Origin of the sequence: Streptomyces africanus, from assembly GCF_030816955.1 — a bacterium.
GTDB classification, from domain to species: Bacteria; Actinomycetota; Actinomycetes; order Streptomycetales; family Streptomycetaceae; genus Streptomyces; species Streptomyces africanus.
The window spans coordinates 1,474,844-1,531,144 of record NZ_JAUSYP010000001.1 but is presented as its reverse complement, the minus strand read 5'-3'; the positions used below and the strand labels follow the sequence as shown (position 1 = coordinate 1,531,144).

The window sequence follows — 56,301 nt, the reverse complement described above, 5'->3', positions numbered from 1 at the left end:
CGCGCGGCCGCGAGGTCACCGCCCTGGACGGCGTCGACCTGCACGTCCGCGAAGGCGAGGTGTACGGCGTCATCGGCCAGTCCGGCGCCGGCAAGTCCTCGCTCATCCGCTGCGTCAACCTCCTGGAGCGCCCCACCTCCGGCACCGTGACGGTCGCCGGACAGGACCTCACCGCCCTGGCCGGCCGCGGCCCGCGCGCCGGAAGGGAACTGCGGCAGGCGCGCAGCCGGATCGGCATGGTCTTCCAGCACTTCAACCTGCTGTCCTCCCGGACCGTCCAGGACAACGTCGAACTGCCGCTGGAGATCCTCGGCAAGTCCGGCGCGGAACGCTCCCGCAAGGCGCGGGAGCTGCTCGACCTGGTCGGCCTCGCCGACAAGGCGGGGGCCTACCCCGCGCAGCTCTCCGGCGGCCAGAAGCAGCGCGTCGGCATCGCCCGCGCCCTGGCCGGCGACCCGAAGGTGCTGCTGTCCGACGAGGCCACCAGCGCCCTCGACCCGGAGACCACCCGCTCGATCCTGGCGCTGCTGCGTGACCTGAACCGGCAGCTCGGCCTGACCGTCCTGCTCATCACGCACGAGATGGACGTCGTGAAGTCGGTCTGCGACTCCGCCGCGCTCATGGAGAACGGCCGCATCGTCGAGTCCGGCACGGTCAGCGAGCTCCTGGCCACACCCGGCTCCGAACTGGCCGCCGCGCTGTTCCCGCTCGACGGCGAGGCCTCCGGCGAGGACCGCACCGTCGTCGACGTCACCTTCCAGGGCGAGAGCGCGACCCAGCCCGTCATCTCGCAGCTCGCCCGCACCTACAACATCGACATATCGATCCTCGGCGCCGCCATCGACACCGTCGGCGGCCTCCAGGTCGGCCGGATGCGCATCGAACTGCCCGGCCGCTACGAGGACAACGTCGTGCCGATCGGCTTCCTGCGCGAAAAGGGCCTCCAGGTCGAGGTCCCGGGCCGCGAGTCCGCGCTGGTGAAGGAGGGCGCCAAGTGACCTGGTCCGAGATGCAGCCCCTGCTGCAACAGGCGTGTTGGGACACGCTCTACATGGTCGGCTGGTCCACGCTCATCGCCGTCGTCGGCGGACTGCCGCTCGGCATCCTGCTGGTCCTGACCGACCGCGGCGGCCTGCTGCAGAACCTCGTCGCCAACAAGGTCATCGGGCAGATCGTGAACATCGCCCGCTCGCTGCCGTTCATCATCCTGATGGTCGCGCTGATGACCTTCACCCGCTGGATCACCGGCACCACCATCGGCCGCGAGGCCGCCATCGTGCCGCTCGCCATCGGCGCCATCCCCTTCTTCGCGCGCCTGGTCGAGACGGCCGTCCGCGAAGTGGACCACGGGCTCGTCGAGGCCGTGCTGGCCATGGGTGGCAACACCTGGACCGTCGTCCGCAAGGTCCTCGTCCCCGAGTCCCTGCCGTCGCTGATCTCCAGCACCACCACCACGATCGTCGCCCTCATCGGCTACTCGGCGATGGCGGGTACCGTCGGCGCCGGCGGCCTCGGCGACATCGCCATCCGCTACGGCTACCAGCGCTTCGAGACCCAGCTGATGTGGATCACCGTCGCGATCCTCGCCGTCGTCATCTCGGTCATCCAGTTCGCCGGCGACTACGCGGCCCGGTCCCTGCACCGCCGCGGCGCCCACTCGGGTCCCGCCCCCAGACTGCGGCTGCTCAAAGCCGCCTCCTGAACCCCCCGTTCACCCACAACGGGGTCGCACCACTCGCCAGGTCATAAGGAAGGGCACTTTTCGTGCGTAACAACGCCAAGATCACCACCGCCGTACTCGCCGCCGGAGCCCTCACCCTCGGGCTCAGCGCCTGCGGCGCCGGCGACTCCGGCTCCGACGGACCCCTGATCGTCGCCGCCAGTCCCGTCCCGCACGCCGAGATCCTCAACTACGTCAAGGACAATCTGGCGAAGAAGGAGGGCCTGGATCTCCAGGTCAAGGAGTTCACCGACTACGTCACGCCGAACACGGCGACGCAGGACGGCTCCGTGGGCGCCAACTACTTCCAGAACAAGCCGTACCTCGACGACTTCAACAAGAAGAACGGCACCGACATCGTGCCCGTCGTCACGGTCCACCTGGAGCCGCTCGGCCTCTACTCCCACAAGGTCAAGAAGGCCGACGACCTGAAGAGCGGTGCGACCGTCGCCATCCCCAACGACACGGTCAACGAGGCCCGCGCGCTCAAGCTCCTCGCGGCCAACGGGCTCATCACCCTCAAGGCGGGCGTCGGCAACGAGGCGACCCCCTCCGACATCTCCAAGAACCCCAAGAACCTCAAGTTCAAGGAGCTGGAGGCGGCCCAGACGCCGCGCTCCCTCGACGACGTGGACGCCGCCATCGTCAACGGCAACTACGCCATCGAGTCCGACCTCAAGCCCTCGAAGGACGCCCTCGTCCTGGAGTCCCCGAAGAACAACCCGTACGGCAACTTCCTCGCCGTGAAGAAGGGCCAGGAGAACGACCCGCGCGTGAAGAAGCTCGCGAAGCTCCTCACCTCGCCCCAGGTGAAGAAGTTCATCCAGGACAAGTACGCCGGCTCCGTGCTCGCCTCCTTCTGAGCACCCGCACGGCACCCGTCCCGCACGGGGTCCTCCCTCACCGGGTGGGGGAGGACCCCGTGGTGCGGATCAGTGCTTTCATGCTGCATGCTGGGCAGTTCAGCAGGCCCTCAAGGTTCACCGAAGGTTACGGAGCGGCGCATGACGAGCACCTTTCCCAACGTCTCCATCAGCACGGAGCGGTTGGTCCTGCGCCCCCTTGAGGAGCCGGACATCCAGTCGTTCGCCGACATGATGAACGACGAGCTCGTCACCGCCTGGACCACCGTCCCGCACCCCTACACCCAGGCCCACGCACGCTCCTGGATCACCGAACAGGCCCCCGCCGAACGGGCCGAGGGCCGCGGCATCGTCTTCGCCGTCACCGAGTTCCTCACCCAGCGCCTCGTCGGCATCGTCCACCTGCGGAACACCGACTGGCGGATCCGCTCCAGCGAGATCTCCTACGTCATCGCCCCCTGGGCCCGCGGCGAGGGCTACGCCTCCGAGGCGGCGCTCATCACCGCGCAGTGGCTCTTCAACGACCAGAAGTTCGAGCGCCTCGAACTGCGCACCCCGGCCGACAACACCGCCTCCCAGCAGGTGGCACAGAAGATCGGCTGCATCAGCGAGGGAGTGCTGCGCGGCGCCTGGATAGCCCGGGCACGGAGGGACGACGGCGCGTGGATGGAGGTACGCACCGACCTGATCGTCTGGAGCCTGCTCCCCGAGGACCTCGAAGGCGTCGGCGACCAGCTTCCCGGCGGCTTCACGTCCTTCGGCGACTGGAACTGACACCGGTAACCGGAACCGACGCAGGCAACCGGAACGACCGGAACGGACACCGAGCGCGAGGGCACCGCAGCCCCCTTCACCGGCTTCACCGGGTACTCTCACGGAGCCCGCCCGCGGGCAGCTCATCACACGACACACAGACGACCTGCGAAAACCCCAGGAGACTGACGACGATGGCCGACCGGGTCACGGTGATCGGCTGGGACGGTTCGCCGCTGACCGCCGCGGCACGCGCCGCCCTCGGTGCCGCCACGCTCGTGGCGGGTGCCGCCCACCACCTGGCGCTCCCCGAGGTACCCGCCGGCGCCGAGCGCATCCGCCTCGGCAGCGTCGCACTCGCCGCCCGCCGCATCGCCGCCCACCGCGGCACGGCCGTCGTGCTCGCCGACGGCGACCCCGGCTTCTTCGGCGTCGTACGCACCCTGCGCGCCCCGGAGTTCGGCCTCGAAGTGGAGGTCGTCCCCGCCGTCTCCTCGGTCGCCGCCGCCTTCGCCCGCGCCGGCATGCCCTGGGACGACGCACAGGTGGTCGTCGCACACCGACGCACCCTGCGCCGCGCGGTGAACGTGTGCCGCGCCCACACCAAGGTGGCGGTTCTCACCTCACCCGGCGCCGGACCCGCCGAACTCGGACTGCTCCTCGAAGGAGTCCACCGCTCCTTCGTCATCTGCGAGGAGCTCGGCACCGCGCACGAGCGGGTCAGCGTCGTCACCTCCGACAAGGCCGCCGACCACACCTGGCGCGACCCCAACGTCGTCATCGTCCTCGGCGGCCCGGCCGGACCCGGCGCCACGGGGGAGACCATCGGCTGGATCGCCGGGCGCGACCCGTCCGCCGGACCACGCGGCTGGTCCCTGCCCGCCGAGGCGTACGGCGGTGACCTCGGCGAGGGCGAGACCCAGCTGCTGCGCGCCTCCCAACTCGCCCGTCTCGGACCGCGCGTCGGCGACCTCGTGTGGGACATCGGCTGCGGCAGCGGCGCCTTCGCCGTCGAGGCCGCGCGCGCCGGCGCCGCCGTCCTCGCCGTCGACAGCGACCGGGCGGCCTGCGCCCGCACCGACGCGGCCGCCCGCCGCCTCGGCGTCCAACTCCAGATCGTGCACGGCACCGCCCCGCACGTCCTGGAGAACCTCCCCGAGCCCGACGTCGTCCGCGTCGGCGGCGGGGGAGCGGCCGTCGTCTCGGCCGTCGCCGACCGCCGCCCGCAGCGCATCGTCACGCACGCCGCCACCCGGGACGCCGCCGAACTCATCGGCCGGGACCTGACGGAGCACGGATACGGCGTCGAGTGCGCCCTGCTCCAGTCCGTCGAACTCGACACCCGGGCCTGGACGGAGAAGGAACGGAGCGTCGCGTTCCTGCTCAGCGGGGTGCTGCCCCGCCGCAGCGGCTGACCCCGCCACCGTCCCCGTGATCGGGTTGTCGTACTGCGCGCGGTAGGCTGGCCGATCGCTGCACCGCACGCGGACGTCCGGCAGTTCGTCGGCCAATGTCCGGAAAACCCGCCCGTTTTGGGGAGAGTGTGGTACGGCAGAACCGGAGGACGCGCAACGTGGCGCAGTCCACAGCGGAACCGTCGCGGATCAAGGTGCCGTGACGGTGCTTCGGCCGCAACAATGCCAGTGAGTGGCTTTGTCGCCTTTTACGGGCGGGCCGTTCGTGCCGCTGGGGACGCACGCTCGTTCTTCACTGTGGGGCGGTCGGTGCGCCGTTCCGGGTGAGCTGGTCGTAGGAGCACTAACCGATGGGCGAGGGGTACGCATGACCGACACCGGCCAGGTCCCGGGCGAGGGACTGCCGGAGAACGCAGGCATGGTGGAACAGCCGGGCGCCCCCGCGCACGGTGCGTACGCCTACCTCTCCGAGAACCCCGCCGAGGACGAAGACCTGCTGCTGCCGGGCTCCCACGGGGCCTGGGGCAACGAGGTCGCCCCGCCCGCGCCGGAGCCGGTCGTCGAGGCCGTGCACCAGCCGGGCCCGCACGAGATCTCCGGCCGCGACAGCGGCTCGGTCGACCTCGGCGGCGTCCGCCTGCCCGACCCGCCGCCGATCCCGCCCATCACCCCGCGTCGGCCGTTGCACCTCGGCCCGCCCCTGCCCGACAGCTCCGCCAGCCCGGTGCGCTCGCTCGCCGACCGCGGCCCCGCGGAAGCGCCGGTGCGGCAGCCCGCGGGGGCGGCGCCCGGCCCCGAGTACCTCGACGTCCCGCGCGCCCCGGAGGCGCCCGCGCCGGCTGCCGCGCCCTGGGGCGCGCAGGTTCCGCCCCAGGTGCCGGTGAGCGCCGGGGCGGCGCCTGCGGAAACGGTTGTTCCGGCAGCGGAGCAGGCGGCCACGGCCCAGGCCGTCGCCACCCACGTCGCCCCCGAGGCGGCCCCCGAGGCAGCGGCGGCCCCGGCCGGGGCCGCGCAGGGTGCCTACGCCGAGCAGCCTGTGCAGGGTGCCTACGCCGAGCAGCCTGTGCAGGGTGCCTACGCCGGGCAGCCCGCGCAGGAGGCGACGGCGGCGGGCGAGCCCGCCGGTGCCCCGGTGGCTGCCGGGGAGCCGGAGCAGGCCGTTCCCGCGGTGGCCGCGGCCGAGCCCGCGGTTGCCGATGAGCCGGCTGGTGTGGGCGTTGGCCCGGAGGGTGAATCGGTGGCCGCCGCCGAGGCGGAGCAGGGTCACTCCGAGCAGGGCGCGGGCGTTGCGGGTGACCCCTCCGGCGCGGGCGTCGCACCGGATGCCGGCCAAGCCGCTGTCCCCGAGGCCGTGGCCGCTCCGGAGCCGGTTCCGGGGGAGGCGCCGGGCCCGGTCACGGACGGTTCTGGTCAGGAGGGTGAACCGGCGCTCGCCGAGCTTGCTCCCGACGTACCCGCGCCGGGTGCCGCCGGCGCATCCGCCGACGGTGGTGAACAGGCCCCGGCGGCCGCGGCGGAGCAGGGCGCGGCAGCCGCTCCCGTCCCGCAGGCCGCACCGCTGCCCGAGGCGGTCCCGCTCCCGGAGGCCGCCGCCGCGCCCGAGCCGGCCGTCGTGGCTCAGCCCGAGGCGGATGCGGGGGAGACCGTCGCCGCCCAGACGCCGGACGCGGTGGGGTCCGACGCTGCCGCGCAGGCACAGGCAGCGGAAGTCGTACACGAGACCGCCGCGCAGCAGCCGGAGGCCGACGGCGACGAGGCCGCCGCGCACGCTACTGAGCCGATCGTGCCGCAAGCTGCCCCTCAGGCTCCCGAGGTCCCCCAGGCCCCCCAGGCAACTGACGCCGAGGCAGCCGTGCAGGAACCCGAGATGACGGCACCGCAGACCGCCGCTGCCGCCCCCGAAACGCCAGGCGACGCGCCCGCCCCGGCCCCCGAGGCGGTCGCTCCGGAAGCCGACGCTCCGGCTGCCGAGGCCCCCGCGCCCGCCGACGCGCCCGTCCCGGACGCACCCGCCGCCGCACCGGAGGCCACCGAACCGACCCAGCCTCCTGCCGCAACGGTGCCTCCTCAGCCCACCGAGACGGCCACTCCGGACTCCGGTGCAGAGGTCCCCGCACCTGCCCAGGCGGCCCCCGACGCGACCGTCGAGACAGAGGCAGAGGCAGCGGCAGCGGTACCGGCTCAGGCCCCGGAAGCAGCCACGCCCGACCCCGCAGCCGAAGCGCCGACGCCGGCATCCGAGCCGGTAGCCACCACGCCCGAGCCGGTAGCCACCGCCCCCGAGCCGACGGCCACCGCCCCCGAGCCGACGGCCGCCGCCCCCGAGCCGGCAGCCGCCGCCCCCGAGCCCGCCGAAGCCACCCCCACCCCCGCGGCACCGGAGGCTCCCGAGGCCCCCCAGCACCTCCAGCCCTCCCAGAACCCCCAAACCCCACCCCAGCCCCCGGAGACCCCCCCGGCATCCGCCGAGGACGTCACCGTCGTACTCCCCGGCCCGGCCCCGGACGAGCAGGCCGGACAGCATGTCCAGGGCCCGCAGCAGTCCCAGGCCGCCGTCCCCCAGCCGGCCCAGCCCGAGGCGGAACCCGTGGTCATCGTCCCCGCACCCCGCGAAGGCGACGCCGAACTCGCACAGAACGCCGACGACCTGGACACCCGGGGCGCCGAACAGGAAGACCTGGCGGATCAGGAACGCCACGAAGCAGAGAGCGCGGGCGCAGTGGCAGAAGCACGACAGTCCACCGGTCCCGCCGCCCCCGGCTACGACCCCGCCGAGCGCGAGGCCGTGCTGAAGGTCATGCGCGAACGCCGTGACATCCGCAACGGCTTCCGCAGCGACCCGATCCCGCACGAGGTGCTGCTCCGTGTCCTGGAGGCCGCCCACCACGCGCCCTCCGTCGGCCACTCGCAGCCCTGGGACTTCGTCGTCATCCGCTCCGCCGACACCCGGCGCGCGATGCACGAACTGGCCATGCGCCAGCGCGACGCCTACGCGAAGTCCCTTCCCAAGGGCCGGGCGAAGCAGTTCAAGGAACTGAAGATCGAGGCCATCCTCGACACCCCGGTGAACATCGTCGTCACCGCCGACCCGACCCGCGGCGGCCGCCACACCCTCGGCCGTCACACCCAGCCCCAGATGGCCCCGTACTCTGCAGCCCTGGCCGTGGAGAACCTCTGGCTCGCCGCCCGCGCCGAAGGCCTCGGCGTCGGCTGGGTCAGCTTCTTCGACGAGCGCGAGATGGTGCGCGCGCTCGGGCTGCCCGAGCACCTCGAGGTCATCGCCTATCTGTGCGTCGGTTACGTCGACGAGTTCCCGGACGAGCCCGAGCTGTTGCAGGCGGGCTGGTCCAAGCGCCGCCCGCTGTCCTGGGTCGTGCACGAGGAGACGTACGGCCGACGCGCCCTGCCCGGAGAGGAACCGCACGACCTGCTCGCCGAGACCGTGGCGCAGATCCGCCCGCTGGACGCCAAGGCGCTCGGCGAGGCGTGGGAGCGCCAGAAGCGTATGACCAAGCCGGCCGGTGCGCTGGGCATGCTGGAGATCATCTCCGCGCAGCTGTCCGGCCTGTCCCGCCAGTGCCCGCCGCCCATCCCGGAGCCCGCGGCCGTCGCGATCTTCGCCGGTGACCACGGCGTGCACGCGCAGGGGGTCACCCCCTGGCCGCAGGAGGTCACGGCCCAGATGGTGGCCAACTTCCTCGGCGGCGGCGCCGTCTGCAACGCCTTCGCGACCCAGGTGGGCGCCGAGGTCTGCATCGTCGACGTGGGTGTCGCCGCCGACCTCCCGGCCACGCCGGGCCTGCTGCCCCGCAAGGTCCGGGCCGGCACGTCCGACATGACCACCGGCCCCGCGATGACCCGCGAGGAGGCCAGGCAGGCCATCGAGGTCGGCATCGAGACGGCCCGCGATCTGGTCGCGGCCGGCAACAAGGCGCTGCTCACCGGTGAGATGGGCATCGCGAACACGACCGCGTCCGCCGCCCTGATCTCCGTCTTCACGGGTGCGGACCCGGCCGAGGTGACGGGCCGGGGCACCGGCATCAACGACGAGACCCTCGCCCGCAAGACCGAGGTCGTCCGCCGCGCCCTCGAACTCCACCAGCCGGACCCGGCCGACCCGGTCGGCGTGCTCGCCGCGATCGGCGGCTTCGAACACGCCGCCATCGTCGGCCTCCTCCTCGGCGGCGCGTCGCTGCGCACGCCGGTGATCCTGGACGGCGTCAGCGCCGGCGCCGCCGCCCTGGTGGCCCGCGCCATCGCCCCGGAGGTCCTGGCGGCCTGCATCGCCGGCCACCGCAGTGCCGAGCCCGGCCACGTGGCCGCCCTGAACAAGCTCGGCCTGCGCCCCCTGGTCGACCTCGACCTCCGCCTCGGCGAGGGCACGGGCGCCCTCCTGGCCCTCCCCCTGGTCCAGAGCACGGCCAGAGCGATGCACGAGGTGGCGACGTTCGACTCGGCGGGAGTGACCGAGAAGTAAGGCATTTGTGGCTCCGGTGGCCGGGGTCCGGCAAGGACGCCCAGCCACCGGACACCCGTGCCGCCCCGCGCCCCCGCGCCGTAAAATCCGCACGTCAGGGCTACCGAACCACCGCCGCAACAGGAGCCGCACCCTCATGGCCGAACACCCCGCCTACCCCGTAGGCCTCCGCCTCACCGGCCGCCGCGTGGTCGTCCTCGGCGGCGGCCAGGTCGCCCAGCGCCGCCTCCCGGCCCTGATCGCTGCGGGCGCGGCCGTCCACCTGGTGTCCCCCGAGGTCACCGCCTCCGTAGAAGCCATGGCGGACGCCGGCGAGATCACCTGGCACCAGCGCCCCTACGAGGACGGCGACCTCGCGGACGCCTGGTACGCCCTGATCGCCACCGGCGACACGGAAGCGAACGCAAGGGCCTCCGCCGAGGCGGAACGCCGCCGCGTATGGTGCGTCCGCTCCGACGACGCCGACGAGGCGACGGCCTGGACCCCGGCCACCGGCCACAGCGAGGGCGTCACGGTCGCCGTACTGACCACGGACGCCCGCGGCCGCGACCCCCGCCACACGGCCGCCATCCGCGACGCGGTCGTCGAGGGCCTGCGCGACGGCACGCTCGTCGCCCCGCACCACCGCACCCGCACACCCGGGGTCGCCCTGGTCGGCGGCGGCCCCGGCGACCCGGACCTGATCACCGTGCGCGGCCGGCGCCTGCTCGCCGAGGCGGACGTCGTCATCGCGGACCGCCTCGGCCCCCGCGACCTCCTCGCCGAACTCCCGCCCCACGTCGAGGTGATCGACGCCGCGAAGATCCCTTACGGTCGCTTCATGGCCCAGGAGGCCATCAACAACGCCCTGATCGAGCACGCGAAGCAGGGCAAGTCGGTGGTCCGCCTGAAGGGTGGCGACCCGTACGTCTTCGGCCGCGGCATGGAGGAACTCCAGGCTCTCGCCGAGGTCGGCATCCCCTGCACGGTCGTCCCCGGGATCTCCAGCTCGATCTCGGTCCCGAGCGCGGCCGGTATCCCGGTCACCCACCGCGGCGTCGCCCACGAGTTCACCGTGGTCAGCGGCCATGTCGCGCCGGACGACGAGCGCTCCCTGGTCGACTGGCCGTCCCTGGCCAGACTGACCGGCACGCTGGTGATCCTCATGGGCGTCGACAAGATCGGCAAGATCGCGGAGACGCTCGTCGCGCACGGAAAGCCGGCCGACACCCCCGTCGCCCTGGTCCAGGAGGGCACGACGGCGGCTCAGCGTCGGGTCGACGCGACCCTCGCGACGGTCGCGGAGACCGTCCGCACCGAGGACGTGAAGCCCCCCGCGGTCATCGTCATCGGCGAGGTCGTGAAGGTCGGCCCGACGGCCGCCGCGCCCCGCGAGTAACCCGGGGTAACCCAACCGTCCCAAGCCGTTGGCACCGCACCCAGGACAAGGCAGTATCACCCTGTGGCCGATCTCATCACCGTCGAGGATCCCGACGACCCGCGCCTGCGCGACTACACCGGCCTGACCGACGTGGAGTTGCGCCGCAAGCGCGAACCCGCCGAGGGCCTCTTCATCGCGGAGGGCGAGAAGGTCATCAGAAGGGCCAAGGAAGCGGGCTACGAGATGCGGTCCATGCTGCTCTCGGCCAAGTGGGTCGACGTCATGCGCGACGTCATCGACGAACTCCCCGCCCCGGTCTACGCGGTCAGCCCGGAGCTCGCCGAGCAGGTCACCGGCTACCACGTGCACCGGGGCGCGCTCGCCTCCATGCAGCGCAAGCCCCTGCCCACGGCCGCCGACCTCCTCCAGACCGCCCGGCGCGTCGTGATCATGGAGTCGGTCAACGACCACACCAACATCGGCGCGATCTTCCGCTCCGCCGCCGCCCTGGGCATGGACGCGGTCCTGCTCTCCCCGGACTGCGCCGACCCGCTCTACCGCCGCAGCGTGAAGGTCTCCATGGGCGCGGTCTTCTCCGTGCCGTACGCCCGTCTGGACACCTGGCCCAAGGGCCTGGAGTCGGTCCGCGAGGCAGGCTTCACGCTGCTCGCCCTCACCCCCGACGAGAAGGCCCGGCCCCTCGACGAGGCCGCCCCGCACACCATGGACCGCGTCGCCCTCATGCTCGGCGCCGAGGGCGACGGCCTTTCCACCCAGGCCCTGGTCGCCGCCGACGAGTGGGTCCGCATTCCCATGTCCCACGGCGTCGACTCCCTCAACGTGGGCGCGGCGGCGGCCGTCGCCTTCTACGCCGTGGCCACCGGCCGCCCTCAGTCCTAGGTCCCGGGGGCCGTCCATGGAACAGCGCCAGGCGATCGTCGCCGTACTGCGGCGCGGGGACCGCGTCCTCGCGATCCGGCGCGGCCCGGGGGTCGCCCGTCCCGGCTACTGGCAGCCGCTGAGCGGCAGGCTGGAACCGGGCGAGACCGAGGAGCAGGCGGTCGTCCGGGAGGTCCGCGAGGAGGTCGGCCTCACGGTCGTGCCGCTGGCGAAGGTGTGGGAGTCGGAGACCGACGACCACCGCTTCCGCCTCCACTGGTGGACTGCCCGCGCGGACACGGGGGAGGTCGTCCCCGCCCCGGACGAGGTCGCCGAGACCCGCTGGGTCACGCCGCAGGAGTTCCTCGTCCTGGACCCGGTCTTCGACGGTGACCGCGAGTTCTTCGAGCGGATCCTGCCGGAGCTGTGACGGCGGACCCCGAGTGATCCAGCCCTACGGTGGGAATCCCTGCGGTTCGTAGCCCCGCTGGACGTACTCCTGCCGGGTCCCGCCCCCGTCGCCGCCGAGTCCCCGCGCCGAGCCCTGGCAGCCCTGCACCAGGGCGATGCCGACCGCCACCAGCAGCGTGACCACGACGAACACGAACAGCCGCTGCCGCAGCAGCCGGGGATTCGCGGGCCGCAGCCCGGTCCCCGTGTTCCTGGACGCGGGACGCCCGGTACCGCTGTGGGGCGCGGGGCGGTTGCCGCTGCCCGACCGGGTCCCGTTGCGCCCGGTGGGCGTCGGCCGTGCTCCGGACCGTGACGGGGTGCCGCCGCGCGAGGCGCCGGAGCCGCGCATCGGAGTCCTGCCGCGGTTCGCGCCACCCGTCGACCGGTTCCCACCGCCCGCCGGCCGGGCTCCGCCCCGCGCGCCGGCTCCGCTCTGGGAAGCCGGGCCGTCCGGCGGCACAGCGCCGTCCCCGGGTCCGGAGGAGCGCCGCAGCGGGGGAGCCCCCCGGCCCCGCTGCGCCCCGGACGCCCCCGCACCCTGCTGTCCCTGCGGACGCCGGCCGCGCTCGGGGTAGGTGTCGGTGGGCCGGTCGGTCTCGGCACCGCGCGGTGCGGTGGGCCGGACGCCGGTGAGGTCCTGCGCCTCGCGGGCCGCGATCTCCTTGAGCCGCATGGACAGTTGAAGCGTGCTGGGCCGCTCCTCGGGGTCCTTCGCCAGGCACGCCCGGACGAGCGGAGCCAATGCGTCGGGTACGCCGTGCAGCTGCGGTTCCTCGTGCACGACGCGGTACAGCATCACCTCGGAACTGCCGTGCCCGAAGGGCGAGTCGCCCATCGAGGCGTACGCGAGCGTGGCACCGAGCGAGAACACGTCCGTGGCCGGTGTGACGGCGGCCCCGCGCACCTGTTCCGGTGCGAGGAAGCCCGGCGAGCCGACCGCCGTACCGACGTGGGTGAGCGTCGAGGCGCCGGTCGCCCAGGCGATGCCGAAGTCGATGATCCGCGGCCCCTTCGGGGACAGCAGGATGTTGGACGGCTTCAGGTCCCGGTGCACGACGCCGGCCTCGTGCACGGCGACCAGGCCCTCCGACAGGGCGGCACCGACGGCCGCGACGTCGGCCGCGCCGAGCGGTCCCTCGGCGGCGACCTTGTCGTGCAGGGAGGGGCCGGGTACGTACTGCGTGGCGAACCAGGGCCGGTCCGCGTCGAGGTCGGCGGCCACGAGCCGTGCCGTGCACCCGCCGCGGATCCGCCGTGCCGCCGAGACCTCACGGGCGAACCGCGAGCGGAACTCCTGGTCCTCCGCCAGGTCAGGCCGGATGACCTTGAGCGCGACCCGCTGCCCCTTCTTGTCGGAGCCCAGGTAGACCACGCCCATCCCGCCCGCGCCGAGCCGTCTGTGAAGCCTGAACGAGCCGACGACGCGCGGGTCCTCGCGCCTCAGGCGCATCATCGCCATGTTCATCCCCGCTGCCCGGTCCTGTGACGAGCCACAGCTTACGTTTCCACGGCCGCCCGCGCGCAGAGGCCGCGCCCTCTCGGGGCGATGGATTGTCAGTGGTGGGTGGGAGACTTGAAAGGTGGTCAGGGGGCGTGCGGACGGGCCGTGTTCGCGCGGGGGATGGCCCCAACCGCCTGGCCCGGAAGGGGGATTGGACCCGTGAAGGGTGACCGTGTGGAGATAGTCGTGGACGCCGGCGACACGACGCGCACATACGAGGTGGTGGCGAGCAGGGCGGGCCGCAGGGTGGAGACGGCGGTACGCCGAGGTGTCGTGGAAGTGAGCGAAGTCACCAGGACCGGGGCCGTGGTGCGTACGGCCCGCTTCATGGCGAACCGGGTGCTGGCCCTGGTCGAACAGCCGATTCCGCGGGAGGAAAGCTCGGACAAAGCGGGGTGAGCCGGGCGTCCCGTCGGGGAAGACCCTGAGACCTGAGTCTCCGTCTCCACCCAGGGGAGTACATCGCAGGTGGCGGCTCATCCTCCGGGAGGCCCGGCAATCGGTACGAGGGCATGACGCCCGGGAGGGGCCGGAGACCTAGATTTGAGGTCAAGCGGCGGGTGCAGCACTCGTCCCCCGAGGTCAGACACCCGCCGCTGCCGACGACAACTGAGAACGGTCAGGAGAGGGACCATGGCCCACACGGCACCGCGGACACTGATCCGCGAGGAGGGACGCAAGGTGTACGCCGCCGCGTTCCGCCGCCGCCAGGGCCGTCGCCACCCGGTGGTGGCGACGCTGATGGCCCTTCCCCTGGCGGTCCTGCTCCTCCTCGTCTTCGACGGGTGGGAGACAGTGGCCACACAGGCGTCGTCCGTGGGAGAGATGCTGGGGCGCTGAGCGGCGACCCCAGGCCCGGAAGAGCGGTCCGGGCGGGGACATCCCACCCATGAAACCCCGTGGGGACGGGGGTGCGGCGGACGGCACAAATGCCGGCGCAGCTGGGGAGCTGCGCCGGCATTACCCTTTCCGCGCACCTGATCCCGGCCTTGGGCGCAGCGGCACCCCGCAACGCCGGGCTGCGACACCCACCCCGCCCCGGCACCGACGCCGAGCACCCGAAGCCGACGGCGCCTTACAGCCCGGGCTCACCTGCGCGTACTCTCGCCCCGACGCCCACACCCCGGGAGCCCAGTGAACTCTGCCCCCGCCCCGCTCATACACCAGCTCACCGCCAAGGCCCGAGCCACCGCTCACGCACGCTCCACGGCCTGCCCCTGCGGCGCAGCCACCCTCGCGGACCGCCCCGACGGCATCGTCGTACGGCACGCGGACACCGTCGCGAAGGCTCATCCCGAGGACACCGACCAGGCCGAACTGACCACCCGCCTCACCCTCGCCGCCCACCACCCCGGCATCCTCCTGCCCCCGCTCGCCCCGACCCCGGCCGACCTGCACGACCGCCTCGTGACGTTCTGGCCGTACGGGACCCCGGTCGACCCGGACACCCCGGACGCCGCCCCCTGGGAAGCCGCCGCCACCCTCCTCGCCCGACTGCACCGGACCCCGGCCCCGCCGGAGACGCCCGCCATGCGAGGCCCCGCCAAGGCGGCCCGCGCCGTCGCCCGGCTCCGGGACGCCGGCCCGCACCCCGCCGCGCTCCCCGTCCTGCGCGCCTGGGACACCCTGCCCGCCTGGACCCGGGCCGAGGCCCCGATGCCGCACAGCGGCACCTTGTGCCACGGCGACCTCCACCTCGGCCAGCTCGTACGCCACCCCGCCCCCGAAGGCCCCTGGCTGCTGATCGACGTGGACGACCTGGGCGTCGGCGTCCCGGCATGGGACCTCGCCCGCCCCGCCGCCTGGTACGCCTGCGGACTGCTCCCGCCCGGCGAATGGGCCCGGTTCCTGGCCGCCTACCGCGCCGAGGGCGGCCCCGCCGTCCCGGCCGACGGCGATCCCTGGCCCGCCCTGGACGTCCCCGCCCGCGCCCTCACCGTGCAGACCGCGGCCCGGGCGGTCGCCAAGGCGGTCGCGGCAGGTCGCCCCCTGGACGAGGTGGAGCAGTCGGTCGTGGACGCCTGTGACCGAATGGCTACCGTCCCGCCTCAGTTGGCGCAGGACCACGCGAAGTAGGGTGCAACCGACCACAGCCGGACAGAGTCTGTCCTGGCGACACAGTAAGCAGGACCGACCGGCGAGGAGTTGAACCACCATGCAGTGCCCGAAGTGCCATGCGCCGATGCACACCTACAACCGCAACGGTGTCCAGATCGAGCAGTGCAGCGGCTGCCGCGGGATCTTTCTCGACTACGGCGAGCTGGAGTCGCTGACGCGTCTGGAGGCCCAGTGGTCCCAGACCGCCCCGCCGCCCCCGCCGGCCCCACAGGCCTACCCCGCCCCGCCGGCCCCCGCCTGGGGCGCCCCGCACGGCGGGCACGGACACCATGGTGGCCACCACGGTCACCACCGGCAGAGCTTCGGACGCATGCTGTTCTCGTCCTGACATGAGGATCGCGGCACGACGAAGCCCCCGGCCGATTCGTACGGCCGGGGGCTTCGGTGTGGTGTGGACGATACTGGGATTGAACCAGTGACCTCTTCCGTGTCAGGGAAGCGCTCTCCCGCTGAGCTAATCGTCCTCGGGACCATGACCACACCGTGCAGCGGATCATGGGCACTGCGTGCGCGATACTGGGATTGAACCAGTGACCTCTTCCGTGTCAGGGAAGCGCTCTCCCGCTGAGCTAATCGCGCGGGTTCGGATCTTCGAGCAGATCCAGTGGACGATACTGGGATTGAACCAGTGACCTCTTCCGTGTCAGGGAAGCGCTCTCCCGCTGAGCTAATCGTCCTTGGAGGTGGAGACGGGATTTGAACCCGTGTAGACGGCTTTGCAGGCCGTTGCCTCGCCTCTCGGCCACTCCACCAGGAGCGTAGGAGCCCGGAAGCCCCTTGTTCCTTCGAGCGGACGACGAGGTTCGAACTCGCGACCTCAACCTTGGCAAGGTTGCGCTCTACCAACTGAGCTACGTCCGCTTGTCGTTTCGGCCCGCTCTCGCGGCCCGGCGACGAGTTGAACTCTAGCGGATTCCGGGGCCAGCACAAAAACGCGTTTGTGCAGCGTGCTGCGCTTCCCCTGCTCAGGGCGGTCACAGGGCCTCGCGAACGGACATTCGCCGGTCACCCGCGGGACACCCGCCATAGACTCGACCGCGTGCTCGATCTCCCACCCCTCGCCCGTTTCGGCGACCGTGTCGCCACCGGGCTCCTCGACGTCACCGACGATCCCGAAGCCCTGGAATCCAGCGGGTTCTGGGCCGTCTGCGCCGACTTCGAGGGCCGTCTGACCTGCGCACGCTTCCGGGACGTGCGGCAGGCGGCCGTGTCCGCCCCCGTCCCCGGCGCATGGCGCGGCCCGTCGGCGTGTGACTGGACGTCGTCGCTCGACCGCGCCGCGTACACGGCGGCAGTACGGCGGATCCGCGAGCACATCGCGGCCGGTGAGGTCTACCAGGCGAACCTGTGCCGGGTGCTGTCCGCGCCCGTCGCGCCCGGCGCCGATGTGGACGCCCTCACGGCGCTGCTGGCCCTCGGTAACCCGGCACCGTATGCAGGAACGATCCGCCTGCCCGGTCACGGAGTGGAGATCGCCACCGCGTCCCCCGAACTGTTCCTGCGGCGCGAGGGACGCGTCGTCGAGTCCGGGCCGATCAAGGGCACCGGCCGCACCGAGACGGACCTGCTGGAGAAGGACTACGCCGAGAACGTGATGATCGTGGACCTGGTCCGCAACGACATCGGGCGGGTCTGCGCCACCGGCAGTGTGACGGTGCCCGACCTGTGTGCCGTCGAGAAGCACCCGGGGCTGGTCCATCTCGTGTCGACGGTCCGCGGGGAGCTGGGGGAGGGGGCCGGCTGGGCCGAACTGCTCGCCGCCGCCTTCCCGCCCGGCTCCGTCACCGGCGCGCCCAAGTCGAGCGCGCTGCGGATCATCGACGCGCTGGAGACGGCGCCCAGAGGGCCGTACTGCGGAGGGATCGGGTGGGTCGACGCCGACCGGCAGGCCGGTGAGCTGGCCGTCGGCATTCGTACCTTCTGGATCGACCGGGCCGACGGCATGCTGCGTTTCGGCACCGGCGCCGGCATCACATGGGGTTCGGATCCCGAGGGGGAGTGGCGGGAGACCGAACTGAAGGCGGCCCGGCTGCTCGCGATAGCGTCGGGAGCGTATGAGGTGAGTGGAGAGGACCTGACGTGAAGATCTGGCTCGACGGCGGCTTGCAGGACATCGAGTCCGCCCGCGTCTCCGTCTTCGACCACGGGCTGACCGTGGGCGACGGCATCTTCGAGACGGTGAAGGCCGTGGACGGCCGGCCGTTCGCGCTCACGCGGCACCTCGACCGGCTGACCCGGTCGGCGCGCGGCCTCGGGCTGCCCGACCCGGACCACGACGAGGTGCGCCGCGCCTGTGCCGCCGTCCTGGAGGCCAACCCCATGCCGCTGGGCCGCCTGCGCGTCACCTACACCGGCGGTCACGGCCCGCTCGGCTCCGACCGCGGCGAGCACGGCCCGACCCTCGTCGTCGCCCTCGGCGAGACGACCCGCCGGCCCGACTCCACCGCCGTGATCACGGTCCCCTGGACCCGCAACGAGCGCGGCGCGCTCACCGGCCTGAAGACCACCTCGTACGCCGAGAACGTCGTCGCCCTCGCCCGCGCCCGTGAACGGGGCGCCTCCGAGGCCCTGTTCGGCAACACGGTGGGACAGCTCTGCGAGGGCACGGGGTCCAACGTCTTCGTCGTCCTCGACGGCGAGATCCACACTCCGCCGCTCGCCTCGGGCTGCCTCGCGGGCATCACGCGCGCGCTCGCGATCGAATGGACCGGCGCCGAGGAGACCGACCTGCCGCTGGACGTCCTGGAACGGGCCGACGAGGTCTTCCTGACGTCCACGCTGCGGGACGTGCAGGCCGTGCACCGGGTCGACGACCGGGAGCTGCCCGGCGCGCCCGGCCCGGTGACCGCCAAGGCCATGCGGATCTTCGAGGAGCGGTCCGGGGACGACCTCGACCCCTGACAGCTCCCGCATATTCGGCTGACCAAGGCCGTGGTTGCGGGTAGAACACCCCTGATGACCACGACCCTGCGGCCGACCGAGCCGCTTCAGCAGAACGCCGACGGGACGCGCTCACGCCGCTACCAGGTGTGCGTGAACAGCCGTCCCGTAGGGGCGATACACCTCGGCACGCATCCCGTGTTCGGCGACGCCGTGGCCCGGATCATGAAGCTGCGCATCGAGGAACCGGACCGCAGGCGCGGCCGGGGCACGGTCGCCGCGCTGGCCGCCGAGGAGGTGGTGCGCGGCTGGGGGTGCCGCCGCATCGAGGCGACCGTGCCCGCCGACTCCGAGGCGGCGTTCCGGCTCGCCACCGCGCTCGGCTACGTCGTCCGCAACCGCGGCATGGCGAAACCGCTCGGCGACACGCCGCCTCAGCTGCCGGAGGGCAGCCGTGCCCGGCCCATGACCGAGGCGGAGTTCGGCCCCTGGCTGGAGAAGGGCAAGGAGGACTACGCGCAGAGCTGGATCCAGCGGGGCGTCCCGGAGGCCGAGGCCCGCGTCAAGTCGGAGCGGGACCACGCCACCCTGCTGCCCGACGGCCTCATCACCCCCGGCATGCTCGTCAGCGTCGTGGAACACGAGGGGACGGCGGTGGGCACGCTGTGGCTCGCCCTGCGCGAGGACAGCGCCTTCGTCTTCGACGTCGAGACCCACGCCGCCCACCGCGGCCAGGGACACGGCCGCACCCTCATGCTGCTGGCCGAGGCGCAGACGATCGTCGAGGGCCGGCGCACCATCGGCCTCAACGTCTTCGCCGGCAACACCCCGGCCGAACGGCTCTACGCGTCGCTCGGCTACGAGACGAACCTGTACGCGATGTACAAGCCGCTGTTGTAACGGCCGGCGGCCCGGCAGGGCCGGGGCCTGCCAGGCCGCCGGCGGCTTCAGGGGCGGAGCCGGGCTCGCGGATCCCGTGGGGCCGACGCGCAGGGGCGCCGGGGCACTCCCCGCCGTGACCCGCCGCCGGCCCTGGTTCCGGGCGGGCTGGGCCGAGGGTCCTCGGTCAGTTCCGCCGTGCGGCTCCGGCAGGCCCCGGGCCGGCCGGTCCGGCCCGGGGCCGGGGCCGGGGGCGTCGGGTCAGCCCTGCTGCTCCTGCTCCTGCTCCGGCCCGGCCAGCAGCCGGTCCGCGATCTCCTCGATCCGCTCGCGCAGCCCCTCCTGGCTCTTGCCTCCGTCGAGCCGCTCACCGCCGATGACGTACGTCGGGGTGCCGGTCACGCCGATCGCCTTGCCCTCGGCCTGGTCGGCGTCCACGATCAGGGTGTGCCGGCCGTCGATCAGGGCGGTGTCGAACTCCTCGGCGTCCAGGTCCAGTTCGCGGGCCAGCTCGACCAGGAAGGGTTCTCCCTTGCGGCCCAGCTCCTCGACCCGCCCCAGGAGCGCCTCGGCGTACTCCCATCCCCGGCCTTGCTCCCACGCCTCCTCCGCGGCCTGGGCGGCGGCGAAGGCGTGCTTGTTCTTCTCCAGGGGGAAGTGCCGCAGCCGCAGCTCCAGACGGTTGCCGTAGCGGGCGCGCAGGGCATGGAGGTCGTCCAGTGCGGTGCGGCAGTCCGGGCACTGGAGGTCGCACCAGACCTCGAGGACGGGGGCGGCGGCAGGGGCAGGGGAGGAGTCGCTCATGCCGACATTCTCCCAGGCCGTACACGCGCACCGGCACCTGCGGAGGAGGCGACCCGGAGATCTCCCTGATGTGGGGCCGGGGCATGGCCGCCCGGGGTGCGGCGGGTGCAGGATGGAAGGGACGAAGTGCCCCTGCCCGACCGCGCCACGCCTGGAGGACCGGATGATTGCCGAGACCGTCTGCTCCGCCGTGTCCGCGGCAGGCCTGGGGATCGCGGCCGTCACGGCGTACCGCAAGCGTTTCCTCGCGGCGACCCGCATCGCGGCGTACTCGCTCGTGCCGATCGGCCTGGTGATGACGGGCGTCGTCGAGTGGCTGGCCGACACCGCGCTGAGCCTGACCGCCTGGGCGGGCTTCGGGGTGCTCGGTCTCGCGTGGGTGCTGTTCATGACCACGCGGGTCGTGGAGCGCCGCCGCGGCGGCACCCGCAAGGAGCGCAAAGCGGCCCGCGCGGCGGCCCGGCCGGATGCGGTGGCTCCGGCGGCCTCGGCGCCCTCCCTGGGTCAGGGCCAGGGGCCCCGCCCGGCCACCCGGCCGGCGTCGTCGCCCCGGGGTGACGACGACTTCAGCGACATCGAGGCCATCCTCAAGAAGCACGGCATATGAAGGCCGCGCGCCGGCCGAATCGTCACAGTGGGTCCGAGGGCGCGCGGAAATGATCACAACCTGAACCGGACCTCGCGGAATCGGCGCACACCCGTACGGAACGAGGCCGCTGATCGCGTCCGGCCGGGCGACTGCGTCATCATCGCCGCGAGATGCTGGACACGACGGAACAGAGCGACCCCGCGCCGCCGCAGGACGAGCCTCGTCCCCGGCAGGACGAGCCACGTGGTTGCCTCTTCGCCCTATCCCAGCCACCGCTCATGATCTTCCTTGCGGTGATCGGGACTCTGCTGCTCATGGCCTCGTTGCACGATCTGCTGTTGCTGTGAGCCGTACCCGCGGTACCCGGCGCCACCCGCCGGGACCGCGTCGGCATCGGTGATCCGCTCGCCACCCGCCCCTGCGGTGGCGGCTCAGCCCGCCGCTTCCTTGCGCCGCGCCCGGTACGCGGCCACATGCAGGCGGTTCCCGCAGGTCCGGCTGTCGCAGTAGCGCCGCGAGCGGTTGCGGGACAGGTCGACGAAGGCACGCCGGCAGTCGGGCGCCTCGCACCGCCGCAGCCGCTCCTGCTCCCCGGCGACCACGAAGAAGGCCAGGGCCATCCCGCAGTCGGCGGCGAGGTGGTCGGCGATGGAGGCGCCGGGCGCGAAGTAGTGCACATGCCAGTCGTAGCCGTCGTGGTCCGTGAGCCGGGGTGTGGTGCCCGCGGCGGCGACCAGCTCGTTGATCTGGCCGGCGGCGGTCCGGGCGTCGGGGGCGGCGAAGACGGCGGCGAACCGCCCGCGGATCTTCCGCACCGCCGAGAGGTCGAACTCCGAGAGCACTCCCACATCGCTGATCTCGTGGTTTCGTACGAAATCCGCGAGGGTCGCCACGTCCGGCAGCCCGTCCGCTGCCGTGTCGTCCTCCGGTGCGGTGTTCACCAGATCGACCACGGTGTCGAGGGCGCACCGGGTGTCGTGGGTGATCAGCACGATTCGCTCCCTGGCGTGGGGGTCGGGCAGGCGCCCGCCGATGGTGGCCGATGGTAACGGCTCCACTCCCGCCGGACGGCCCTCATGCCCGCACATGGCTTCGAATACAACGCCGCCGGGCACGCCGTGGTTCCCGCCCGCCCTCCGGGCGGCAGAAAGCCCCGCTCCGGGCCTCCGCCCGGCGGCACACCCGAGCCGGAACGGCCGCACACCCGAGCGGAACGGCCGCACACCCGAGCTGGAAGGGCCGCACACGCGAGCCGGCGCCGCACCGCGTGATCCGCGGTGCCGGCGCCGGTGTATCCCGTATGCGGTTGTCCAGGCCCGAGCCGTCTCCCCGAGTCGACGGCGCCGGGCTGCTCGGTGAGCGCCTCGCCCTAGCTTTCCGCCAGGATGTGCGAGAGCTCCTGATCGAGGTCGAAGTGCCGGTGTTCCGTGCCGGGCGGCACGGCGGCGTCGGTCCGCTTCAGGAAGGACTCCAGGGCCCGTGCCGGGGCCTCGAGCAGGGCCTCGCCCTCCGGTGAGCTCAGGGCGATGCACACGACGCCCTGACCGTGACTGCGCGACGGCCAGACGCGGACGTCGCCGGTGCCCGTAGGGCGGTGAAGTCCCTCGGCGAGGAGGTCGCGGGCGAACACCCACTCGACGGTCTCCTCGGCTCCGGTGTGGAAGGTGGCGTGCACGGCGTAGGGGTCGGCCGTGTCGTACCGCAGGCCTGCGGGGACAGGCAGGGAGGACTCGCTCGACACAACGAGGCGCAGGTGCAGCTCGCAGCTGACCGTGGTGTTCATAAGCGCCAGGGCCTTTCGCTCAGTGTGCGCTCGGGGATTCGCACGTCGGCGAAATCGACATGCCACCTACGGTGCCGTTGTAAACCCCTCTGAGTGTTTTGCGTGCCTTTACGTAACTCTTCCGGCCGAGAGATCGTTCGCGCCGTGCGTCCATTCCGGTGACTGGTTTCGCTCGGGTAGTGTTTCCCCGTATGAATACGGGGAGTGACGAGCCGGGCGAGGTGGCCGTGGCGGTGGACGAGACGGGGACGGACGGGGTGCGCGGCGAGCAGGAGCGGGCGCTCGGCTCACGGGCGCCGGAATTCGTCAAAGCGCGCCGGCTGCTGCATGTGAGCTGGCAGGTCGGCATCTTCATCATCGGGCTCGCGGTCGTCGTGGCGGGCATCATCATGCTGCCCCTGCCCGGACCGGGCTGGGTCGTGATCTTCGGTGGCATGGCGATCTGGGCGACCGAGTTCGTATGGGCCCAGCTGGTGCTCCGCTGGACCAAGCGGAAGGTCACGGAGGCCGCGCAGCGCGCCCTGGATCCCAGGGTGCGGCGCCGGAACATCATCCTGACGAGCATCGGGCTGGTGATCGTGGCCGTACTGGTCGGTATCTACGTGTGGAAGTTCGGCATCGTCATGCCGTGGAAGATCAAGGACCAGTGAGCCGCGGCGGGGGTGCCGGTGCCGGTCGGTGCTGGTCACAGGCACCCCCTGACATGGGGTAATGTTCTTCCTGCGTCCGGGCGATTAGCTCAGTGGGAGAGCGCTTCGTTCACACCGAAGAGGTCACTGGTTCGAACCCAGTATCGCCCACCCGGAACGGCGGCCCACCTGCGACTGCGCAGGTGGGCCGCCGTTGTTCGATGCCCGGGCCGCCTCGGCGAGTGCCTCCCGTCCCGTGCCGTCGAACGTCCGGTCGGTGTCCTCCTCGAGGAGGCAAACCGGTCACCTTCCGTCCGGCCCCGCACCACCCGCCCCGGCGTCGCCTTTCGGTCGCTCCCGAAAGCCGTGCGGGCGGCCCCACCCTGTTCGGCCCATCGGCCGCATCGGCCTCACCAGTCACATCACCCCGGCGGACCCGGCGTACCACCTCCCCGCCCCGCCTCGTCGCCGGCCCGCTCGGTAAGAAATTCTTGTCCGAATCATTGACGCACCCTCAGCCCCTCCGTAACTTGTGCCAGCAAGCGCTTACTTGAAACGATTCATGCGAGCGGGACGATGTGCGGGGAGGGCCAACCGTGGTGAACGGCAGGAATGTTGAGAGACGTACGATTCTGAAGGCGGCCGGGGCCACGGCGGCCACGCTGGGGCTGGCCGCGACCACCGGCTGCGGTGGCGACGGAGGGACCTCCGCGGACGGGACGGTGACGATCCGTTACGCGTGGTGGGGCGCGGAGGACCGCGCCGAGCGCATCAACAAGACCATCGCGCTCTTCGAGAAGAAGTACCCGAAGATCAAGGTGAAAACGGACTTCCAGCCTTATCTCGACTTCTGGAAGAAGTTCAACACCCAGGCCTCGGGCGGAAATCCGCCGGACGTCTTCCAGAATGCCATCGGGTTCCTGCGCAAATACGACGCCAAGAACGTGCTGCTCGATCTCAGCGAGCAGGTCAAGGCCGGCAACCTCCGGATGGACGGATTCCGCGCCGGACTCGAGAAGTTCGGCGAGATCGACGGCAAGCTCCTCGGAGTCCCGGTCGGTTCCAACTCGATGGCCCTGGTCATCGACAAGCCCGTCTTCACCCGGGCAGGAGTGAAGCCGGAGCAGGGCTGGACCTGGGACGACTTCGACGCGGCGATGAAGAAGATCCGCGACAAGACGGGCCGCGCCGGGGACAGCGGCATGTACGGCGTCATGTACCTCTACGACCCCTATCTGCGCCAGCAGGGCAAGGCGTTCTTCACCGAGGACGGACTCGGCTTCACCGAGGCCGATCTGAAGGAGTGGTGGACGAAGGCCAAGAAGGGCGTCGAGGAGGGCGTCTACGCCGACCCGAAGAAGGTCGCGCAGATCAAGCCCAAGTCGGCGGTCGCGGCGGAGCTCGCCGGCGGCGAGTTCACCTGGGACAACTTCACCGTCCGCTACACCTCCGAGGGCAAGAGCGAGTACGGCCTGGCGCCCATCCCGACGACGGACGGCAAGAAGACCGGCCAGTACCTCGGCTCCCTCATGCTGAGCGCCTCCAAGCGCACCCAGCACCCCAAGGAGGTCGCCCAGTTCATCGACTTCATGGTGCACGACCCCGAGGTCGCCAAGATCATGGGCTACGACCGGGGTGTGCCCGCGACGCAGGCCCAGTTCGACGCCTACAAGCCGACCGACCCGGTCAACAAGGCCATAGCCGAGTACGAGCAGTCCCTCGTCGAGGCGGGCGTCCTGGAGCCCATCACCCCGCATCCGGAAGGCGCCGACATCTGCGAGGCCGCGTTCCTGCGCATCTCCGAGGAGATGGCCCTGGGCAAGCGGTCGGTGGACGACGCCGTCAAGCAGTTCTTCACCGAGTCGAAGACGGCTCTCGGCAGCTGATGGGAACCACCGTGACACACGCCCCTGCGATGGAGGGCCTGTCCCAGGACTCCGAGCCGCGGCACGGTCCGGTGAAGCCCGCGCGCCCCGCCGCCCTCAAGCGGCGGCGGCGCCGGGAGAACCTGGCCGGCTATCTCTTCATGTCTCCCTGGATCGCCGGGTTCCTGCTGCTCACCGCGGGACCGATGGTCGCCTCGCTGTACTTCGCGTTCACCGACTACAACCTGTTCGACGCCCCCAAGTGGATCGGCCTCGACAACTTCTCCGAGATGTTCGGCGATCCCCGCTGGCGCCACTCGGTGCAGGTGACGCTCTGGTACGTCGTCGTCGGAACGCCCCTCAAGCTGCTCGCGGCCCTCGGTGTGGCCCTGCTCCTCGCGCAGAAGCGGCGCGGACAGGCCTTCTACCGGGCCGCCTTCTACGCGCCGTCGCTGATCGGCGCGAGTGTCTCCGTCGCGATCGTCTGGAAGGCGATCTTCTCGGACGACGCGATCGTGGACCGTACGCAGCAGATCTTCGGGATCGACGTCGGCGGCTGGACCGGCGACCCGGACATGATCATCTACAGCCTGGTGGCGCTCACCGTCTGGCAGTTCGGCGCCCCCATGGTCATCTTCCTGGCCGGCCTCAAGCAGGTCCCGCGCGAGCTGTACGAGGCGGCCGAGGTCGACGGGGCCGGCAAGCTGCGGCGGTTCTGGAACATCACGCTGCCGATGATCTCCCCGGTGCTCTTCTTCAACGTCCTGCTGGAGACGATCCACTCCTTCCAGATCTTCAGCTCGGCGTACATCGTCGGCGGCGGCGCCGGAGGCAACGCCTGCGGTCCCGCGGACGGCTCGATGGTCTACACCTGCTACCTCTACGTCCAGGGCTTCGAGAACAGCCGGATGGGCCTGGCGTCCGCCATGGCCTGGATGCTGCTGGTCGCGGTCGCCCTGGTGACGGCGGTGCTGTTCTGGTCCCAGAAGCGCTGGGTGCACTACGAGGAGGGCGCCCGATGAGTGCGCAGGCCACCGACATCACTCCGGCTCCCTCCGCGCGAGCGGGCGGGATGCGGCACAAACTGCCCGGATCCCTCGCCTGGCACATCGGCTCCCTGCTGGTCCTGGCGGTGATCCTCTACCCGGTGATCTGGGTCATCGGCGGCTCCTTCAAGAAGAGCGAGGACATCGTCGGCAGCCTGGACCTCTTCCCGGGCGACCCGATCATCTCCAACTACACCAGCCTCACCGACGGCATCGCCGACATCTCGATCTCCACCTTCTTCTACAACTCGCTCTTCCTCGGCGTCGGTTCGGTGATCGGGATCCTGGCGTCCTGCTCGCTGACGGCGTACGCCTTCGCGAGGATCAGGTTCGCGGGCCGGAATCTGCTGTTCACGCTGATGATCGGCACCCTCCTGTTGCCGTACCACGTGCTGCTCATCCCGCAGTACGTGCTGTTCCGCAACATGGAGATGATCAACACCTACACACCGCTGCTGCTCGGCAAGTACCTGGCCACGGAGGCGTTCTTCGTCTTCCTGATGGTGCAGTTCATGCGCAACATGCCCAAGGAGCTCGACGAGGCGGCCCGGCTGGACGGCTGCGGGCACTTCCGCATCTACTGGTCGATCATCCTGCCGCTGTGCCGCCCGGCCCTGATCACCAGCGCGATCTTCACGTTCATCAACTCCTGGAACGACTTCATGGGCCCGCTGATCTACCTCAACGAGCCCGACAAGTACACGGTCTCGCTCGGCCTGAAGATGTTCGTGGACCAGGACGCCGTGGCCAACTACGGCGGCATGATCGCCATGTCGCTGGTCGCGCTGCTGCCGGTGCTCGCCTTCTTCCTGGCCTTCCAGCGCTATCTGATCGACGGCATGGCCACGTCGGGTCTGAAGGGCTGAGGTGAGCATGGCCGGGACCCGGGTGAAAGCACGGGGCGAGTCGCTGCTCGCCGAGCGGTTCGCGGTGTTCGCCGAGTGCCTGCTGACCGGTGTGTGGATCGCGGTGGCCTCGCTCGGGGTCGTCACCTATCCCGCCGCCTTCGCCGCGGGGGTGCGGCACCTGCGGCGGCGTATCGCGCACGAGGGCGGTGGCCGGTGGGAGTTCGTCGCGGACTTCCGCACGGCCGTGCGCGGCGGGTGGCTCGCCGGGCTCTCCGGGTGGGCGGCCGTGGCCGCGGTCTGGGTGGACGTCCAGGCGGTTCGGGCGGGGATTCCCGGCGGGCCGCTGGTCGGAGCCGTCGGCGTGTGCGCGCTGATCGCCCTGGTCGTGGCCGGGCTGCGCGCGGCCGCGGTCTGGGAGCCGGGGGCCCGCTGGCGGACGCTGCTGGCGGCGGCCTGGCGCCGGACCGTGCTCGACCCGGCCGGATCCTTCCTGATCATCGGCGGACTGGCCGTGGTGGTCGTGTCCGCCTGGTTCGCCGCGCCGCTGGCGGTCCCCGTCCTCGGGGCCGTCGCGGCGGCGGCCGTAGCCGTGGAGGAGCGGTACCGGCGCCGCTGACCGGCGGTTCCTCCCCTGTCGGGTCGGCGCCCCGGGCGCCGAACCTCTCTCTGTCATGCCCCTGACCAGCGCACGGAATCGCTTCCCGCACGGACGAGGAAAGGCAGCAACGCCATGTCTCCCATCCCCCGCAGGTCCCTTCTGAAGGCGGCCGCCGTCGCCGGAGCAGCCGCCCAGTTCAGCTGGGCACTGGGAGCCCGGGACGCCCAGGCCGCCCCCGGAGCCGAGGCCGCCGACGCCGACCCGGTGACCCTCGACTGGCTGGAGGACGGCGGCCTCGGCGCGGCCCCCGGCTCCACCGTCGGCGTCCCCTGGCCGAAGGGCGCCTACCAGAAGGACCAGAGCTTCGCGCTGACGGACGCGGACGGCAAGGCCGTACCCGTGCAGTCCTGGCCCATCGCCTACTGGCCCGACGGTTCCCTCAAGTGGACCGCCCACGCGGTCGGTTCGGGCGACGGCAAGCTCACCCTGACCGCCGGGACGCCCGCCGCACCCGAGAAGAAGGTCACCGTCGACAAGAGCGGCGGCACCATCGACATCTCCACCGGCGTCATCACCGCCAGGATCGGCAAGTCCGGCTCCACCATCGTCAAGTCGGTCAGGCGGGGCGCGACGGAGATCGCGAAGAACGGCCGGCTCGTGCTGATCCGCCAGCCCGAGATCGAGGACGAGGACCAGGGCGCGGTCAGGACCGAGCGCTTCGACGGCACCGTCGACAAGGTCACCGTCGAGCAGGAGGGCCCGGTCCGCGCGGTCGTCCGCATCGACGGCAAGCACCGCAAGGGCAGCCGCAGCTGGCTGCCCTTCTCCATCCGGCTCTACTTCTACGCGGGCGCCGACTCCTTCCGCATGGTGCACACCATCACCTACGACGGGAAGCAGGAGCCCGGCAAGGCGAGCGGCGACTTCGTCCGCGGCCTCGGGGTCCGCTTCACCGTGCCGATGCGCGACGAGTCCTACGACCGCCACATCCGCATCGGCGGCGAGGGCACCGGCCTGCTGCGCGAGGCCGTCAAGGGCATCACCGGCCTGCGCCGCGACCCGGGCGCGGCCGTGCAGGCGGCGCAGTACGAGGGCAAGAAGCTGCCCGACCCGGCCACCTGGGACCAGCGGGTCACCACCCGGCTCCAGTACATCCCCGAGTGGGGCGACTACACCCTCTCCCAGCTGTCCGCCGACGGCTTCACCCTGCGCAAGCGCACCAAGAAGGGCCACGGCTGGATCGCGGCGGGCGGCGGCCGGCGCGCCTCCGGCTTCGGGTACGTCGGCGGGGTGAGCGGCGGATTCTCCTTCGGCCTGCGCGACTTCTGGGAGAAGTTCCCCGCCCAGCTCGACATCCGGGACGCCCACACCGAGGAGGCCGAGGTCACCCTCTGGCTCTGGTCCCCCGAGGCCCAGCCCATGGACATGCGCTTCTACCACGACGGCATGGGCCAGGACACCTTCCCCGAGCAGATCGAGGGCCTCAACATCACCTACGAGGACTACGAGCCCGAGTTCGGCACCCCGTACGGCATCGCCCGCACCTCCGAACTGCTCTTCTGGGCCAACGAGTCCACCCCGAGCGCCGAACAGCTCGCCGAGCAGGTCGAGGCCGTCCGGGTCCTGCCGCAGCTCGCCGCCCCGCCCAAGCAGCTCATCAAGGCGGGCGTCTTCGGCAAGGGCCTGTACGCCGAACCCGACCGCTCCACCCCCGCCAAGGCCAAGATCGAGGACCACCTCGACTTCCTCTTCACCTACTACAAGGACCAGGTGGAGATGCGCCGGTGGTACGGCTTCTGGGACTACGGCGACATCATGCACACCTACGACACCGTCCGGCACCAGTGGCGCTACGACGTCGGCGGCTACGCCTGGGACAACTCCGAGCTGTCGCCGGACCTGTGGCTCTGGTACGCGTACCTGAGAAGCGGCCGCTCGGACATCTTCCGCTTCGCCGAGGCCATGACCCGGCACACCGGCGAGGTCGACGTCTACCACCTGGGCAAGTGGGCCGGCCTCGGCACCCGGCACGGCGTGCAGCACTTCGCCGACAGCGCCAAGCAGCAGCGCATCGCCAACACCACGTACCGGCGCTACTACTACTTCCTCACGGCGGACGAACGCGTCGGCGACCTCATGCACGCCAACGTCGACTCCGACGAGACGTTCCTCGCCCTCGACCCGCTCCGCAAGATCCGCACCGAGCCGTACACGCCCGACCGGCACGCCCTGTCGATCGGCTTCGGCACCGACTGGAGCGGCCTGGTCTCGGCCTGGCTGACGGAGTGGGAGCGCAAGGGCCCCAAGTGGGAGAAGGCCAAGGCACGCGTGCTGTCCACCATGGAGACGATCGCCGCCCAGCCCAACGGTTTCGTCCAGGGCAGCGGCCTGTACGACCTGGACACCGGCAAGTTCGCCGTCGCCGCCCAGCCCAAGGTGGAGGTCTCGCACCTGTCGGCCGTCTTCGGCCTCAACGAGCTGTGCGCCGAGCTCATCGACCTCGTCGACGTGCCGAAGTTCAAGGAGGCGTACCTCGACTACTGCCGCTACTTCAACGCCACCAAGGCCGAGCAGGCGGCCCGCTACGGCAGCAACTTCGGCTCCTTGATCCTCTTCCAGGGCCACTCGCGCCTCGACGCCTACGCCGCCGTCCAGTCCGGTGACGAGAAACTCGCCAAGCGCGCGTGGGACAAGTTCTACAACTCCGACGGCTACAAGGAGTCGGCCCCCTGGAAGACCGAGAAGCTCAGCGGCCCGCTCACGCTGGTGCCGGGCAGCGAGGCACCCTGGGTGTCCACCAACGACACCGCGCTCTACGGCCTCGCCGCCATCGAGAACCTGGCTCTGCTCGGGGACAAGATGCCGTAGCGGGGGACCGGACGAGCGGATCCCGTGGCGAGGCATCGGGATCCACTCGTCTAGTCGATGATCTGGTTGAAGAACAGGACGGCTGGGGCCACCACCCCGCCTCCGACGCTCACCGCGACTGGCCACACGTTGCCGGCCAGCGCCGCCAGAACAGTGGCACCGACGCCGACCAGGGCTGCCAGCAGGAAGACGATCGCGGCGCGCTGACTGAGGAGCGGTCCGTCCCGGCCGGGCCCTCGACGGTCGGCCTGTGCCACCTCGGTGCTCCTTACCCGACGCCGTGAGCGGGCTCGTGCGCCCGTTGCCGCGGGGGCGCGCCGTGGTCACCCAGGACGGGCACCGGCACGTCCCACGGGTCCTGCGCGGGACGCAGGAGTTCGAAGTGGGCACGGCCGTCACCGCTCGTCCGGACCCCGTGCACAGCGGGTTCGGGCAGGCTGTTGTAGTGGAACGGCGTCGAGAAGTAGTAGGCGCCGGTGTCCGGGACGGCGATGAGGTCGCCGGGTTCCAGGAGCGGCAACGCGCGGTCGCGCGCCAGCAGGTCCCCGGCGAAGCAGGCGGGGCCCGCGATGTCCTGGCGGACCGGTCCGCCCCGTTTGGCCTTCCCGCTTGCGTCATGCGCCTCGATCCGCAGGGGCCAGGCGTCGGGATTGAACACGGTCCGGGTGGCCACCTGCACACCGGCGTGGGTGACCGCGATCGGCCGGCCGCCCATGCTCTTCGTGTACTCGACGTACGCGGCGGTGAACCCGTTCTTGGCGAGGACGGAACGCCCGAACTCGGTGACGGTCTCGTACCTGCCGGAGAACAGCGCGGGCGCCTGGGCACGCAGCTGCCGGACGTATGTGGCGAAGGTGGGCGTGGTCTCGTCGTCGGCGAAGTTGACGGGCAGTCCGCCGCCGATGTCGATGCCGACGACCTGGCGCCGTCCGAGGGAGGCGTTGACCTCCTCGGCGAACGCCACGGCCTGCGCGACCCCGCCGGCCATGAGGTCGAGCGGGCAGCCCTGCGACCCGGCGTGCGTGTGCACCCAGGTCAGCCACGGGTGGTCGTGGTAGGCCTGCAGCAACCGCCGTCGGCTGCCCGGGTCCGCCAGGGGCACGCCGAACTTCGAGGTGCTCGTCGCCGTGCTCATCGCGGCGATGCTGCCACCGCCGAGCTGGGAGTTGACGCGCACCCCGATCCTCGACACCGGGACGCGGTCGCCCAGCGCCCGGTCGATCCTGGCGAGTTCCTGGTAGTTGTCCGCGTTGACGGCCACGCCCAGGTCCAGGGCGCGTCGCAGTTCGGTCTCCGTCTTGGCCGGCGAGTCGAAGACGATCCGCTCCGGCTCGAAGCCGGCGGCCAACGCGCGGGCCAGTTCACCCGCGGTGGCCACCTCGCAGCCCATGCCGAGCCGCCGCAGCTCCGCCAGCACCGGCACCAGGCAGTTGGCCTTGGCGGCGAACGCGTGCAGCACACGCGGCGAAGAGGGGAAGGCGCGGTGCAGGGAGCCGACCGTCGCGGCGACGCCGTCGAGGTCGACGAAGGCGGCGAGCTGGGACCGCTCGGCGTCCAGCAGTCCCTGCCGCACCGCTTCCTGGAGGATCCGTTCGCGCCGCTCGGCGGCGGGGGTCGGTCCGGTCATGGTGAGCCCTCCGGTTACGCGCAGCACCCGGGACGGCCCCGGGGTGGAGTACCAGGCTGCGGTCCGCGCCGGGACGGCGTCTTCGTCGAGTCGTCAAAGACGCGGGCCTCGCCCACGGCGGTTGAACGCAACAACCCCCGTCTCGCGCAAGGGCGTTGTGCGGTACGACGAAGGAGAGGCCCTTCGATGGTGGCCACGGCCAAGCGGCGGACGGCACCCGCGCGGCCGCACCTCGGTGCCGGTCGCTCAGGGGCGTGTGCCGTCGCCGTCTCCGTCCAGACGCAACTGGAGCTGGGCGAGCAGCCGGGCGTCGGGGCTGGACAGGTCCAGCCCCGACACCTGCGTGATCCGGCGCAAGCGGTAGCGCAGGCTGTTGGAATGCACGCCCAGCGTGCGCGAAGCGGCAGCCACGTCGCCGAAGTGGTCGAGGTAGGCGCGCAGGGTCTCCACCAGGCAGCTGCCGTTGTGTTCGGCGTCGAACGTCCTCAGCCGGGCCACCGACGTCCGCGGTGGCAACGCCACCTCGCGCAGGGCGTCGACGACCTGGAGGACGCCCACTGTGTCCGCGACGTCCTCGCTCCGCGCGACGCTGCGCGGCCCGGCGGCCGTGATGAGCGCTTGGAGGGTCTGCTCGGCCGACCGGCGTGATTCGGGTGCCCGTGCCAGCCCGGGGACCACGTCGCCGAGCCCCACCTTCACCGACGTGCCGATCGTCACCGAAAGCTGTTCGGCCAGCGATTCCCCCAGCCGCGTCACCTGGCCGCCGGCCCGCCCCGGGTCGCGCTCCAGCCCGCCCAGCAGCACCAGGATCCTGCCGCCCGCCGGGACCACCACGACTCGGTGGCCCAGAGCCGCGCAGTGCAGGGCCAGCGGCCCGTACAGTCCGGACGGGTCGTCGTCGCCTTGGCGGCCGGACCCGGTTCCCACCGCCAGGACGGCACAGGGCTCCCGGGGCGGCAGCGAGGCCCGCTCCGCGAGCACCTCGACGGATCCGCGGTCCTCCAGCAGCGCCCGAGCCGCGTCCTCCACCAGGCGGCTGTCCGAGCTGTGGGTGCGGTGATGGAGCAGATGGGCGGCGGCGGCCCGGGACGCCGCGCGCAGCGTCTCCGAGGCGTTCGGGGACAGCGGGCGGCCGGCGACCGCCGCCACCCAGATGGACCCCAGTGCCTCTCCGCCCGCCCGTACGGCACCGACCAGGCGTTCCGGGTCCTGGCCGTGGGCCGGCCGGTACAGCACGTCGCCCGCACCCCACAGTGCCTGGAAGAACCCCGCCTCCCGCATGGCCGCCACCCGCCAGGGCGGGACGCGACGACCGAGGATGGTCAGCCGGCGCATCTCGTCCACGTTCTCCTCGGTGGAGGAGTACGCCAGCACCCGCGACTCCGTGTCCTCGATGGTCACCGAGCCTCCCACCAGGGCGGCCACCGCATCGGCCAGGGAGTCCAGATCACCCAGGCGCACGCCGCTGGTCGCGGGCATCGGGGGAACGCCCGCCGAGGCCAGCCCCGCCCGCAGCACCCCCACGAGTTGGGCCCAGGTGCACCAGGCGGTACGGAAGAGCACCGCCGTGCCGCACTCCTCGGCGGCTGCCTGCAACGCCCGCGCGGTGGGCTCCGGCCGCCCGGGGCCGAACACCACACCGGTCGCACCCGCCTCGCCCGCCCGGCGCACCACGTCGACCGCATGCGCCGAGCGCGGGTCGACGCCGACCGCGAGCAGTAACTCCCGCGGTCTGATCACGGGTTCCAGGGCGTCCAGCACATGGACGCCGGTGACGCTCGTCCGCAGTCCCTCCGGGGCCGTGTGCAACTCCACCGCTCCCACCCCCACCATGGAGAGCAGGTGCTCCAGCGTCCCCCGGCCCTCGGTGCCCGTGCCCCGGCCCGCCGATTCCTCCAGGTCCGTCATGATGCCTCCCCCGTCCCTGCCCGGCCGTGCCGCCTGCCGCCGGCGGCCGATCGGAAAACGTATGACATCACGTGCCTTGTCCGCAGTCGATACGCCCATACGGCACGCGGAGGCACCGACAGCGCGAACACTGAGCGGACACCCCCTAGTTCATCCTCCCCAGGACGGCCCTCACCCGACGGACGTCCCTGATCCGCTGCTCGTACGTCGCCCCGAGTGCGAGCAGCAGGACTCCGGCGAGGGCGGGGGGCGCCCAGCGGGGGAGTGCGCCGGTGACCTGCACGACGTACGGGGCGAGTTCGTGCAGCGTGACCAGGGCCAGCACCGAGCCGCCGAGCACCAGCGGCGCCTGGAGGTGGTGCCGGGCTCCCAGCAGGGTGACCAGCAGCGCCGCCGTGCCCAGCAGCAGCGGCCGAGTCCAGTGCGGGTCGGCCCAGGCGGCGGCCAGGCTCGGCAGGAGAGTGGCGGCGAGCCCGGGGCCGTACGCGGTCCAGGAGGAAGCCTGCGGGTCGCGGCGCCGGCGCAGGGCACCGACGAGCAGCGCGGGAACGGTCGCCGGGAGCGTGTATGCCTCGGGCGTGCCGACGTCCCAGGCGGCCAGGCGTACCCAGGCGGCCAGCACGAACAGGGCCGTGGCCGCGTAGCCGACGGGGCGGCGGTCGGGACGCAGCGCCGTGCCCGCGGCGATCACCCCGCACAGGGCCAGCACCAGGGCGAGCATCGGCGGATCGGTGACGGCGAGGCCCACGGCGAGCAGGCCTGCCGCGGCTCCCGCGACCTCGACCGGCACCGTCGCCCGGGACGCACCCAGACGCGTCGCGAGCACGGCGGCGGCCACCGGGACGGCCAGGACGAGCAGGGCGGTGCGGGCCGGCGGCCAGTCCATGGCGGCACCGGTCGCCGAGGCCAGCGCGGCGGCGTACCCGAGGGCGGCCGGAGCAGTGACGGGGGCGGGACTCGCGTGCCATGAGGCAGCGGCGAACAGTGCCACCAGCACGGACAGCACCACGAGCGTCGCGGTCTGGGAGGCGAGAGCGGTCAGGCCGAGACTGACGGAGCTGACCAGGGCGAGGACGAGGGCGGTGAGTCGCGCGGCGGGCACCGTGACCGTGCACGCGTACAGCGCGGCCGCCGTCATGACTCCCAGGACCAGCATCCCTGCCACGTACGGAATCCCGAGAACCGCCGGAAGCATCAGCGCCGTGGCCCAGAGCAGGCCCAGCGCGCCGAGCCGGGCCCGCGCACGCCACCGCTCCGTACGGACCGCGAGGGCGAGTACGGCCGCGACGGCGACCAGCGCGACGGGAGTCGCCGCCGAGTCGGGCGGCCAGGGCACCTCGACGGTCACCGCTGCGCGGGCGTCCGAAGGAGCGCCGCTCCACACGCGGCCCACCCAGCCGGCCGGTCCCAGCAGCACCACGGTGACGACGGGCAGTGTCCACAGCAGCGCCAGCGCCTGTACGACGCCGGAGGCCCAAGTGAACCCCCGCCGTATCGCGTCGGGCAGCCGCCCGGCCCGCACCGCCGCCAACAGGGCGATCCCGCAGACCAGATGGGCCGGAACCGTCCACATGTCCGGCAGCACGGAGCGGACCACTCCGCCGAGCGCACCGACCGCGAGCAACCCCGAGGCGATCGCGAGGCCGAACGCCTGCTTCTGGGCCGAGCCCGAGCCCGAGCCCGAGCCCGACGCCGCTCCCGAGCCCTGCCAGGCCGCACCCAGCGCGATCGTCGCCGCGAGAAGGAGAATCCCCCCGGCACGGGCGGCGGCGCCCGGGCCGTCAGCAGTCAACGACAACCAGCCGGCCGCCAGGACACCCCAGCCACCCAGGGCGTACGCACCGACAACAGCGGCGATCCGCACCGACCCGGCCGTCACCCGCAGCGCCGCCACCACGTCGAGCCCGGCCGTCACCAGCAGCGCGGTCGTGATCACATACGGACCCGCGTCGGCGGCCAGGGCCCACAGCAGCAGGGGGAACTGGGCCGCGGCCAGGGCGGAGGGCAGGGGCAGGCGCAGCGCGGTCGTGGCCGGAAGCAGGCCGTACGCCGACCAGATCACCGCCAGCACCGCCGACGCCGCCGCCGCGTACCCGGTCCCGTCCGTCCCGGTGAGGGCCGCCTCGTGCAGCGCGTACGCGTCCAGGACGGTCAGGGCGAGCCCGAGCCCGGCCACGGACTCCGCCGTCGACCGCAGCCCCCGCTTCAGCAGCGGCGCCGGCCCGGCGAGCGCGGCGAGCGTGACCGCGCCGAGTACCAGCGCCCGCCCGGTGATACCCATATGACCCCAGCTGACCAGCGTGAACACCGCGGCCGCGAGCGTGAGGAGTACACCGCCGAGGACCAGGAGGACGTTCTGCACGCTGGGCGCGGCGGTCTCCGGGTCGGGCGGTGTCGCGGGCGACAGTGCCACCGGCGGCGGCTGCTGGGTCCGTTGCAGGGCAAAGACCAGCCAGGCGCGACGTGTCAGCAACTGGGCCCGGCGGGCGTCCAGTTGCCGGAGTTCGGCATCGAGGAGCCGCAACTCCTCGGCCGGGGGCGGAAGGTGCGTCATGCCTGGCAGTGTGGTCGGCGTCACCTCGTACGGGCATGAGTGCGGATACTCAGGCGCGTACTCAGACAAGCCCCCACCAGGAGTGGGCAGACTGCGGGCATGGACTGGAACCACTACCGCTTCCGCAGTCTGTGGCCCCTGACCGCGCCGCCCGCCACCGTCTACGAGGCGCTGGAACGTGCCGAGGACTACCCCCGCTGGTGGCGCCAGGTCCGGCAGGTGACCCGGCTCGACGAGACGACCGGCGTGATCCGGATCCGCTCCGTCCTGCCGTACGACATGACCTTCACGGCACGGGAGGTGCGGCGCGACCCCGCGGCCGGTGTGCTGGAGACCACCCTGTCCGGGGACATCGAGGGCTGGGCGCGCTGGACGGTCACGCCGCTCGAGCCGGGCAGCCTCGCGCGGTACGACCAGGTCGTGAGCGTGACCAAGCCGCTGCTGAGGAGGCTCGCCGTACCGGGACGGCCCGTCTTCCGCGCCAACCACACGCTGATGATGCGGTCCGGGCGGCGCGGACTCGTCAGGCACCTCGAAGCGGTTTGAAGGAAACCTGCCGGGGCCTGTATTGTTCAGTCCGTTCCCGGGCGATTAGCTCAGTGGGAGAGCGCTTCGTTCACACCGAAGAGGTCACTGGTTCGAACCCAGTATCGCCCACCGGAAACAGCCGGTCCGTCTCAGACGGACCGGTTTTTTCATGCCCGCACCAGGTGCTCAGGCCGCCGCCGGCAGATCCGGACGCAGCGGCCAGGCCGGGTCGACCGATTCCTCCACGCCGCTGCGCGCGAACCACGCCTGGAGCCCCCGGGCCTGCGCCGCGTGCCACACCGCCTGGAGCGTGTGCAGCTCACCGGGGGCGAGGCGCTCCAGCCGCGACGCGAAACGGCGGCCCACCGCCCGCGTGACCTCCAGCGCCGCCACGGCGTCGGCCGCCGCGTCGTGCGCGCCCTCCAGGGCGACGCCGTAGTGCGCGCACAGATCGGTCAGGGTACGGCGGCCCTTGCGGTAGCGGTCCAGGTGCTTGTCCAGGACCCTCGGGTCGAGCACGCACAGCGGCGCCGACTCGAACCAGCGGCTCAGGGCCGAGGCGCGATGACGGCGCAACTCCCGGTCGAACAGGGTCAGATCGAACGGCGCGTTCATCACCACGACCGGGCGGCCGACCTGCGCCTGCTCCGCGAGCGCCTCCGCTATCTCGAACATCACCGGCGCCGGCCACCGGCCGTTGCGCTGCAGGTGTTCCTCCGTCAGCCCGTGCACCGCCGTCGCCTCGGCGGGCACCGGCACGCCCGGGTTCACCAGCCAGCGGCTGACCCGCGGCCGGATGCCCGGCGCGTCCTGGACGACGACGGCGGCCGACACGATGCGGTCGGTCTCGACGTCCACGCCCGTCGTCTCCGTGTCGAAGGCGGCCAGCGGCCCTTCATACCAGCACGTCGTCATAGCCACACAACCCCTCGTTCACCCTCGGCAGTTGACGCACCGTCCGCTGCCCGATCCGGTGATACCCGGCCTGTTTGCGCCGTACGCCGGACGGAGACAACAGGAGTACGGGTCCACGCAGTTCAACGGCCCGCACGGGGACCCACTTGTTCTGGAAGGCTGTTGGCCATGGCCATAGCGCAGCCCGAACGGGGCGGGCTGCTGCCCGAGCGCACGGCCCCCTCCCGCGGCACTCTCGCCACCACCGCCTGCATGGAGACACTCCAGGTCGGCTATCTGCACGCCGTCGCGGCCGCCGCCGGCTGCTCGCTCTCCCAGCCGTTCCCGGACAACGGCATCGACTGGCACGTCAGCCACAGCGCCCCCGGGCACACCGTCGACGACGAGGTGACCATCAAGGTGCAGCTCAAGGCCACGTACCAGGTGCCGCCCGACCCACCGGGCCGCACCTTCGCCTTCACGCTCGACAACGACCACCTGGCGAAGCTCGCCCGCACCCCCGTGTCGGTCCACAAGATCCTGGTGGTGATGCTGGTGCCGCGGTCCCAGGACGACTGGCTGCGCGCCGGCCACGACCGGCTCGACCTCAGGCACTGCTGCTACTGGACCAACCTCGCCGGCCAGCCGATCACCGGCCGCCGCCGCACCACCGTGCGGATACCGACTTCACGCATCTTCGACGACCGGGCGCTGTGCGAGATCATGACGCGGGTCGGGACGGGAGGGAAACCGTGACGCACCGCCCGACCGAGGAGCCACTGAGGCCCGTGCGGCCCCACCCCGTCGACACCACCTTCAGCGGCGCTCCGCCCGAGCCCGCGGACGTCGACCCGGCCGTACTCGGCGCCCTGCTCCGCCGGCACGGCTGGCGGCGGCGCGGCGGCGCCCCGGGCCGCTACGGCCGCTGGACCCCGCCCGGCCCCGGCGGCACCGGCACCAGCCTCCTCGTGCCCGAGAGCCGCGCCTTCCCCGACAGCGACGACCTGCTCGCCGAGGCCCTGCTCGCCCTGTCCCGCAGCGCCTCGCCCTCCGCCCGCGAGGTCCTGCTCTCCCTCGCCGTCCCCAGCGACGAGATCCGCTGGTGGCAGGACGTCCCCGCCGGGCCCGCCGGTGCGGCGCCCTGGACCGCCGAGGACCGGCTGCGCACCGCCGCCCGCCGGATGCTGCTCGCGGCGGCGCTCGCCACCCGCGCCCGCGCCGGCTACCACGGCGCCCGGCACCGCCGCTCCGCCGCCGCCTCCCTGGACCACGTCCTCGTCGGCTCCGCGACGGCCGGCCGGCTCACCGCCTTCGTGCCCGTCGCAGACGGCCGCCCTCTCGCCGTCCGCCTCCACCAGGCCCTGTACGCCGCCCGCGAGGCCATCGACTACCAGCGCGCCGCCGGCGGCATGGACGCCTTCGACGCCGCGGTCGAGGCCGGGGTGAGCCACGAGCTCACCGAGGCCCTCGTCGCCCTCGTCCGGGGCACGGAGGGCGCCCGGATCACCGTCGAGTGGGCCCCGGCCGCCGGTGTGCCGGAGGGCTGCGCGCCGTCCGCCGAGCCCGTCGAGTTCTCACCCGGTGACCTGCCCGTGCTGCGCGAGGCGGGCGCCCGCTACCTGCGCGAGGAACCCGCGGTACCGGTGCGGATCACGGGAGCGGTGACACGGATGCGCAGGTCGGGGCCGCGCGGCGAGGGCACCGTACGACTGCGCGTGCTGGCCGGGGCCGACGTACCGGACGTCCGGATCACCCTCGACGAGGAGGGGTACCGGATCGCCGGGCACGCCCACCTCGTCGGGCTGCCGGTGCGGGTCCAGGGACGGCTGGAGAGCCGGGGCGGCTTCCGGCGCCTGACCGGCGCCCACGGCGTCGTACCGGTGCAGGTCGACGACGCCGAGCGGGACCGCCTGATGAAGGCGCTCCAGGAGAACGCCGGGATGGCGGCCTTCTTCGAGGAGGCCTGCGGAGGGGACTGCGGGGACTGATTTCGCGGTGGACGGTCCGGGGTCGGTACGATCCATACTCGTGCGCGCGCTCCGGTATGGCGCCGCGACCCCACCTTCAGTCAGGAGAGACCGGTGTCAGACGTCCGTGTGATCATCCAGCGCGATTCCGAGCGGGAAGAACGCGTGGTGACGACGGGCACTACGGCCGCCGAGCTCTTCGCCGGCGAGCGCTCGGTCATCGCCGCGCGCGTGGGCGGCGAGCTCAAGGACCTGTCGTACGCCCTGACCGAGGGCGACGAGGTCGAGGGCGTCGAGATCTCCTCCGAGGACGGCCTGAACATCCTGCGCCACTCCACCGCGCACGTCATGGCGCAGGCCGTGCAGGAGCTCTTCCCCGAGGCCAAGCTCGGCATCGGCCCGCCCGTCAAGGACGGCTTCTACTACGACTTCGACGTCGAGAAGCCGTTCACGCCCGAGGATCTCAAGGCCATCGAGAAGAAGATGCAGGAGATCCAGAAGCGGGGGCAGAAGTTCGCCCGCCGCGTGGTCACCGACGAGGCCGCCCGCGAGGAGCTGGCCGGTGAGCCGTACAAGCTGGAGCTGATCGGCCTCAAGGGCTCCGCCTCCTCCGACGACGGCGCGGACGTCGAGGTCGGCGCCGGCGAGCTGACGATCTACGACAACCTGGACGCCAAGACCGGCGAGCTGTGCTGGAAGGACCTCTGCCGCGGTCCCCACCTGCCGTCGACCCGCGCGATCCCGGCGTTCAAGCTGATGCGCAACGCGGCCGCCTACTGGCGCGGCAGCGAGAAGAACCCCATGCTCCAGCGCATCTACGGCACCGCCTGGCCGACCAAGGACGAGCTGAAGGCGCACCTGGAGTTCCTCGCCGAGGCCGAGAAGCGCGACCACCGCAAGCTCGGCAGCGAGCTCGACCTGTTCTCCATCCCGGAGCAGATCGGCTCCGGCCTCGCTGTCTTCCACCCCAAGGGCGGCATCATCCGCCGGGTCATGGAGGACTACTCGCGGCGCCGCCACGAGGAAGAGGGCTACGAGTTCGTCTACACCCCGCACGCGACGAAGGGGAAGCTCTTCGAGACCTCGGGCCACCTGGACTGGTACGCCGACGGCATGTACCCGCCCATGCAGCTCGACGAGGGCGTGGACTACTACCTCAAGCCCATGAACTGCCCGATGCACAACCTGATCTTCGACGCGCGCGGGCGCTCCTACCGTGAGCTGCCGCTGCGCCTGTTCGAGTTCGGGACGGTGTACCGGTACGAGAAGTCGGGCGTCGTGCACGGCCTGACCCGGGCCCGCGGCTTCACCCAGGACGACGCGCACATCTACTGCACGCGCGAGCAGATGTCGGAGGAGCTCGACAAGACGCTCACCTTCGTCCTCGGCCTGCTGCGCGACTATGGCCTGACCGACTTCTACCTGGAGCTTTCCACCAAGGACCCGGAGAAGTTCGTCGGCTCCGACGAGGCCTGGGACGAGGCCACCGAGACGCTGCGGCAGGTCGCCGAGAAGCAGGGCCTGCCCCTGGTCCCGGACCCGGGCGGTGCCGCCTTCTACGGCCCGAAGATCTCCGTCCAGACCAAGGACGCCATCGGCCGCACCTGGCAGATGTCGACCATCCAGCTCGACTTCAACCTGCCGGAGCGCTTCGACCTGGAGTACACGGCCGCGGACGGCTCCAAGACCCGCCCGGTCATGATCCACCGCGCCCTGTTCGGCTCGATCGAGCGCTTCTTCGCGGTGCTCCTGGAGCACTACGCGGGCGCCTTCCCGGCGTGGCTGGCCCCGGTCCAGGCGGTCGGCATCCCGATCGGCGACGCGCACGTCGAGTACCTGGAGAAGTTCGCGGCGGCGGCCAGGAAGAAGGGCCTGCGCGTCGAGGTCGACTCCTCGTCCGACCGGATGCAGAAGAAGATCCGCAACGCCCAGAAGCAGAAGGTGCCCTTCATGGTCATCGCGGGCGACGAGGACATGTCCCACGGGTCCGTGTCCTTCCGCTACCGCGACGGCTCCCAGGAGAACGGCATCCCGATCGACGAGGCCATCGCGAAGATCCTCAAGGTCGTCGAGGAGCGCGCCCAGGTCTGACCGCACGGCGCGACCACGCCCTGAGCGAACCGCGCACGGGCCCCCGGGAGATCCCGGGGGCCTTTGCCGTACCCCCAGGTCGACGCCATATGCTGCACTGCATGACGAGTGAGCCGGAGCAGCAGCTGGGAGTGGGGACGCAGGACGCGTTCCAGCGTCTGTGGACGCCCCATCGGATGGCCTACATCCAGGGTGAGAACAAGCCGACCGGCCCGGGCGCCGGCGACGGCTGCCCCTTCTGCTCGATCCCGGCCAAGTCCGACGAGGACGGGCTGGTCGTCAGGCGCGGCGAGCAGGTCTACGCGGTGCTCAACCTGTACCCGTACAACGGCGGGCACCTGATGACCGTGCCCTACCGGCACGTCGCCGACTACACCGACCTGACGGCGGGGGAGACCGCCGAGCTCGGCGAGCTCACCAAGCAGGCGATGACGGCCTTGCGCACGGCGTCGGGCGCCCACGGCTTCAACATCGGCATGAACCAGGGCTCGGTCGCCGGCGCGGGCATCGCGGCACACCTGCACCAGCACATCGTGCCGAGGTGGGGCGGCGACACGAACTTCATGCCGGTGGTCGGCCACACGCGGGTGCTGCCGCAACTGCTGGCGGATACCCGGAAGATGCTGGCTGAGGCCTGGCCGACGGCCTAGCCTGCGGGCGCTCAGCCTGCGGGCAGTCGTGCCGCTGGGGCGGCACGGGTGGGCGCAGGCGGCACCTCGCAGCGCCGAGTTGCGCTATCCACCCCCTACCTCAGCGGCAACGCAGGGCACCTCAACAACTAGGCGTCATACACATCCGCCTTCTTCGGCGAAGCCTCCTGCACCGCTCCACTGAGCGCCGCCGACCTGGACCCGAACTTCTCCACGTCCACCCCGTTCTCCCGCAGCACCTTCAGCGCCGCAGCGTGCACCACCCGCAGCACAGGCGTCGCCGCCCGCAGCGCATCGTCCGCCATGAACCGATGCCGCCACGGCTGGTCCGCCCACGCGTGCCGCAGACCGAACGGCTCCGGGAGCGTCAGGCTCCCGCCCAGCCAGTTGAGCAGCGGCGGATACCAGGTCAGCGGGGCACGCGCGGCCAGCCGTACCACCTCGTCGGCGTCGATCAGGGGCATCTTCACGGTGCGGGTCTCCCAGAAGCGCAGAGACTTCTGGACCGTCTTCTCCTTGGCCGCCGGCTTCTCGTTGAACAGGGAGTTGACCGGCCCCAGCGCGTGCCCGGTGACCTCGATGCGCAGCGTGTCGTGCAGCACCGTCACCGTGATCAGCATCGTGATGACCAGGTGGCCGTCCCACAGGGTCCACTGCACACCCAGATAGTGCCGGTCGCCGCTGCCGAACTGCTGCTTGTTGCAGATGTCCTGTATGGCGTGCGTCCGCACCGTGTACGCGTCGACGTCCGCGCCGCTCGGCCGGGACACCTCCGTCGCCTTCTCGCCGATCGGTGTGACGATCCAGTGCGTGATGGACGGCTTGGGGAAGCCGCCGGTGTTGATGGACGTGCGCTCCAGCATGCCCAGGCCGCCCTGGATCGCCACGATGACGTCCCAGCTGCGGAACGGGTGGAAGTCCTTGCCCGGCTCGGCGGACACCAGCTCCTCGGCCAGCTGCCAGCTGCCCCACCGCGTGCCCATACCGAGTATGCCCTTGGGCCCGGCGTAGAAGACCGAGTTGGACCGCTGCTCGGCGCTCAGGCGCGCCAGCTCCTTGCGGACCTGCTCGGCCGCGTCGCCGGGGTTGCCCGGCACCGCCTCGGGGATCTTGGCGCCCACACCGCTGCCCGACAGCAGGCTCGACCAGCGCTCCCGCAGGTCCTGGGCCGTCCGCTCGCAGATCTGCTTGGCCCAGAACCACCCGACGACCGGCATGACGACCGCCGCGCGCGCGTACCAGGCCCAGAAGCCCGTGAACGGCATGCGGATCAGGAACAGCACGGCGAGCGCGCCCACGGCGACCAGCAGGGTCGTGGCGAGGACGCCGGCCCGCTTGTCCTCGCGCTTGGCCATGGTGGTGCGCAGCGTGAACACCAGCAGCCACACGAGGAAGCCCGGCAGGAAGAGCACCCCGCAGATCACCGTGATCGCCGACAGCCAGTTGTCGCGGTCGCGGCGGATGCGGTGGGCCGCCAGGCAGTGCTCCACGACGACCTGGGGCTCGATGCCGAAGGACTGGATGACCGGCTTGCGCCCGGCGCCCAGCATGCGGTCGATGACGGCGCGGGAGAAGGCCTCGCCGAACCTGGGGCGGAAGATCTTCGCCCAGGGGCGCGGAGGGGTCACCTTCGACTGGTGCCACTCGTTGTCGGCGTTCAGGATCTTGGTGACCTCGTCGTCCCGGTACGCCGCGGCGGCCAGAGCGTAGGTCGCCGCGGTCTGGCCGCTCGCACCCGCCAGAGGCACCTGGGCCCCTGGGCTGAAGTCAAATCCGTCCGTCACTGCCGCCCCCATCGCTGCCGCTTCCGCATCAAGCGGCCTTCCCGAGTTCCGCGCTCCGCACACCTGTTGATCAGGTCATCAGCGTATCCGCAGGCACCGACATCCGTCGGCGGGCGGTCCCGGTGACCGCCCGCCTGTGCGAAGGGAGCCCTCACGGGGGCCACTTGGCCCCCGCAGGCCCCAACTAGGAGGCCTTGCGCTCCTCCTCACGGATCCGGTCCGCGACCTGCTGCGGCATCGGCTCGTGCCGGGCGTACCGGCGGCTGAAGCGGGCCGTGCCGTGCGTCATCGACCGCAGGTCGATCGCGTACCGGCCGATCTCGATCTCGGGCACCTCGGCCCGGATCAGGGTGCGCCCGCCGGGTGTCTGCTCGGTGCCGAGCACCCGGCCGCGCCGCCCCGACAGGTCGCTCATCACGGCGCCCACGAAGTCGTCACCGACCAGCACCGACACCTCGGCCACCGGCTCCAGCAGATGGATCCTCGCGTCGGTCGCAGCCTCCCGCAGCGCGAGCGCCCCGGCCGTCTGGAACGCGGCGTCGGAGGAGTCCACCGAGTGCGCCTTGCCGTCCAGGAGGGTCACGCGCACGTCGATGAGCGGATATCCGGCGGCAACTCCCTTGGCGGCCTGGGCCCGTACGCCCTTCTCCACCGACGGGATGAACTGCCGGGGCACCGCGCCGCCGACGACCTTGTCCACGAACTCGATGCCCGAGCCGCCCGGCAGCGGCTCCACCTCGATCTCGCAGATGGCGAACTGCCCGTGCCCGCCGGACTGTTTGACGTGCCGGCCGCGCCCGGCCGCCTTGGTCGCGAACGTCTCGCGCAGGGACACCTTGTGCGGTACGACGTCGACCTGGACGCCGTAGCGGCTGCGCAGCCGCTCCAGGGCGACGTCCGCGTGCGCCTCGCCCAGGCACCACAGGACCACCTGGTGGGTGTCCTGGTTCTGTTCGAGCCGCATCGTCGGGTCCTCGGCCACCAGCCGGGCCAGGCCCTGCGAGAGCTTGTCCTCGTCCGGTTTGCTGTGCGCCTGGATGGCCAGCGGCAGCAGCGGGTCGGGCATCTGCCACGGCTCCATGAGCAGCGGGTCGTCCTTGGCGGACAGGGTGTCCCCGGTCTCGGCGCGGCTGAGCTTGGCCACGCACGCCAGGTCACCGGCGATCACGTGCGACACCGGGCGCTGCTGTTTGCCGAACGGCGTGGACAGGGCGCCGATCCGCTCGTCGACGTCGTGGTCCTCGTGCCCGCGGTCGGCCAGGCCGTGCCCGGAGACGTGGACCGTCTGGTCGGCGCGCAGGGTGCCGGAGAAGACGCGGATCAGCGACAGCCGGCCGACGTACGGGTCCGAGGAGGTCTTCACGACCTCCGCGACCAGCGGCGCGTCCGGGTCGCACGGCTTGAGCTCGCGCGGCGTGCCGTCGACCGTCGTCACCTGCACCGTCTCGTGCTCCAGCGGCGTGGGGAAGCCCCGGGTGATCAGCTCCAGCAGCTCCACCGTGCCGAGCCCCTGCCGGGAGCCCTCGGTCGCGGGGGCGGCGGCCAGGACGGGGAAGAAGACCCCGCGTGCGACGGCCCGCTCCAGGTCCTCGATCAGGGTCTTGACCTCGACCGGTTCCCCGCCGAGGTAGCGGTCCATGAGGGTCTCGTCCTCGCTCTCCGAGATGATCCCCTCGATCAGCCGGTTGCGGGCCTCCTCGATCAGCGGCAGCTGGTCCTCGCCCGGCTCCGACTCCTTGCGTTCGCCCGTCGAGTAGTCGAACAGCTTCTGCGACAGCAACCCGATCAGGCCGGTCACGGGAGCGTGCCCGTCCGGCGCCTGCGGGCCGTGCAGCGGCAGGTAGAGCGGCAGGACCGCGTCGGGGTCGTCCGCGCCGAAGGCCTCCGCGCAGATCCGGGTCATCCCCTCGAAGTCGGCGCGCGCCGCCTCCAGGTGCGTGACCACGATGGCCCGGGGCATGCCCACGGCCGCGCACTCCTCCCACACCATGCGGGTCGAGCCGTCCACGCCGTCCGAGGCCGAGACGACGAAGAGGGCCGCGTCCGCCGCGCGCAGACCGGCCCTGAGCTCACCGACGAAGTCGGCGTATCCGGGGGTGTCCAGGAGATTGACCTTGATGCCGTCCCACTCGACGGGCACCAGGGAGAGCTGCACCGAGCGCTGCTGCCGGTGCTCGATCTCGTCGTAGTCGGAGACGGTGCCGCCGTCCTCCACGCGGCCCGCCCGGTTCATTGCCCCCGCCGTGAGCGCGAGGGCCTCCACCAACGTGGTCTTGCCCGATCCGGAGTGGCCGACCAGCACCACATTCCGTACGGACTGGGGGTGGTCGGCCGCCTGTGCCCTGCCGGCGGCCCCAGGGTGTGTCTGTGCCTTGTCGCCCATGATCCTGCCTCCCGTGCACGGTGAGGTCACTGTGGGCGCGGACACGCGGGATCCGCGTGCGGTGCGGCTCCGGCGACGCCCGCGGTCATTCGACCTTCCCACTCCTGTCACGGTGCGTCCATACGAAGGACGTGATCGCGCCCCGCCCCGCGCACCGGTGCGCCGTGACACGGGCCTCGGGTCCCGCCCGTCGCCCGCACGCGCGCGTGGCTACGATGGGCCAGCCGGTGGCCAGCAGGGGCCAGACGGCGACACCGACCCTCGGGAAGGCCATGCTGAACAAGTACGCGCGTGCATTCTTCACGCGTGTTCTCACACCGTTCGCCGCGTTTCTGATCCGGCGGGGCGTCAGCCCCGACACCGTCACGCTCATCGGCACCGCCGGTGTGGTCGCGGGCGCGCTGGTCTTCTACCCCATGGGCGAGTTCTTCTGGGGCACGGTCGTGATCACGCTGTTCGTCTTCTCCGACCTGGTCGACGGCAACATGGCCCGCCAGCTCGGCCGCTCCAGCCGCTGGGGCGCCTTCCTGGACTCCACGCTCGACCGGGTCGCCGACGGCGCGATCTTCGGCGGCTTCATCCTCTGGTACGCCGGCGGGGGCGACGACCTCGTCCTGTGTGCCGTCTCGATCTTCTGCCTGGCCAGTGGCCAGGTGGTGTCGTACACCAAGGCCCGCGGCGAGTCGATCGGCCTGCCGGTCGCCGTCAACGGGCTGGTCGAGCGGGCCGAGCGGCTGGTGATCTCCCTGGTCGCCGCCGGGCTCGCGGGCCTGCACAAGTTCGGCGTGCCCGGCATCCAGTACCTGCTGCCGGTCGCCCTGTGGATCGTCGCCGTGGGCAGTCTCGTCACGCTGATCCAGCGGGTCGTCACGGTCCGCCGCGAGTCCGCGGAGGCCGAGGCCGCGACAGCCGCGCAGGACGACGCCCCGCAGGACAATGAGGGCAAGCAGCACAACGCCTCCCACGGGAGCGAGGCGGCCACGTGAGCGCACAGGACCGGTTGACGGACGCGCTGTACGGACTCGGGTGGAGCACCGTCAAGAAGCTCCCCGAGCCGGTCGCCGTACGGCTCGGGAACACCATCGCCGACCTCGCCTGGAAGCAGCGCGGCAAGGGCGTACAGCGGCTGGAGAGCAACTACGCGCGCGTGGTTCCCGGCGCGAGCCCCGAGCGCCTCGCCGAGCTCTCGCGCGCGGGCATGCGGTCCTACCTGCGCTACTGGATGGAGTCCTTCCGCCTCCCCGCCTGGAGCGAGGAGCGGATCATCAACGGCTTCGACCCCAAGGACCTGCACCACCTGACCGAGGGCCTGGCCGCCGGCAAGGGCGTCGTACTCGCCCTGCCCCACCTGGCCAACTGGGACCTCGCCGGCGCCTGGGTCACCACGAAGCTGGGCATCCCGTTCACGACGGTCGCCGAGCGTCTGAAGCCGGAGACGCTGTACGACCGGTTCGTCGCCTACCGCGAGGGCCTCGGCATGGAGGTCCTGCCGCACAGCGGCGGCACCGCCTTCGGCACCCTGGCCCGGCGGCTGCGCGACGGCGGCCTGGTCTGCCTGGTCGCCGACCGTGACCTGTCCGCCTCCGGCGTCGAGGTCGGCTTCTTCGGCGACACGGCCCGGATGCCGGCCGGCCCGGCCCTGCTCGCCCAGCAGACGGGCGCCCAGCTGCTCCCCGTCACCCTCTGGTACGACGACTCGCCCGTGATGCGCGGCCGGGTCCACCCGCCCGTGGAGGTGCCCGAGTCGGGCACGCGCGCCGAGAGGACGTCCGTCATGACACAGGCGCTGGCCGACGCCTTCGCCTCCGGGATCGCCGACCACCCGGAGGACTGGCACATGCTGCAGCGCCTGTGGCTCGCGGACCTCGACCCTGCGAAGGGGCCATCGTGAGGATCGGCATCGTCTGCCCGTACTCCTGGGACGTACCGGGCGGCGTCCAGTTCCACATCCGGGACCTGGCCGAGTACTTCATCCGGCTGGGCCACGAGGTGTCCGTCCTCGCCCCGGCCGACGACGACACCCCCCTGCCGCCGTACGTCGTCTCGGCCGGGCGCGCGGTTCCGGTGCCGTACAACGGCTCGGTGGCCCGGCTGAACTTCGGCTTCCTGAGCGCCGCCCGGGTGCGCCGCTGGCTGCACGAGGGCGCGTTCGACGTCATCCACATCCATGAGCCGACCTCGCCCTCGCTGGGCCTGCTGACCTGCTGGGCCGCCCGGGGGCCGATCGTCGCCACGTTCCACACGTCCAACCCGCGCTCCCGGGCCATGATCGCCGCGTACTCCATCCTCCAGGCCGCCCTGGAGAAGATCAGCGCGCGGATCGCGGTGAGCGAGTACGCCCGCCGCACGCTGGTGGAGCACCTCGGCGGGGACGCGGTGGTGATCCCCAACGGCGTCGACGTCGACTTCTTCGCCAAGGCCGAGCCCAAGGCCGAGTGGCAGGGCGAGACGATCGGCTTCATGGGGCGCATCGACGAGCCCCGCAAGGGCCTGCCGGTGCTGATGAAGGCCCTGCCGAAGATCCTCGCGGCCCGTCCGCGGGCCCGGCTGCTGGTCGTCGGGCGCGGTGACGAGGAGGAGGCGGTGGAGTCACTGCCCTCCGAGCTGCGCTCCCGCGTCGAGTTCCTCGGCATGGTCAGCGACGAGGACAAGGCCCGCTTCCTGCGCAGCGTCGACCTGTACGTCGCCCCCAACACCGGCGGCGAGAGCTTCGGGATCATCCTGGTCGAGGCCATGTCCGCCGGAGCCCCCGTCCTCGCCTCCGACCTGGACGCCTTCGCCCAGGTCCTGGACCGGGGCGAGGCCGGGGAGCTGTTCCCCAACGAGGACGCCGACGCCCTGGCCGACGCGGCCGTACGCCTGCTGGACGACCCGGGCCGCCGCGCGGAACTGCGCGAGCGGGGCAGCGCCCATGTGCGCCGCTTCGACTGGGCCACCGTCGGCGCGGACATCCTGTCCGTCTACGAGACGGTGACGGCGGGCGCGGCGGCGGTGGCCGAGGACGAGCGGACGACCGGGCTGTGGGGCCGGCTCGGGCTGGCCCGGGACTGACCGGGCACACGGCCGTATGAGCAGGCACCGGTAGCCTCTGGGCCGTGACCGCAACCCTCATCTGGATCCTCGTCGCCCTCGTGGTGATCGGCCTGTACCTGAGCTGGACGGCCGGGCGGCTGGACCGGCTGCACGCGCGCATCGACGCGGCCCGCGCCGCACTCGACGCACAGCTGCTGCGCCGTGCCTCCGTCGCCCAGGAACTGGCCACCTCGGGGGTGCTCGATCCGGCCGCCTCGATCGTCCTCTACGAGGCCGCGCACGCCGCCCGTCAGGCGGAGGAGGAGCAGCGGGAGGTCGCCGAGAGCGAGCTGAGCCAGGCGTTGCGGGCGGTGTTCGGCGAGGTCCAGCAGGTGGAGGCGGTGCGGGAGGCGCCCGGGGGCGAGGAGGCCGCCGAGGAGCTCGCGCAGGCGGTGCGGCGCGTCCCGATGGCCCGCCGCTTCCACAACGACGCCGTACGGGCCGCCCGTGCCCTGCGCCGGCACCGCAAGGTGCGCTGGTTCCGGCTGGCGGGCCACGCCCCGTTCCCCCTGGCCTTCGAAATGGACGACGAGCCTCCGGCGGCCCTGGCGGACCGGGCCGCCTGAGCCCCCGGTTCACGCCCCGTTCCCCGGCCGTCCCCGGGCCGTCTCCGGAAAAGGATCCACAGCGTTCCCATTGGCCCTTGCTGTGGCCTGGTCCCCTCGCGTTTCCTCGGTGCTGCAGAATCCCCTCTCCGTAGCGAGGTCACCCGTGTCCACCACGTCCCCCAACTCCCAGGCCCCCGAGACCGGCACCGCCCGTGTGAAGCGCGGTATGGCCGAGCAGCTCAAGGGCGGCGTCATCATGGACGTCGTCACGCCGGAGCAGGCGAAGATCGCCGAGGACGCGGGCGCCGTCGCCGTCATGGCCCTGGAGCGTGTCCCCGCCGACATCCGCAAGGACGGCGGCGTGGCCCGTATGTCCGACCCGGACATGATCGAGGGCATCATCGACGCCGTCTCGATCCCGGTGATGGCCAAGTCCCGCATCGGTCACTTCGTCGAGGCCCAGGTGCTGCAGTCCCTCGGCGTCGACTACATCGACGAGTCCGAGGTCCTCACCCCGGCCGACGAGGTCAACCACTCCGACAAGTGGGCCTTCACCACGCCGTTCGTCTGCGGCGCCACCAACCTGGGCGAGGCCCTGCGCCGCATCGCCGAGGGCGCCGCGATGATCCGCTCCAAGGGCGAGGCCGGTACCGGCAACGTCGTCGAGGCCGTCCGCCACCTGCGCCAGATCAAGAACGAGATCGCCAAGCTGCGCGGCTTCGACAACAACGAGCTGTACGCCGCCACCAAGGAGCTGCGCGCCCCGTACGAGCTCGTGCGCGAGGTCGCCGAACTCGGCAAGCTCCCGGTCGTGCTGTTCTCCGCCGGTGGCGTCGCCACCCCGGCCGACGCCGCCCTGATGCGCCAGCTCGGCGCCGAGGGCGTCTTCGTCGGCTCCGGCATCTTCAAGTCCGGCGACCCGGCCAAGCGTGCCGCCGCCATCGTGAAGGCCACCACCTTCTACGACGACCCGAAGATCATCGCGGACGCGTCCCGCAACCTCGGCGAGGCCATGGTCGGCATCAACTGCGACACCCTCCCCGAGACCGAGCGCTACGCCAACCGCGGCTGGTAACCCCATGAGCACTCCTGTCATAGGCGTCCTGGCCCTCCAGGGCGACGTACGGGAGCACCTCGTCGCCCTGGCCGCGGCCGATGCCGTGGCCAGGCCGGTGCGGCGCCCCGAAGAACTCGCCGAGGCGGACGGCCTCGTCATCCCCGGCGGCGAGTCCACCACCATCTCCAAGCTGGCGGTGCTGTTCGGCCTGATGGACCCGCTCCGCGCGCGCGTGCGGGACGGCATGCCCGTCTACGGCACCTGCGCCGGCATGATCATGCTCGCCGACAAGATCCTCGACCCGCGCTCGGGCCAGGAGACCGTCGGCGGCATCGACATGATCGTGCGCCGCAACGCCTTCGGCCGGCAGAACGAGTCCTTCGAGGCGGCCGTCGACGTCAAGGGCGTCGAGGGCGACCCCGTGGAGGGCGTCTTCATCCGCGCCCCCTGGGTCGAGTCCGTCGGCGCCCGGGCCGAGGTGCTCGCCGAGCACGACGGCCACATCGTCGCCGTCCGCCAGGGCAACGCTCTAGCCACGTCGTTCCACCCGGAACTGACCGGAGACCACCGCGTGCACGCCCTGTTCGTCGACATGGTGCGCGCGAACCGGACGGCCGAGTCCTTGTAGGATTCCTGCGTTCGTTGCTGAGATGGGTTACGCGAAGGAGACAGGCAGATGTCCGGCCACTCTAAATGGGCCACGACGAAGCACAAGAAGGCCGTCATCGATGCCAAGCGCGGCAAGCTCTTCGCGAAGCTGATCAAGAACATCGAGGTGGCGGCCCGGATGGGCGGCGCCGACCCCGAAGGCAACCCGACGCTCTACGACGCCATCCAGAAGGCGAAGAAGTCGTCGGTCCCCAACAAGAACATCGACTCCGCGGTCAAGCGCGGCGCGGGCCTGGAGGCCGGCGGCGCCGACTACGAGACGATCATGTACGAGGGCTACGGCCCGAACGGTGTCGCCGTGCTCATCGAGTGCCTCACCGACAACCGCAACCGCGCCGCCTCCGAGGTCCGTGTCGCCATGACCCGCAACGGCGGCTCCATGGCCGACCCGGGCTCGGTGTCGTACCTGTTCAACCGCAAGGGCGTCGTGATCGTCCCCAAGGGCGAGCTGACCGAGGACGACGTGCTGGCCGCCGTGCTGGACGCGGGCGCCGAAGAGGTCAACGACCTCGGCGAGAGCTTCGAGGTCCTCAGCGAGGCCACCGACCTGGTCGCGGTCCGCACCGCCCTCCAGGACGCCGGCATCGACTACGACTCCGCCGACGCCAACTTCGTCCCGACCATGCAGGTCGAGCTGGACGAGGAGGGCGCCAAGAAGATCTTCAAGCTGATCGACGCGCTGGAGGACAGCGACGACGTGCAGAACGTCTTCGCCAACTTCGACGTCAGCGACGAGGTCATGGAGAAGGTCGGCGCGTAACGCCGCCGCGGGCTCCGCGGAACCCAACGGGCCGACGGGACACACCCCGTCGGCCCGTCGCGTTGTCGGTGGCACCCGATAGCCTGCAGGAACAGGCGATCGAGAGGGAGGGCGCGTGCGCGTTCTGGGGGTGGACCCGGGCCTGACCCGGTGCGGTGTCGGTGTGGTCGAGGGCGTCGCCGGACGGCCGCTCACCATGATCGGCGTCGGCGTCGTCCGCACACCGGCGGACGCGGACCTTGGCCACCGCCTCGTCGCCATCGAGCAGGGCATCGAACAGTGGCTGGACGAGCACCGGCCGGAGTTCGTCGCCGTCGAGCGCGTCTTCAGCCAGCACAACGTCCGTACGGTGATGGGCACCGCCCAGGCCAGCGCCGTCGCCCTGCTGTGCGCCTCCCGCCGCGGCATCCCCGTGGCGCTGCACACGCCGAGCGAGGTCAAGGCCGCCGTCACCGGCAGCGGCCGGGCCGACAAGGCCCAGGTGGGCGCCATGGTCACCCGCCTGCTCCGCCTCAGCGCACCGCCCAAGCCCGCCGACGCGGCCGACGCCCTCGCCCTGGCCATCTGCCACATCTGGCGCGCCCCCGCGCAGAACCGACTCCAGCAGGCCGTCGCCCTGCACACATCGAAAGGCCGTACGGCATGATCGCCTTCGTCAGCGGCACCGTCGCCGCGCTCGCCCCCGACGCCGCGGTCGTCGAGGTCGGCGGCGTCGGCATGGCCGTCCAGTGCACGCCGAACACGCTGTCCACGCTGCGCATGGGCCAGCCCGCCAAGCTGCACACCTCCCTCGTCGTACGGGAGGACTCACTGACCCTGTACGGCTTCGCGGACGACGACGAGCGGCAGACCTTCGAGCTGCTCCAGACGGCCAGCGGCGTCGGCCCCCGGCTCGCCCAGGCCATGCTCGCCGTGCACAGCCCGGACGCCCTGCGCCGGGCCGTGGCCACCGCTGACGAGAAGGCGCTCACCGCCGTCCCCGGCATCGGCAAGAAGGGCGCCCAGAAGCTGCTCCTGGAGCTGAAGGACCGCCTCGGCGAGCCGGTCGGCGCCCCCGCCGTCGGTACGGCCGTCAGCGCGGGCTGGCGCGACCAGCTGCACGCCGCCCTGATCGGCCTCGGCTACGCGACCCGGGAGGCCGACGAGGCCGTGACCGCCGTCGCCCCGCAGGCCGAGGCCGCCGAGGGCACGCCTCAGGTGGGACAGCTGCTGAAGGCGGCCCTGCAGACCCTGAACCGCGCCCGATGATCCGTACCGAGACTCCGAGGCACACTCCATGAACTGGGACGACACGACCGACGCCGATGCCGCCGAGCGGCTGGTGGACTCCGTCGCCGACCGTGAGGACCAGGCCGTCGAGGCCGCCCTGCGCCCCAAGGATCTGGGCGAGTTCATCGGCCAGGAGAAGGTCCGCGAGCAGCTTGACCTCGTCCTGCGCGCCGCACGCGCGCGGGGCGCCACCGCCGACCACGTGCTGCTCTCCGGCGCCCCCGGGCTCGGCAAGACCACCCTGTCGATGATCATCGCGGCCGAGATGGGCGCCCCCATCCGCATCACGTCGGGCCCCGCCATTCAGCACGCCGGAGACCTCGCCGCGATCCTCTCCTCCCTCCAGGAGGGCGAGGTCCTCTTCCTCGACGAGATCCACCGCATGTCCCGGCCCGCCGAGGAGATGCTGTACATGGCGATGGAGGACTTCCGCGTCGACGTCATCGTCGGCAAGGGCCCCGGCGCCACCGCCATCCCGCTGGAGCTGCCCCCCTTCACCCTGGTCGGCGCCACCACCCGCGCGGGCCTGCTGCCGCCCCCGCTGCGCGACCGCTTCGGCTTCACCGCCCACATGGAGTTCTACGAACCGGCCGAACTGGAGCGGGTCATCCACCGCTCCGCGGACCTCCTCGAAGTCGAGATCGAGCCGGACGGCGCCGCCGAGATCGCCGGCCGCTCCCGCGGCACGCCCCGCATCGCCAACCGCCTGCTGCGCCGCGTCCGGGACTACGCGCAGGTCAAGGCCGACGGCCTGATCACCAGGGACATCGCGGCGGCCGCCCTCGCCGTCTACGAGGTGGACGCCCGCGGCCTGGACCGCCTCGACCGGGGCGTGCTGGAAGCCCTGCTCAAGCTGTTCGGCGGCGGCCCGGTCGGCTTGTCCACGCTCGCGGTCGCGGTGGGGGAGGAGCGCGAGACCGTCGAGGAGGTGGCCGAGCCCTTCCTGGTACGGGAGGGCCTGCTGGCCCGCACCCCGCGCGGCCGGGTCGCCACCCCCGCCGCATGGGCGCATCTCGGCCTCACGCCGCCCCGCTCCCAGACCGCGGGAAACGGACAACAGGACCTGTTCGGGGCGTGACGGCGTCGTCACCGCTCCGGCACGGCGAGGCCAGTGGCAGGAGCAGGAACCCCGGTGCCATGCTGAGCGTTGTTCCATGCGCGCGGACTCGCTTAGACTCCGCCGATGCCGCCTTTGTCGGCGGCGTACACACCCCCAACCATCTGGCCGCTCACAGCGCGGTCGTGTGAAGGAAGTACCGACCCGTGAGTCTCCTGACCCTCCTCCCGTTCATCGTGCTCATCGGGGCCATGTTCCTGATGACCCGATCGGCCAAGAAGAAGCAGCAGCAGGCCGTGGAGATGCGGAACCAAATGCAGCCCGGCAGCGGTATCCGCACCATCGGGGGCATGTACGCCACCGTCAAGGAGGTGAACGAGGACACCGTCCTCGTCGACGCCGGTCCGGGCGTCGAGCTCCTCTTCGCCAAGAACTCCATCGGCGCCGTCCTCACCGACGACGAGTACAACCGCATCGTCCACGGCGTCGAGCACGACCTGAAGTCCGACGCCGACCTCGTTCCGGACGACGCCTCCTCCCTCACCGAGACCGGCGACTCCGCAGCCGACGCCACCGCTGACGACAAGGCCGTCGACCTCGGCAAGAAGGACGCGGCCGACGAGCCGGCCGACGACGCCCCGGCCGGCGAGGCGAAGACGGACGAAGAGCCGAAGAAGACCGACGGCGACTCCGAGGCGAAGTAGTCGCGTCCCGGGGTGCGCGGGCCGGGCCCGCGCACCCCGGGACACGACCGGCTCGCACGGAATCCCGACACCATGTCATGGCCGCCCGTCCGCCGATCCGGAGCGCGGCGGCCCGAGAGGGAGTACGAGAAGGTGGCCACACCTAAAAAGGGCCGGAGCGCGAGCGCCCAGAGCAAGCCGGGGCGCTCGCTGGCCCTGATCCTGATCGCCATCGCGGCGCTCACCGGTGGGATGTTCGCCTCGGGACACACGACACCGCGCCTCGGCATCGACCTGGCCGGCGGTACGAGCATCACGCTCGAGGCGGTTCCCGAGGCCGGCAACGAGGCGGCGATCAACAAGACCAACATGGACACCGCCGTCTCCATCATGGAGCGCCGTGTCAATGGTCTGGGCGTCTCCGAGGCCGAGGTCCAGACGCAGGGTCGGGACAACATCATCGTCAACATCC

At 71.9% G+C, this 56,301-nt stretch carries 52 protein-coding genes and 7 tRNA genes (2 of these 59 only partly in view); 43 read left to right on the top strand and 16 right to left on the bottom strand.

All coding sequences use genetic code 11. The features are described from left to right. The 9 genes from QF034_RS07210 to QF034_RS07170 form a co-directional block, all read left to right on the top strand. Positions 1 to 998: the 3' portion of a methionine ABC transporter ATP-binding protein gene (locus QF034_RS07210; protein WP_307174134.1), read on the top strand. The gene continues 37 nt to the left of window position 1, outside the view; 998 of the gene's 1,035 nt are visible here — the last part of the coding sequence; its start codon lies off the left edge, out of view; it ends in the stop codon at positions 996 to 998. Continuing rightward, positions 995 to 1,702, top strand: a complete 708-nt coding sequence (locus tag QF034_RS07205) for a methionine ABC transporter permease (protein WP_307174133.1) — start codon at positions 995 to 997, stop codon at positions 1,700 to 1,702. Before QF034_RS07210 ends, QF034_RS07205 begins: the two co-directional genes overlap by 4 nt. A gap of 62 nt (positions 1,703 to 1,764) precedes the next feature. Then, entirely contained in the window at positions 1,765 to 2,583 is an 819-nt protein-coding gene (locus tag QF034_RS07200) for a MetQ/NlpA family ABC transporter substrate-binding protein (RefSeq protein ID WP_307174132.1), read from the top strand. A gap of 141 nt (positions 2,584 to 2,724) precedes the next feature. Continuing rightward, complete coding sequence (locus QF034_RS07195) at positions 2,725 to 3,357, top strand: GNAT family N-acetyltransferase (protein ID WP_086561806.1); 633 nt, start codon at positions 2,725 to 2,727, stop codon at positions 3,355 to 3,357. A gap of 173 nt (positions 3,358 to 3,530) precedes the next feature. Continuing rightward, positions 3,531 to 4,751 carry a precorrin-6y C5,15-methyltransferase (decarboxylating) subunit CbiE gene (cbiE, locus tag QF034_RS07190; protein WP_307174131.1) on the top strand — a complete coding sequence of 407 codons (1,221 nt, stop codon included), beginning with the start codon at positions 3,531 to 3,533 and terminating at the stop codon, positions 4,749 to 4,751. Between the two features lie 367 nt (positions 4,752 to 5,118). Then, positions 5,119 to 9,228 (top strand): nicotinate-nucleotide--dimethylbenzimidazole phosphoribosyltransferase, encoded by a 4,110-nt coding sequence (cobT, locus tag QF034_RS07185; RefSeq protein ID WP_307174130.1) that lies wholly within the window; start codon positions 5,119 to 5,121, stop codon positions 9,226 to 9,228. 136 nt (positions 9,229 to 9,364) lie between these two features. Further along, positions 9,365 to 10,606, top strand: a complete 1,242-nt coding sequence (gene cobA / locus QF034_RS07180) for a uroporphyrinogen-III C-methyltransferase (protein ID WP_307174129.1) — start codon at positions 9,365 to 9,367, stop codon at positions 10,604 to 10,606. Between the two features lie 63 nt (positions 10,607 to 10,669). Continuing rightward, the gene (locus QF034_RS07175; protein ID WP_307174128.1) at positions 10,670 to 11,488 is read left to right on the top strand and encodes a TrmH family RNA methyltransferase; all 819 of its coding nucleotides are present in this window, start codon (positions 10,670 to 10,672) and stop codon (positions 11,486 to 11,488) included. A gap of 16 nt (positions 11,489 to 11,504) precedes the next feature. Further along, positions 11,505 to 11,897: an NUDIX domain-containing protein gene (locus QF034_RS07170; RefSeq protein ID WP_307174127.1), complete on the top strand. Its 393-nt coding sequence runs from the start codon at positions 11,505 to 11,507 to the stop codon at positions 11,895 to 11,897. Between the two features lie 24 nt (positions 11,898 to 11,921). On the opposite strand, the gene QF034_RS07165 is transcribed toward QF034_RS07170, so the two are convergent. After that, positions 11,922 to 13,385 carry a serine/threonine-protein kinase gene (locus QF034_RS07165; RefSeq protein ID WP_307174126.1) on the bottom strand — a complete coding sequence of 488 codons (1,464 nt, stop codon included), beginning with the start codon at positions 13,383 to 13,385 and terminating at the stop codon, positions 11,922 to 11,924. Positions 13,386 to 13,580: 195 nt separating this feature from the next. Here QF034_RS07165 and QF034_RS07160 point away from each other — a divergent pair, with 195 nt between their 5' ends. From QF034_RS07160 to QF034_RS07145, 4 genes are all read left to right on the top strand, one after another. After that, positions 13,581 to 13,820 carry a DUF8836 family protein gene (locus QF034_RS07160; protein WP_184597283.1) on the top strand — a complete coding sequence of 80 codons (240 nt, stop codon included), beginning with the start codon at positions 13,581 to 13,583 and terminating at the stop codon, positions 13,818 to 13,820. Positions 13,821 to 14,054: 234 nt separating this feature from the next. After that, on the top strand, positions 14,055 to 14,261 hold the full coding sequence (locus QF034_RS07155) for a hypothetical protein (RefSeq protein WP_086565651.1): 207 nt from the start codon (positions 14,055 to 14,057) through the stop codon (positions 14,259 to 14,261). A 294-nt stretch (positions 14,262 to 14,555) separates the two neighbouring features. Further along, on the top strand, positions 14,556 to 15,497 hold the full coding sequence (locus QF034_RS07150) for a phosphotransferase family protein (RefSeq protein ID WP_307174125.1): 942 nt from the start codon (positions 14,556 to 14,558) through the stop codon (positions 15,495 to 15,497). A gap of 79 nt (positions 15,498 to 15,576) precedes the next feature. Next, positions 15,577 to 15,867 carry a TFIIB-type zinc ribbon-containing protein gene (locus QF034_RS07145; RefSeq protein ID WP_307174124.1) on the top strand — a complete coding sequence of 97 codons (291 nt, stop codon included), beginning with the start codon at positions 15,577 to 15,579 and terminating at the stop codon, positions 15,865 to 15,867. A gap of 64 nt (positions 15,868 to 15,931) precedes the next feature. Here the strand turns inward: QF034_RS07145 and QF034_RS07140 are convergent. From QF034_RS07140 to QF034_RS07120, 5 genes are all read right to left on the bottom strand, one after another. Further along, positions 15,932 to 16,003: transfer RNA gene (locus QF034_RS07140), tRNA-Val, on the bottom strand. Positions 16,004 to 16,046: 43 nt separating this feature from the next. Continuing rightward, positions 16,047 to 16,118, bottom strand: a tRNA-Val gene (locus tag QF034_RS07135). A 26-nt stretch (positions 16,119 to 16,144) separates the two neighbouring features. Then, positions 16,145 to 16,216 (bottom strand) — tRNA-Val (locus tag QF034_RS07130). A 1-nt stretch (position 16,217) separates the two neighbouring features. Beyond that, positions 16,218 to 16,291: transfer RNA gene (locus tag QF034_RS07125), tRNA-Cys, on the bottom strand. A 36-nt stretch (positions 16,292 to 16,327) separates the two neighbouring features. Next, positions 16,328 to 16,400: transfer RNA gene (locus QF034_RS07120), tRNA-Gly, on the bottom strand. Between the two features lie 178 nt (positions 16,401 to 16,578). Here QF034_RS07120 and QF034_RS07115 point away from each other — a divergent pair. The 3 genes from QF034_RS07115 to QF034_RS07105 are packed head-to-tail and all read left to right on the top strand — an operon-like array spanning position 16,579 to position 19,319. Further along, entirely contained in the window at positions 16,579 to 17,622 is a 1,044-nt protein-coding gene (locus QF034_RS07115) for a chorismate-binding protein (RefSeq protein WP_307174123.1), read from the top strand. Continuing rightward, positions 17,619 to 18,440: an aminotransferase class IV gene (locus tag QF034_RS07110; RefSeq protein WP_307174122.1), complete on the top strand. Its 822-nt coding sequence runs from the start codon at positions 17,619 to 17,621 to the stop codon at positions 18,438 to 18,440. The genes QF034_RS07115 and QF034_RS07110 overlap by 4 nt, the downstream gene beginning before the upstream one ends. A gap of 54 nt (positions 18,441 to 18,494) precedes the next feature. After that, a complete protein-coding gene (locus tag QF034_RS07105; protein WP_307174121.1) occupies positions 18,495 to 19,319 on the top strand; it encodes a GNAT family N-acetyltransferase in 825 nt (274 codons plus the stop codon). A gap of 240 nt (positions 19,320 to 19,559) precedes the next feature. Here QF034_RS07105 and QF034_RS07100 read toward each other — a convergent pair whose 3' ends face one another. Continuing rightward, positions 19,560 to 20,102, bottom strand: coding sequence for a DsbA family protein (locus tag QF034_RS07100; RefSeq protein WP_307174120.1), 543 nt, complete (start codon positions 20,100 to 20,102; stop codon positions 19,560 to 19,562). Positions 20,103 to 20,265: 163 nt separating this feature from the next. On the opposite strand from QF034_RS07100, the gene QF034_RS07095 reads away from it, so the two are divergent. Together QF034_RS07095 and QF034_RS07090 are read left to right on the top strand one after the other, a co-directional pair. Next, positions 20,266 to 20,709 (top strand): hypothetical protein, encoded by a 444-nt coding sequence (locus QF034_RS07095; RefSeq protein ID WP_307174119.1) that lies wholly within the window; start codon positions 20,266 to 20,268, stop codon positions 20,707 to 20,709. A gap of 152 nt (positions 20,710 to 20,861) precedes the next feature. Next, the gene (locus tag QF034_RS07090) at positions 20,862 to 21,038 is read left to right on the top strand and encodes a hypothetical protein (protein ID WP_306968595.1); all 177 of its coding nucleotides are present in this window, start codon (positions 20,862 to 20,864) and stop codon (positions 21,036 to 21,038) included. Between the two features lie 84 nt (positions 21,039 to 21,122). Here the strand turns inward: QF034_RS07090 and QF034_RS07085 are convergent, their stop codons facing one another. Continuing rightward, complete coding sequence (locus tag QF034_RS07085) at positions 21,123 to 21,683, bottom strand: CGNR zinc finger domain-containing protein (RefSeq protein ID WP_307174118.1); 561 nt, start codon at positions 21,681 to 21,683, stop codon at positions 21,123 to 21,125. A 377-nt stretch (positions 21,684 to 22,060) separates the two neighbouring features. Continuing rightward, entirely contained in the window at positions 22,061 to 22,474 is a 414-nt protein-coding gene (locus QF034_RS07080) for an SsgA family sporulation/cell division regulator (protein ID WP_004002642.1), read from the bottom strand. Between the two features lie 191 nt (positions 22,475 to 22,665). On the opposite strand from QF034_RS07080, the gene QF034_RS07075 reads away from it, so the two are divergent. The 7 genes from QF034_RS07075 (at position 22,666) to QF034_RS07045 (ending at position 30,328) form a co-directional block, all read left to right on the top strand. Continuing rightward, positions 22,666 to 23,124 (top strand): TIGR02611 family protein, encoded by a 459-nt coding sequence (locus QF034_RS07075; RefSeq protein ID WP_307174117.1) that lies wholly within the window; start codon positions 22,666 to 22,668, stop codon positions 23,122 to 23,124. 78 nt (positions 23,125 to 23,202) lie between these two features. After that, a tRNA-Val gene (locus QF034_RS07070) sits at positions 23,203 to 23,274 on the top strand. A 425-nt stretch (positions 23,275 to 23,699) separates the two neighbouring features. After that, a complete protein-coding gene (locus tag QF034_RS07065) occupies positions 23,700 to 24,989 on the top strand; it encodes an ABC transporter substrate-binding protein (protein WP_307174116.1) in 1,290 nt (429 codons plus the stop codon). After that, the gene (locus tag QF034_RS07060) at positions 24,989 to 25,990 is read left to right on the top strand and encodes a carbohydrate ABC transporter permease (RefSeq protein ID WP_307174115.1); all 1,002 of its coding nucleotides are present in this window, start codon (positions 24,989 to 24,991) and stop codon (positions 25,988 to 25,990) included. Before QF034_RS07065 ends, QF034_RS07060 begins: the two co-directional genes overlap by 1 nt. Continuing rightward, positions 25,987 to 26,880, top strand: coding sequence for a carbohydrate ABC transporter permease (locus QF034_RS07055; protein WP_307174114.1), 894 nt, complete (start codon positions 25,987 to 25,989; stop codon positions 26,878 to 26,880). The genes QF034_RS07060 and QF034_RS07055 overlap by 4 nt, the downstream gene beginning before the upstream one ends. 7 nt (positions 26,881 to 26,887) lie before the next feature. Continuing rightward, positions 26,888 to 27,478 (top strand): hypothetical protein, encoded by a 591-nt coding sequence (locus QF034_RS07050; RefSeq protein ID WP_307174113.1) that lies wholly within the window; start codon positions 26,888 to 26,890, stop codon positions 27,476 to 27,478. A gap of 114 nt (positions 27,479 to 27,592) precedes the next feature. After that, a complete protein-coding gene (locus QF034_RS07045) occupies positions 27,593 to 30,328 on the top strand; it encodes an exo-rhamnogalacturonan lyase family protein (protein WP_307174112.1) in 2,736 nt (911 codons plus the stop codon). A 50-nt stretch (positions 30,329 to 30,378) separates the two neighbouring features. Here the strand turns inward: QF034_RS07045 and QF034_RS07040 are convergent, their stop codons facing one another. The 4 genes from QF034_RS07040 to QF034_RS07025 form a co-directional block, all read right to left on the bottom strand. After that, positions 30,379 to 30,585, bottom strand: coding sequence for a hypothetical protein (locus QF034_RS07040; RefSeq protein ID WP_307174111.1), 207 nt, complete (start codon positions 30,583 to 30,585; stop codon positions 30,379 to 30,381). A gap of 11 nt (positions 30,586 to 30,596) precedes the next feature. Next, entirely contained in the window at positions 30,597 to 31,955 is a 1,359-nt protein-coding gene (locus QF034_RS07035) for a type III PLP-dependent enzyme domain-containing protein (RefSeq protein ID WP_307174110.1), read from the bottom strand. Positions 31,956 to 32,201: 246 nt separating this feature from the next. Next, positions 32,202 to 33,863 carry a helix-turn-helix domain-containing protein gene (locus QF034_RS07030; RefSeq protein ID WP_307174109.1) on the bottom strand — a complete coding sequence of 554 codons (1,662 nt, stop codon included), beginning with the start codon at positions 33,861 to 33,863 and terminating at the stop codon, positions 32,202 to 32,204. A 145-nt stretch (positions 33,864 to 34,008) separates the two neighbouring features. Further along, positions 34,009 to 36,417 (bottom strand): SCO7613 C-terminal domain-containing membrane protein, encoded by a 2,409-nt coding sequence (locus QF034_RS07025; RefSeq protein ID WP_307174108.1) that lies wholly within the window; start codon positions 36,415 to 36,417, stop codon positions 34,009 to 34,011. 99 nt (positions 36,418 to 36,516) lie between these two features. Between QF034_RS07025 and QF034_RS07020 the strand changes: the two genes are divergently transcribed. Both QF034_RS07020 and QF034_RS07015 read left to right on the top strand, forming a co-directional pair. Continuing rightward, positions 36,517 to 36,963 (top strand): SRPBCC family protein, encoded by a 447-nt coding sequence (locus QF034_RS07020; RefSeq protein ID WP_307174107.1) that lies wholly within the window; start codon positions 36,517 to 36,519, stop codon positions 36,961 to 36,963. A 39-nt stretch (positions 36,964 to 37,002) separates the two neighbouring features. After that, positions 37,003 to 37,074: transfer RNA gene (locus QF034_RS07015), tRNA-Val, on the top strand. A gap of 57 nt (positions 37,075 to 37,131) precedes the next feature. Here the strand turns inward: QF034_RS07015 and QF034_RS07010 are convergent. Continuing rightward, complete coding sequence (locus QF034_RS07010; RefSeq protein ID WP_307174106.1) at positions 37,132 to 37,860, bottom strand: 3'-5' exonuclease; 729 nt, start codon at positions 37,858 to 37,860, stop codon at positions 37,132 to 37,134. Positions 37,861 to 38,028: 168 nt separating this feature from the next. Here QF034_RS07010 and QF034_RS07005 point away from each other — a divergent pair, with 168 nt between their 5' ends. The 4 genes from QF034_RS07005 to QF034_RS06990 all read left to right on the top strand — a co-directional run bounded on the left by QF034_RS07005 (position 38,029) and on the right by QF034_RS06990 (position 42,547). Further along, on the top strand, positions 38,029 to 38,595 hold the full coding sequence (locus QF034_RS07005; protein WP_086561752.1) for a DUF4365 domain-containing protein: 567 nt from the start codon (positions 38,029 to 38,031) through the stop codon (positions 38,593 to 38,595). Continuing rightward, on the top strand, positions 38,592 to 39,827 hold the full coding sequence (locus QF034_RS07000) for a hypothetical protein (RefSeq protein ID WP_307174105.1): 1,236 nt from the start codon (positions 38,592 to 38,594) through the stop codon (positions 39,825 to 39,827). Before QF034_RS07005 ends, QF034_RS07000 begins: the two co-directional genes overlap by 4 nt. A 93-nt stretch (positions 39,828 to 39,920) precedes the next feature. Then, positions 39,921 to 41,897, top strand: a complete 1,977-nt coding sequence (gene thrS, locus QF034_RS06995; RefSeq protein ID WP_307174104.1) for a threonine--tRNA ligase — start codon at positions 39,921 to 39,923, stop codon at positions 41,895 to 41,897. Between the two features lie 89 nt (positions 41,898 to 41,986). Beyond that, positions 41,987 to 42,547 (top strand): HIT family protein, encoded by a 561-nt coding sequence (locus QF034_RS06990; RefSeq protein WP_307174103.1) that lies wholly within the window; start codon positions 41,987 to 41,989, stop codon positions 42,545 to 42,547. A gap of 128 nt (positions 42,548 to 42,675) precedes the next feature. On the opposite strand, the gene QF034_RS06985 is transcribed toward QF034_RS06990, so the two are convergent. Together QF034_RS06985 and QF034_RS06980 are read right to left on the bottom strand one after the other, a co-directional pair. Further along, on the bottom strand, positions 42,676 to 44,343 hold the full coding sequence (locus QF034_RS06985) for an AbeC-like domain-containing protein (protein ID WP_307174102.1): 1,668 nt from the start codon (positions 44,341 to 44,343) through the stop codon (positions 42,676 to 42,678). 172 nt (positions 44,344 to 44,515) lie between these two features. Then, complete coding sequence (locus QF034_RS06980) at positions 44,516 to 46,714, bottom strand: elongation factor G-like protein EF-G2 (protein WP_307174101.1); 2,199 nt, start codon at positions 46,712 to 46,714, stop codon at positions 44,516 to 44,518. Between the two features lie 215 nt (positions 46,715 to 46,929). Here QF034_RS06980 and pgsA point away from each other — a divergent pair, with 215 nt between their 5' ends. The 12 genes from pgsA to secD all read left to right on the top strand — a co-directional run. Next, complete coding sequence (gene pgsA / locus QF034_RS06975; protein WP_307179821.1) at positions 46,930 to 47,700, top strand: phosphatidylinositol phosphate synthase; 771 nt, start codon at positions 46,930 to 46,932, stop codon at positions 47,698 to 47,700. Continuing rightward, a complete protein-coding gene (locus QF034_RS06970) occupies positions 47,697 to 48,605 on the top strand; it encodes a phosphatidylinositol mannoside acyltransferase (protein WP_307174100.1) in 909 nt (302 codons plus the stop codon). The genes pgsA and QF034_RS06970 overlap by 4 nt, the downstream gene beginning before the upstream one ends. Next, positions 48,602 to 49,765 (top strand): glycosyltransferase family 4 protein, encoded by a 1,164-nt coding sequence (locus QF034_RS06965; RefSeq protein ID WP_307174099.1) that lies wholly within the window; start codon positions 48,602 to 48,604, stop codon positions 49,763 to 49,765. The genes QF034_RS06970 and QF034_RS06965 overlap by 4 nt, the downstream gene beginning before the upstream one ends. Before the next feature lie 44 nt (positions 49,766 to 49,809). After that, on the top strand, positions 49,810 to 50,352 hold the full coding sequence (locus QF034_RS06960; RefSeq protein ID WP_306968626.1) for a LemA family protein: 543 nt from the start codon (positions 49,810 to 49,812) through the stop codon (positions 50,350 to 50,352). Positions 50,353 to 50,497: 145 nt separating this feature from the next. After that, the gene (gene pdxS / locus QF034_RS06955) at positions 50,498 to 51,409 is read left to right on the top strand and encodes a pyridoxal 5'-phosphate synthase lyase subunit PdxS (RefSeq protein WP_307174098.1); all 912 of its coding nucleotides are present in this window, start codon (positions 50,498 to 50,500) and stop codon (positions 51,407 to 51,409) included. A 4-nt stretch (positions 51,410 to 51,413) separates the two neighbouring features. Next, positions 51,414 to 52,019 carry a pyridoxal 5'-phosphate synthase glutaminase subunit PdxT gene (gene pdxT / locus QF034_RS06950; RefSeq protein ID WP_307174097.1) on the top strand — a complete coding sequence of 202 codons (606 nt, stop codon included), beginning with the start codon at positions 51,414 to 51,416 and terminating at the stop codon, positions 52,017 to 52,019. A gap of 48 nt (positions 52,020 to 52,067) precedes the next feature. Further along, positions 52,068 to 52,820, top strand: a complete 753-nt coding sequence (locus QF034_RS06945) for a YebC/PmpR family DNA-binding transcriptional regulator (protein WP_086561764.1) — start codon at positions 52,068 to 52,070, stop codon at positions 52,818 to 52,820. Positions 52,821 to 52,935: 115 nt separating this feature from the next. Further along, positions 52,936 to 53,466, top strand: coding sequence for a crossover junction endodeoxyribonuclease RuvC (gene ruvC / locus QF034_RS06940; RefSeq protein ID WP_307174096.1), 531 nt, complete (start codon positions 52,936 to 52,938; stop codon positions 53,464 to 53,466). Further along, entirely contained in the window at positions 53,463 to 54,068 is a 606-nt protein-coding gene (gene ruvA, locus QF034_RS06935) for a Holliday junction branch migration protein RuvA (protein WP_086561766.1), read from the top strand. Before ruvC ends, ruvA begins: the two co-directional genes overlap by 4 nt. 28 nt (positions 54,069 to 54,096) lie before the next feature. Next, on the top strand, positions 54,097 to 55,167 hold the full coding sequence (gene ruvB, locus QF034_RS06930; RefSeq protein ID WP_307174095.1) for a Holliday junction branch migration DNA helicase RuvB: 1,071 nt from the start codon (positions 54,097 to 54,099) through the stop codon (positions 55,165 to 55,167). A 185-nt stretch (positions 55,168 to 55,352) separates the two neighbouring features. Further along, positions 55,353 to 55,850 carry a preprotein translocase subunit YajC gene (yajC, locus tag QF034_RS06925; protein WP_307174094.1) on the top strand — a complete coding sequence of 166 codons (498 nt, stop codon included), beginning with the start codon at positions 55,353 to 55,355 and terminating at the stop codon, positions 55,848 to 55,850. A 132-nt stretch (positions 55,851 to 55,982) separates the two neighbouring features. Beyond that, on the top strand, positions 55,983 to 56,301 hold the beginning of the coding sequence (gene secD, locus QF034_RS06920) for a protein translocase subunit SecD (protein WP_307174093.1). 1,445 nt of this gene lie beyond the right edge of the window; the window shows 319 of its 1,764 coding nt (coding positions 1-319); the start codon lies at positions 55,983 to 55,985; its stop codon lies off the right edge, out of view.

Bases quoted from the DNA above. Each gene is read 5' to 3' on its own strand.
- ruvA (WP_086561766.1), top strand. From the start codon at position 53,463: ATGATCGCCTTCGTCAGCGGCACCGTCGCCGCGCTCGCCCCCGACGCC.
- QF034_RS07035 (WP_307174110.1), bottom strand. From the start codon at position 31,955: ATGACCGGACCGACCCCCGCCGCCGAGCGGCGCGAACGGATCCTCCAG.
- QF034_RS07090 (WP_306968595.1), top strand. From the start codon at position 20,862: ATGCTGGACACGACGGAACAGAGCGACCCCGCGCCGCCGCAGGACGAG.
- QF034_RS07075 (WP_307174117.1), top strand. From the start codon at position 22,666: ATGAATACGGGGAGTGACGAGCCGGGCGAGGTGGCCGTGGCGGTGGAC.
- QF034_RS06945 (WP_086561764.1), top strand. From the start codon at position 52,068: ATGTCCGGCCACTCTAAATGGGCCACGACGAAGCACAAGAAGGCCGTC.
- QF034_RS07105 (WP_307174121.1), top strand. From the start codon at position 18,495: ATGACCACGACCCTGCGGCCGACCGAGCCGCTTCAGCAGAACGCCGAC.
- cbiE (WP_307174131.1), top strand. From the start codon at position 3,531: ATGGCCGACCGGGTCACGGTGATCGGCTGGGACGGTTCGCCGCTGACC.
- QF034_RS06985 (WP_307174102.1), bottom strand. From the start codon at position 44,343: ATGGGGGCGGCAGTGACGGACGGATTTGACTTCAGCCCAGGGGCCCAG.
- QF034_RS07020 (WP_307174107.1), top strand. From the start codon at position 36,517: ATGGACTGGAACCACTACCGCTTCCGCAGTCTGTGGCCCCTGACCGCG.
- QF034_RS07045 (WP_307174112.1), top strand. From the start codon at position 27,593: ATGTCTCCCATCCCCCGCAGGTCCCTTCTGAAGGCGGCCGCCGTCGCC.
- QF034_RS07055 (WP_307174114.1), top strand. From the start codon at position 25,987: ATGAGTGCGCAGGCCACCGACATCACTCCGGCTCCCTCCGCGCGAGCG.
- QF034_RS07080 (WP_004002642.1), bottom strand. From the start codon at position 22,474: ATGAACACCACGGTCAGCTGCGAGCTGCACCTGCGCCTCGTTGTGTCG.
- QF034_RS07005 (WP_086561752.1), top strand. From the start codon at position 38,029: ATGGCCATAGCGCAGCCCGAACGGGGCGGGCTGCTGCCCGAGCGCACG.
- pdxT (WP_307174097.1), top strand. From the start codon at position 51,414: ATGAGCACTCCTGTCATAGGCGTCCTGGCCCTCCAGGGCGACGTACGG.
- QF034_RS07030 (WP_307174109.1), bottom strand. From the start codon at position 33,863: ATGACGGACCTGGAGGAATCGGCGGGCCGGGGCACGGGCACCGAGGGC.
- QF034_RS06980 (WP_307174101.1), bottom strand. From the start codon at position 46,714: ATGGGCGACAAGGCACAGACACACCCTGGGGCCGCCGGCAGGGCACAG.
- QF034_RS07145 (WP_307174124.1), top strand. From the start codon at position 15,577: ATGCAGTGCCCGAAGTGCCATGCGCCGATGCACACCTACAACCGCAAC.
- QF034_RS07060 (WP_307174115.1), top strand. From the start codon at position 24,989: ATGGGAACCACCGTGACACACGCCCCTGCGATGGAGGGCCTGTCCCAG.
- QF034_RS07165 (WP_307174126.1), bottom strand. From the start codon at position 13,385: ATGAACATGGCGATGATGCGCCTGAGGCGCGAGGACCCGCGCGTCGTC.
- ruvB (WP_307174095.1), top strand. From the start codon at position 54,097: ATGAACTGGGACGACACGACCGACGCCGATGCCGCCGAGCGGCTGGTG.
- QF034_RS07050 (WP_307174113.1), top strand. From the start codon at position 26,888: ATGGCCGGGACCCGGGTGAAAGCACGGGGCGAGTCGCTGCTCGCCGAG.
- QF034_RS07195 (WP_086561806.1), top strand. From the start codon at position 2,725: ATGACGAGCACCTTTCCCAACGTCTCCATCAGCACGGAGCGGTTGGTC.
- QF034_RS07025 (WP_307174108.1), bottom strand. From the start codon at position 36,417: ATGACGCACCTTCCGCCCCCGGCCGAGGAGTTGCGGCTCCTCGATGCC.
- cobA (WP_307174129.1), top strand. From the start codon at position 9,365: ATGGCCGAACACCCCGCCTACCCCGTAGGCCTCCGCCTCACCGGCCGC.
- QF034_RS06990 (WP_307174103.1), top strand. From the start codon at position 41,987: ATGCTGCACTGCATGACGAGTGAGCCGGAGCAGCAGCTGGGAGTGGGG.
- QF034_RS07095 (WP_307174119.1), top strand. From the start codon at position 20,266: ATGATTGCCGAGACCGTCTGCTCCGCCGTGTCCGCGGCAGGCCTGGGG.
- pgsA (WP_307179821.1), top strand. From the start codon at position 46,930: ATGGGCCAGCCGGTGGCCAGCAGGGGCCAGACGGCGACACCGACCCTC.
- QF034_RS07100 (WP_307174120.1), bottom strand. From the start codon at position 20,102: ATGAGCGACTCCTCCCCTGCCCCTGCCGCCGCCCCCGTCCTCGAGGTC.
- QF034_RS07010 (WP_307174106.1), bottom strand. From the start codon at position 37,860: ATGACGACGTGCTGGTATGAAGGGCCGCTGGCCGCCTTCGACACGGAG.
- QF034_RS07170 (WP_307174127.1), top strand. From the start codon at position 11,505: ATGGAACAGCGCCAGGCGATCGTCGCCGTACTGCGGCGCGGGGACCGC.
- cobT (WP_307174130.1), top strand. From the start codon at position 5,119: ATGACCGACACCGGCCAGGTCCCGGGCGAGGGACTGCCGGAGAACGCA.
- QF034_RS07155 (WP_086565651.1), top strand. From the start codon at position 14,055: ATGGCCCACACGGCACCGCGGACACTGATCCGCGAGGAGGGACGCAAG.